The organism is Pedobacter mendelii (assembly GCF_014635725.1).
GTDB lineage: Bacteria > Bacteroidota > Bacteroidia > Sphingobacteriales > Sphingobacteriaceae > Pedobacter > Pedobacter mendelii.
The window spans coordinates 403,701-461,371 of sequence record NZ_BMDJ01000003.1; the positions used below are offsets into that span (position 1 = coordinate 403,701).

The 57,671-nt window shown below is 34.9% G+C and carries 52 protein-coding genes (2 of these 52 cut by a window edge); 26 read left to right on the plus strand and 26 right to left on the minus strand.

Annotation, left to right across the window (positions count from 1 at the left end; genetic code table 11):
* Positions 1–726, minus strand: partial view of a M20/M25/M40 family metallo-hydrolase gene (locus IEV50_RS07825; RefSeq protein ID WP_188412731.1) — the 5' portion only. Its footprint begins 429 nt before the window's first position; 726 of the gene's 1,155 nt are visible here — the first part of the coding sequence; its start codon is at positions 724–726; its stop codon lies off the left edge, out of view.
* 19 nt (positions 727–745) lie between these two features.
* Positions 746–1,351, minus strand: coding sequence for a GNAT family N-acetyltransferase (locus IEV50_RS07830; RefSeq protein ID WP_188412733.1), 606 nt, complete (start codon positions 1,349–1,351; stop codon positions 746–748).
* 342 nt (positions 1,352–1,693) lie between these two features.
* On the opposite strand from IEV50_RS07830, the gene IEV50_RS07835 reads away from it, so the two are divergent.
* Entirely contained in the window at positions 1,694–3,070 is a 1,377-nt protein-coding gene (locus IEV50_RS07835) for an aspartate kinase (RefSeq protein ID WP_188412735.1), read from the plus strand.
* 531 nt (positions 3,071–3,601) lie between these two features.
* Here IEV50_RS07835 and IEV50_RS07840 read toward each other — a convergent pair.
* From IEV50_RS07840 to holA, 3 genes are all read right to left on the minus strand, one after another.
* Entirely contained in the window at positions 3,602–6,175 is a 2,574-nt protein-coding gene (locus IEV50_RS07840) for a zinc-dependent metalloprotease (RefSeq protein WP_188412737.1), read from the minus strand.
* A 117-nt stretch (positions 6,176–6,292) separates the two neighbouring features.
* Positions 6,293–6,652 (minus strand): VOC family protein, encoded by a 360-nt coding sequence (locus tag IEV50_RS07845; RefSeq protein ID WP_188412739.1) that lies wholly within the window; start codon positions 6,650–6,652, stop codon positions 6,293–6,295.
* Positions 6,653–6,715: 63 nt separating this feature from the next.
* A complete protein-coding gene (holA, locus tag IEV50_RS07850) occupies positions 6,716–7,738 on the minus strand; it encodes a DNA polymerase III subunit delta (protein WP_188412740.1) in 1,023 nt (340 codons plus the stop codon).
* A 142-nt stretch (positions 7,739–7,880) separates the two neighbouring features.
* On the opposite strand from holA, the gene IEV50_RS07855 reads away from it, so the two are divergent.
* A complete protein-coding gene (locus IEV50_RS07855; RefSeq protein WP_188412741.1) occupies positions 7,881–8,339 on the plus strand; it encodes a type I restriction enzyme HsdR N-terminal domain-containing protein in 459 nt (152 codons plus the stop codon).
* Here IEV50_RS07855 and IEV50_RS07860 read toward each other — a convergent pair whose 3' ends face one another.
* The 3 genes from IEV50_RS07860 to IEV50_RS07870 all read right to left on the minus strand — a co-directional run bounded on the left by IEV50_RS07860 (position 8,340) and on the right by IEV50_RS07870 (position 14,200).
* On the minus strand, positions 8,340–9,707 hold the full coding sequence (locus IEV50_RS07860; protein ID WP_188412743.1) for a 3-keto-disaccharide hydrolase: 1,368 nt from the start codon (positions 9,705–9,707) through the stop codon (positions 8,340–8,342).
* 99 nt (positions 9,708–9,806) lie between these two features.
* The gene (locus IEV50_RS07865; RefSeq protein WP_188412745.1) at positions 9,807–11,162 is read right to left on the minus strand and encodes a Gfo/Idh/MocA family protein; all 1,356 of its coding nucleotides are present in this window, start codon (positions 11,160–11,162) and stop codon (positions 9,807–9,809) included.
* Between the two features lie 359 nt (positions 11,163–11,521).
* Positions 11,522–14,200: a valine--tRNA ligase gene (locus IEV50_RS07870; protein WP_188412753.1), complete on the minus strand. Its 2,679-nt coding sequence runs from the start codon at positions 14,198–14,200 to the stop codon at positions 11,522–11,524.
* A 347-nt stretch (positions 14,201–14,547) separates the two neighbouring features.
* Between IEV50_RS07870 and IEV50_RS07875 the strand changes: the two genes are divergently transcribed.
* Positions 14,548–14,757: a DUF6434 domain-containing protein gene (locus IEV50_RS07875; protein WP_188412755.1), complete on the plus strand. Its 210-nt coding sequence runs from the start codon at positions 14,548–14,550 to the stop codon at positions 14,755–14,757.
* Between the two features lie 109 nt (positions 14,758–14,866).
* Here the strand turns inward: IEV50_RS07875 and IEV50_RS07880 are convergent, their stop codons facing one another.
* Positions 14,867–15,499: a Uma2 family endonuclease gene (locus tag IEV50_RS07880; RefSeq protein WP_188412757.1), complete on the minus strand. Its 633-nt coding sequence runs from the start codon at positions 15,497–15,499 to the stop codon at positions 14,867–14,869.
* 26 nt (positions 15,500–15,525) lie between these two features.
* Positions 15,526–17,487: a heavy metal translocating P-type ATPase gene (locus IEV50_RS07885; protein WP_188412758.1), complete on the minus strand. Its 1,962-nt coding sequence runs from the start codon at positions 17,485–17,487 to the stop codon at positions 15,526–15,528.
* 557 nt (positions 17,488–18,044) lie between these two features.
* Here IEV50_RS07885 and IEV50_RS07890 point away from each other — a divergent pair.
* Together IEV50_RS07890 and IEV50_RS07895 are read left to right on the plus strand one after the other, a co-directional pair.
* The gene (locus IEV50_RS07890; RefSeq protein ID WP_188412760.1) at positions 18,045–20,081 is read left to right on the plus strand and encodes a M13 family metallopeptidase; all 2,037 of its coding nucleotides are present in this window, start codon (positions 18,045–18,047) and stop codon (positions 20,079–20,081) included.
* 217 nt (positions 20,082–20,298) lie between these two features.
* Complete coding sequence (locus tag IEV50_RS07895; RefSeq protein ID WP_188412762.1) at positions 20,299–21,075, plus strand: DUF2625 family protein; 777 nt, start codon at positions 20,299–20,301, stop codon at positions 21,073–21,075.
* A gap of 191 nt (positions 21,076–21,266) precedes the next feature.
* Here the strand turns inward: IEV50_RS07895 and IEV50_RS07900 are convergent, their stop codons facing one another.
* Positions 21,267–21,602, minus strand: a complete 336-nt coding sequence (locus tag IEV50_RS07900; RefSeq protein WP_188412764.1) for an MmcQ/YjbR family DNA-binding protein — start codon at positions 21,600–21,602, stop codon at positions 21,267–21,269.
* Between the two features lie 153 nt (positions 21,603–21,755).
* On the opposite strand from IEV50_RS07900, the gene mnmC2 reads away from it, so the two are divergent.
* The 5 genes from mnmC2 to IEV50_RS07925 all read left to right on the plus strand — a co-directional run bounded on the left by mnmC2 (position 21,756) and on the right by IEV50_RS07925 (position 26,163).
* The gene (gene mnmC2 / locus IEV50_RS07905) at positions 21,756–22,421 is read left to right on the plus strand and encodes a tRNA (5-methylaminomethyl-2-thiouridine)(34)-methyltransferase MnmC2 (RefSeq protein ID WP_188412766.1); all 666 of its coding nucleotides are present in this window, start codon (positions 21,756–21,758) and stop codon (positions 22,419–22,421) included.
* A gap of 269 nt (positions 22,422–22,690) precedes the next feature.
* Entirely contained in the window at positions 22,691–23,638 is a 948-nt protein-coding gene (locus tag IEV50_RS07910; RefSeq protein WP_188412768.1) for an aldo/keto reductase, read from the plus strand.
* 82 nt (positions 23,639–23,720) lie between these two features.
* A complete protein-coding gene (locus IEV50_RS07915; protein ID WP_188412769.1) occupies positions 23,721–24,830 on the plus strand; it encodes an AI-2E family transporter in 1,110 nt (369 codons plus the stop codon).
* 119 nt (positions 24,831–24,949) lie between these two features.
* A complete protein-coding gene (gene mazG / locus IEV50_RS07920; RefSeq protein ID WP_188412771.1) occupies positions 24,950–25,756 on the plus strand; it encodes a nucleoside triphosphate pyrophosphohydrolase in 807 nt (268 codons plus the stop codon).
* Between the two features lie 2 nt (positions 25,757–25,758).
* Positions 25,759–26,163 carry a hypothetical protein gene (locus IEV50_RS07925; protein ID WP_188412773.1) on the plus strand — a complete coding sequence of 135 codons (405 nt, stop codon included), beginning with the start codon at positions 25,759–25,761 and terminating at the stop codon, positions 26,161–26,163.
* Here IEV50_RS07925 and IEV50_RS07930 read toward each other — a convergent pair.
* Entirely contained in the window at positions 26,160–26,531 is a 372-nt protein-coding gene (locus IEV50_RS07930; RefSeq protein ID WP_188412775.1) for a YchJ family protein, read from the minus strand. The two genes, IEV50_RS07925 and IEV50_RS07930, sit on opposite strands and share 4 nt — an antisense overlap.
* A gap of 1 nt (position 26,532) precedes the next feature.
* Positions 26,533–28,275 carry a diadenylate cyclase gene (locus tag IEV50_RS07935; protein ID WP_188412777.1) on the minus strand — a complete coding sequence of 581 codons (1,743 nt, stop codon included), beginning with the start codon at positions 28,273–28,275 and terminating at the stop codon, positions 26,533–26,535.
* Between the two features lie 308 nt (positions 28,276–28,583).
* Between IEV50_RS07935 and IEV50_RS07940 the strand changes: the two genes are divergently transcribed.
* Both IEV50_RS07940 and IEV50_RS07945 read left to right on the plus strand, forming a co-directional pair.
* Positions 28,584–29,384 (plus strand): tRNA pseudouridine synthase A, encoded by an 801-nt coding sequence (locus tag IEV50_RS07940; RefSeq protein ID WP_188412779.1) that lies wholly within the window; start codon positions 28,584–28,586, stop codon positions 29,382–29,384.
* A 52-nt stretch (positions 29,385–29,436) separates the two neighbouring features.
* The gene (locus IEV50_RS07945) at positions 29,437–29,844 is read left to right on the plus strand and encodes a hypothetical protein (RefSeq protein WP_188412781.1); all 408 of its coding nucleotides are present in this window, start codon (positions 29,437–29,439) and stop codon (positions 29,842–29,844) included.
* Positions 29,845–29,847: 3 nt separating this feature from the next.
* Here the strand turns inward: IEV50_RS07945 and IEV50_RS07950 are convergent, their stop codons facing one another.
* Complete coding sequence (locus tag IEV50_RS07950) at positions 29,848–31,068, minus strand: ABC transporter permease (RefSeq protein ID WP_188412783.1); 1,221 nt, start codon at positions 31,066–31,068, stop codon at positions 29,848–29,850.
* A 155-nt stretch (positions 31,069–31,223) separates the two neighbouring features.
* Here IEV50_RS07950 and IEV50_RS07955 point away from each other — a divergent pair, with 155 nt between their 5' ends.
* Both IEV50_RS07955 and IEV50_RS07960 read left to right on the plus strand, forming a co-directional pair.
* On the plus strand, positions 31,224–32,495 hold the full coding sequence (locus tag IEV50_RS07955) for an exo-beta-N-acetylmuramidase NamZ family protein (protein ID WP_188412785.1): 1,272 nt from the start codon (positions 31,224–31,226) through the stop codon (positions 32,493–32,495).
* 91 nt (positions 32,496–32,586) lie between these two features.
* Entirely contained in the window at positions 32,587–32,793 is a 207-nt protein-coding gene (locus IEV50_RS07960) for a hypothetical protein (RefSeq protein ID WP_188412787.1), read from the plus strand.
* Positions 32,794–32,848: 55 nt separating this feature from the next.
* Here IEV50_RS07960 and IEV50_RS07965 read toward each other — a convergent pair whose 3' ends face one another.
* Positions 32,849–33,892 carry a DNA topoisomerase IB gene (locus tag IEV50_RS07965; RefSeq protein WP_188412789.1) on the minus strand — a complete coding sequence of 348 codons (1,044 nt, stop codon included), beginning with the start codon at positions 33,890–33,892 and terminating at the stop codon, positions 32,849–32,851.
* Positions 33,893–33,980: 88 nt separating this feature from the next.
* Between IEV50_RS07965 and fmt the strand changes: the two genes are divergently transcribed.
* Positions 33,981–34,895, plus strand: a complete 915-nt coding sequence (gene fmt, locus IEV50_RS07970) for a methionyl-tRNA formyltransferase (RefSeq protein WP_188412797.1) — start codon at positions 33,981–33,983, stop codon at positions 34,893–34,895.
* 160 nt (positions 34,896–35,055) lie between these two features.
* On the opposite strand, the gene IEV50_RS07975 is transcribed toward fmt, so the two are convergent.
* Positions 35,056–35,895 (minus strand): aminotransferase class IV, encoded by an 840-nt coding sequence (locus IEV50_RS07975; protein WP_188412799.1) that lies wholly within the window; start codon positions 35,893–35,895, stop codon positions 35,056–35,058.
* Positions 35,896–35,898: 3 nt separating this feature from the next.
* Entirely contained in the window at positions 35,899–36,927 is a 1,029-nt protein-coding gene (locus IEV50_RS07980; protein ID WP_188412923.1) for an RluA family pseudouridine synthase, read from the minus strand.
* Positions 36,928–37,397: 470 nt separating this feature from the next.
* On the opposite strand from IEV50_RS07980, the gene IEV50_RS07985 reads away from it, so the two are divergent.
* From IEV50_RS07985 to IEV50_RS07995, 3 genes are all read left to right on the plus strand, one after another.
* On the plus strand, positions 37,398–38,267 hold the full coding sequence (locus IEV50_RS07985) for a 1-aminocyclopropane-1-carboxylate deaminase/D-cysteine desulfhydrase (RefSeq protein WP_188412801.1): 870 nt from the start codon (positions 37,398–37,400) through the stop codon (positions 38,265–38,267).
* A 203-nt stretch (positions 38,268–38,470) separates the two neighbouring features.
* Positions 38,471–39,802, plus strand: a complete 1,332-nt coding sequence (gene lat, locus IEV50_RS07990) for an L-lysine 6-transaminase (protein ID WP_188412803.1) — start codon at positions 38,471–38,473, stop codon at positions 39,800–39,802.
* Between the two features lie 2 nt (positions 39,803–39,804).
* Positions 39,805–40,209: a hypothetical protein gene (locus IEV50_RS07995; RefSeq protein ID WP_188412805.1), complete on the plus strand. Its 405-nt coding sequence runs from the start codon at positions 39,805–39,807 to the stop codon at positions 40,207–40,209.
* Positions 40,210–40,473: 264 nt separating this feature from the next.
* On the opposite strand, the gene IEV50_RS08000 is transcribed toward IEV50_RS07995, so the two are convergent.
* The 4 genes from IEV50_RS08000 to IEV50_RS08015 form a co-directional block, all read right to left on the minus strand.
* The gene (locus tag IEV50_RS08000; protein WP_188412807.1) at positions 40,474–41,835 is read right to left on the minus strand and encodes an acyl-CoA dehydrogenase family protein; all 1,362 of its coding nucleotides are present in this window, start codon (positions 41,833–41,835) and stop codon (positions 40,474–40,476) included.
* 270 nt (positions 41,836–42,105) lie between these two features.
* The gene (gene bshB1, locus IEV50_RS08005; protein ID WP_188412809.1) at positions 42,106–42,822 is read right to left on the minus strand and encodes a bacillithiol biosynthesis deacetylase BshB1; all 717 of its coding nucleotides are present in this window, start codon (positions 42,820–42,822) and stop codon (positions 42,106–42,108) included.
* 5 nt (positions 42,823–42,827) lie between these two features.
* Positions 42,828–43,343: a glutathione peroxidase gene (locus tag IEV50_RS08010; RefSeq protein ID WP_188412811.1), complete on the minus strand. Its 516-nt coding sequence runs from the start codon at positions 43,341–43,343 to the stop codon at positions 42,828–42,830.
* 12 nt (positions 43,344–43,355) lie between these two features.
* Positions 43,356–43,970 carry a DUF4294 domain-containing protein gene (locus IEV50_RS08015; protein WP_188412813.1) on the minus strand — a complete coding sequence of 205 codons (615 nt, stop codon included), beginning with the start codon at positions 43,968–43,970 and terminating at the stop codon, positions 43,356–43,358.
* A gap of 110 nt (positions 43,971–44,080) precedes the next feature.
* On the opposite strand from IEV50_RS08015, the gene IEV50_RS08020 reads away from it, so the two are divergent.
* The 5 genes from IEV50_RS08020 to IEV50_RS08035 all read left to right on the plus strand — a co-directional run bounded on the left by IEV50_RS08020 (position 44,081) and on the right by IEV50_RS08035 (position 49,835).
* Positions 44,081–46,288: a RelA/SpoT family protein gene (locus IEV50_RS08020; RefSeq protein WP_188412815.1), complete on the plus strand. Its 2,208-nt coding sequence runs from the start codon at positions 44,081–44,083 to the stop codon at positions 46,286–46,288.
* Between the two features lies 1 nt (position 46,289).
* Positions 46,290–46,415, plus strand: coding sequence for a hypothetical protein (locus tag IEV50_RS19745; RefSeq protein WP_262890405.1), 126 nt, complete (start codon positions 46,290–46,292; stop codon positions 46,413–46,415).
* Between the two features lie 256 nt (positions 46,416–46,671).
* Positions 46,672–47,178 carry a Fur family transcriptional regulator gene (locus IEV50_RS08025; protein WP_188412817.1) on the plus strand — a complete coding sequence of 169 codons (507 nt, stop codon included), beginning with the start codon at positions 46,672–46,674 and terminating at the stop codon, positions 47,176–47,178.
* Positions 47,179–47,218: 40 nt separating this feature from the next.
* Positions 47,219–48,499: an adenylosuccinate synthase gene (locus IEV50_RS08030; protein ID WP_188412820.1), complete on the plus strand. Its 1,281-nt coding sequence runs from the start codon at positions 47,219–47,221 to the stop codon at positions 48,497–48,499.
* Between the two features lie 85 nt (positions 48,500–48,584).
* Entirely contained in the window at positions 48,585–49,835 is a 1,251-nt protein-coding gene (locus tag IEV50_RS08035; RefSeq protein ID WP_188412822.1) for an anthranilate synthase component I family protein, read from the plus strand.
* Positions 49,836–49,955: 120 nt separating this feature from the next.
* Here IEV50_RS08035 and IEV50_RS08040 read toward each other — a convergent pair whose 3' ends face one another.
* The 4 genes from IEV50_RS08040 to IEV50_RS08055 form a co-directional block, all read right to left on the minus strand.
* Entirely contained in the window at positions 49,956–50,762 is an 807-nt protein-coding gene (locus IEV50_RS08040) for a M48 family metallopeptidase (RefSeq protein ID WP_188412823.1), read from the minus strand.
* 92 nt (positions 50,763–50,854) lie between these two features.
* A complete protein-coding gene (gene plsY / locus IEV50_RS08045; RefSeq protein ID WP_188412825.1) occupies positions 50,855–51,502 on the minus strand; it encodes a glycerol-3-phosphate 1-O-acyltransferase PlsY in 648 nt (215 codons plus the stop codon).
* Between the two features lie 51 nt (positions 51,503–51,553).
* Positions 51,554–52,396: a carboxylating nicotinate-nucleotide diphosphorylase gene (gene nadC / locus IEV50_RS08050; protein WP_229746670.1), complete on the minus strand. Its 843-nt coding sequence runs from the start codon at positions 52,394–52,396 to the stop codon at positions 51,554–51,556.
* A gap of 104 nt (positions 52,397–52,500) precedes the next feature.
* The gene (locus IEV50_RS08055; protein WP_188412829.1) at positions 52,501–52,899 is read right to left on the minus strand and encodes a DUF4783 domain-containing protein; all 399 of its coding nucleotides are present in this window, start codon (positions 52,897–52,899) and stop codon (positions 52,501–52,503) included.
* Between the two features lie 250 nt (positions 52,900–53,149).
* On the opposite strand from IEV50_RS08055, the gene gpmI reads away from it, so the two are divergent.
* On the plus strand, positions 53,150–54,670 hold the full coding sequence (gene gpmI / locus IEV50_RS08060; RefSeq protein WP_188412831.1) for a 2,3-bisphosphoglycerate-independent phosphoglycerate mutase: 1,521 nt from the start codon (positions 53,150–53,152) through the stop codon (positions 54,668–54,670).
* Positions 54,670–55,200 (plus strand): hypothetical protein, encoded by a 531-nt coding sequence (locus IEV50_RS08065; protein WP_188412833.1) that lies wholly within the window; start codon positions 54,670–54,672, stop codon positions 55,198–55,200. The genes gpmI and IEV50_RS08065 overlap by 1 nt, the downstream gene beginning before the upstream one ends.
* A gap of 52 nt (positions 55,201–55,252) precedes the next feature.
* On the opposite strand, the gene IEV50_RS08070 is transcribed toward IEV50_RS08065, so the two are convergent.
* Entirely contained in the window at positions 55,253–55,876 is a 624-nt protein-coding gene (locus IEV50_RS08070; RefSeq protein ID WP_188412835.1) for a tetratricopeptide repeat protein, read from the minus strand.
* Between the two features lie 332 nt (positions 55,877–56,208).
* Here IEV50_RS08070 and lon point away from each other — a divergent pair, with 332 nt between their 5' ends.
* Positions 56,209–57,671, plus strand: the 5' portion of a protein-coding gene (gene lon, locus IEV50_RS08075) for an endopeptidase La (protein ID WP_188412837.1). The gene runs 1,009 nt beyond the window's last position; only the first 1,463 of its 2,472 coding nucleotides appear in the window; its start codon is at positions 56,209–56,211; its stop codon lies beyond the right edge, outside the window.

Consider the following 57,671-nt stretch of genomic DNA (forward strand, 5'->3'; position numbering starts at 1 on the left):
AGCCTTGATTTCCGTAACGCTCATTTTTACCGGTTGCGGCTGATCATCCATGATGGGAAACTGAAAGGTTCTGAACCATTCAATATCTTTTAAAGCATGATATATAGCGTTATCGCCTTCTTCCCTGGCGGCGTGCCCAGAACGACCTCTGGCTACACAGTCTATAACCATTGAGCCTTTCTCGGCTATTGCCATCTGCATACCAGTTGGCTCCCCTACAATTGCAAAAGAAATCTCCTTAATATCTTCAAGGATACTTCGAATTCCAAACTCTCCTGAAGTTTCTTCTTCCGCAGTTGCTGCAAAGCATAGATTATAAGGAAGATCATCGCGGTCAAAAAAGTATAGAAAAGTTGCTGCCAGAGATACCAGTGAGCCACCTGCATCATTGCTACCCAAACCAAAAATCTTTTCATCCTCAATTGCCGGATCGAAAGGATCCCTTGTGTATTGATTGTTGGGCTTTACCGTATCGTGATGCGAATTTAAAAGGATAGTTGGTTTTGCTGGGTCTATGTATTTATTATAACACCAAACGTTATTATATTTTCTAAAAGTATTGATTCCCTTCTGGCTGAGAAAAGACTCGATTGAATCGGCAGTAAGCATTTCATCACCGCTAATTGAAGGGATAGAAATGAGGTTGGAAAGCAGTTGAAGCGATTCCTGATAAATCTGGTTGAGGTCAGTTCCCCCGGCAATTTTTTTTCTAATGTTGTTGTTCATGGTTCTGATTAGGAATTGTTTAAGAATAGGAAACCTCCTGATAGATTTCTGTGTGCTGGTAAAGCAAGGGCTGTGCCTCAATAAAATATTCGGGATCGAAAAGCATTGCTGTACACAGACAATTACATTTCTTTTTTTTTTCCAGAATATCATAATTAACGCAGCCTTTACAACCTTCCCAGAAATGTTCATCATGAGTAATCTCGGCAAAGCTTACCGGAAGGAAACCCAGTTTGGCATTCATACGCATTATTGCAGAACCCGAAGTAATGCTGAAAATTTTCGAATCAGGGTAAAGCTTTCTGGATAGTTTGAATATCCTGTTTTTAATAGACCTGGCTACTCCAGAATTTCTGAATTTAGGTGATACAATTAGGCCTGAATTAGAAACAAAACGACCCTGTTCCCAGGTTTCGAGGTAAGAAAACCCTACCCATTCACCACTACTTGTAACGGCTACTACAGCCTTACCCATCAAAATTTTTTGTTCAACAGAAGCTACTGTTCTTTTTGCAATACCAGAGCCCCTTGCAATGGCAGAACTTTCGGTCTCAGCAATAATTTCTGGTACATATTTGGTATCGCGTTCATCTGCAATACGGATAAAAATAATCTGGTTATCCATTATTTTAAAATTTCATAAGTCGGCTCTTGCAAACGTGATGCCCTAAAAAGATTACCTGTGCCAAATACCGTTTTACATAACCCCCAGCGGTAAATTTTTCAACACTTGAGTTCAGTAATAATTAAATACCCTACCAAAATGGAAGGCTTAATTTCATTTTGGAGAGTAATCACTCTTACCCTCCACAATAAGTTATAGTTACTTGAAATAAAAGTGGCGCAATTAATTGAATCAATCTATACAGAGAGTCCGAATGCTTACTATTTTAATTTACCGTGGTTTAAGTATCACTAAACTCAATTTCTTTGGCATGTGAATGGCTTAAGTGCAGAAAACAATCTTATGCTAACCGTAGAAAAAATTGGCGGAACATCAATGTCCGCCCTTAAAGATGTTATTGACAACATTATATTTTACCAAAAAACAGGAGAAGATCTTTATAACAGGGTTTTTGTTGTTTCGGCCTTTGCAGGTGTGACCGATATACTGCTGGAGAACAAAAAAACAGGAGCTCCGGGTATATACCATAAAATCAGTAAAAATCAGGATTTCAAGGTTCAAATGCAGTTCCTTGTTTCTGAACTTAAAACCATTAATCTGAAATATGCAGCGCTAGGCCTTGATCTTCAGGCAGCTGATTTTTTTGTAGAAAAGCATGTAAAAAAAGCTCTCGAATATCTCGAAGACTTAGTAAACATCCTTTCGTCCGGCTATGTAAGCAAGAGTGGAATTTTGCTTGCAGCAAGAGAAATTCTGGCATCTATAGGAGAAAGTCATTCGGCATTTGTGCTTAGCGACATATTAGAGCACCGCGGGCTTAGTGTTCAGCGGATAGATTTGGGTGGATTTGATGACCACGCATCGCTAACTATTGATCAGCGTATTAAAAAAGCATTTAAAGAAGTACCGCTTGCAAGAACGATTTGTATAGTTACCGGCTACACAAAAGGTACAGAGGGAATTATGCGAGCATTTGACAGAGGTTATTCGGAGGTAACCTTCAGTAAGATTGCAGAGATTCTTCGCCCGGATGAGGTGATAATCCATAAGGAATATCATCTTTCAACCGCAGACCCTGCCATTGTTGGAAAAGAAAACTGCAGTCCTGTTGGTTTCACCAATTATGATATAGCCGATCAATTAGCCGATGTAGGAATGGAAGCTATCCATCCCTCGGCCTCTAAACCACTGGAGATGAAAGGAATTTCCCTTCGTATCAAAAATACTTTTGACCCGGCTCACGAAGGAACATTGATTACCAAATCCTATTTATGTGAGCGGAAGAGAATTGAGATGATAACAGGGACACAAGAACTCCTTTTAATTGATGTATATGATGCACTAATGGTAGGTAGCGTAGGAAGTGATTTAAAGGCCATGCAAATCTTTGCCCACCATAACATTTCATATACTTTTAAAACAACAAGCGCAAATAGTATTTCCATCTTGATTTGGGAAAAAGACTTCAAAAAAAGCCTTATTAGTGATTTGCAGCGAGAATTTGAAAAAGTGATGTATGAGAAAGTAGCTATAGTTTGCCTGCTCGGCTCTAATATTGATCAGCCAGGTTTACTTGCAAAAAGTGCTTCTGCATTAACTAAAAGTGGGATTAATATCAAAAGTGCAGGATTTGCCTTGCGAAAGGTAAACATACAGTTTATATTAGACCGAGAAGATTACCGACCTGCAATAATAGCATTGAATAAAGCCATGCAATAAAATTAATAGCATGTATTTTGGTTAAAATAAATCTTCTTATTATTATTCAGCTATTATAAAATATCTTTGTGTATTAATATATAATTTGTTGTAAACAAATCTATTTCAAATACGAAATCAGGTAATATGAAGAATGGGTTTATAAGCGTAACACTTATGATTACCCTTTTTTTTCTGGTTGTGAAGGTTTGTATAAAGAGAAAAAAATCCCAAAGGATCTTATAAATAGCTTTTAAAAAATATCAACAAATTTTGATTCATTGAGAGAAATTGCAAAAAAAGGAGAACGCAAACAGGCACGCTAGGTTACCTCGGGAGCTTGCATTTGTAGCATTAATATGCTTAAGGTTGAATCAGATATAGTTAAATAGTGTAGAAGAGGCTGTCTCATAAATACGAACGTGATCCTGAGCCTGTCGAAGGACTTGCAAAAACTGCCTTTTAAGGCGTTTCGACAAGCTCAACGTGACAAGATTCAAAGATAAATTGATTTATTAGACAGCCTCTTGTTACTACTATAATTTTATTCTATTATTTACTTTTAGCATCTAAGGCATCATCAATTCTACTTGCTAAATCTTCTAAATGGTATTTGCTTAAACCTGTGGCTGTATTTGCACTGGTTTTAATCATTGTATCCAATTCTTTCAATTCGCCTTTAACTACCGAAAGTACATCGCTCTGTGAAGCTGTTATGCCACTTGGAGTAGCACCACCTCTACCGCCACCTGCTAATATAGCATTTACTGCTGTTGGAGCCGGAGCTGGTTTAACAATAGAAATCAGTTTATCAACATACATTTTTTGAAGATTTCTTCTGTAAACATCAATTGCCAGATTTGATTTTAATTCTGTAAAAATTGATGCATTTAAATCAGTAAACAAATCGGTTATTTTATATGCACTTGCACCGTCAGCCGCTTCAGCAGAAATTAATTTCGTCAATGTACTTGTTCCCAGCAATCTGTTAATAGTTGTATTTTGTAATCTGCCAACAACTTCTAAACCATCCTGATCTATATTATCCAAAATAGGTTTATTAATCATCCACATTGGTGTTTTAAATAATTGAACATCTAAGAAATTCATTGCTTCTTTTTGTGTCGCAGCTGGCGTACGTTCATAAACTGAACCTGCTTGCTCAACTGTTTTTGGGTTTTCATATACACCACCAATGTTTTTAGCCACATGCCCCATGTAACGACCAAACTGCGTGGTTAACTGACCATACATATTTGATAAGTTATCATAACCATCAGCTGGCTCTTTTGTCCATACAGGTAAATTTGTTAAAATAACTTTTAGGTTCTTAATTCCGTATGTACTGGCTTTCATTGCATTATCCGATAAATCTTCATTTTGCGAATGCGGATCATCAGGATTAGTTTCAGTACCGAACCATAATCTACGGTTCTTAGCCGATTCGATTGTCATTTTGTTTAGAATCGGAACCTCTTGCTGCGCATTTTTTGTTTCAGGGAAATATTTATAACCCCACTCAATAGCCCATTTGTCATAATCGCCAATACGAGGATATAAACCTTTTGCAGAAATATTATCTTCTGGCTGCGCAACGTAGTTAAAGCGGGCATAATCCATAATTGATGGTGTGTGTCCGTTTGCTTCTACCCATTTTTTATCTCTCAACATTTCTGTTGGAACAGTTGAACTCGAACCATAGTTGTGACGTAAGCCCAAAGTATGACCAACTTCATGCGATGAAACGAAACGGATTAAATCACCCATTAATTCATCACTGAAAGTCATTTTACGAGCCCTTGGATCAACGGCAGCGGTTTGAATCATATACCAATCGTGTACCAGTTTTTGAACATTGTGGAACCAGTTGATGTGACTTTCCATAATCTCGCCACTGCGTGGATCTGAAATACTTGGTCCGCTAGCGTTTGCAATTTCTGATGGTTTGTACACAATCGCCGAATGACGGGCATCATCAATACTCCAGGTAGAATCTTGTTTATAACTTGGAGCTTCTTTTGCCATGATTGCATTTTTGAAACCCGCTTTTTCGAAGGCTTTAGCCCAATCATCAACACCTGCTTTTAAATAAGGAATCCATTTTTTAGGTGTAGCGGGGTCGATATAAAAAATAATAGGCTTAGTAGGTTCAACCAATTCGCCACGTTTATATTTAGCTAAATCTTGTGGTTTTGGCTCTAATCTCCATCGTTTAATTAGTTCGATTTCTTTAACGCCTTGAGGATTTAAATCGAAATCGGTGTAACCAACTGCAAAATACCCAACCCTTTGGTCGAAGTAGCGGGCTTTCATTGGCACTTTTGGAAGAATAACCAATGATGTATTTAATTCTACTGTTGATGAACCTGCTGATGCACCGCCTCCAATTCCTGCAGGGGCAGCACCACCAAAAGGTGAAGGTGCAGCAGTTAGGCTGTAAGTTTTAACCGTACTAATTTCAACGTTAGTAGGAAAACTTCTTAAGCTTTGAATATAACTTCTATCAGAAAGTTGAGCACCTAATCTGAAACGGGTTTTAGCCGCAGGCGAACTGAAATAGAAAATATCATTGTCGCTGTTTAAATATTCAGTAACATCAATTACACTACCTTTTTTATCTGTAGTGTAAGCAGCAATATTAAAAGAAGCCGCAATTGCCTGTATGTTTGAATTTTTTAAAGATTGATACATTGAGGTTGTACTATCGGGACCATAAGTTCTGTAACTTATTTTACGCATAAAAATACGGTTGTTTGGTCCTTTTTCGAAACGGATAACAGAGCTACCAATTTGGTCGCCTGCATAGCCTTGTGCTGCCCTAACTTCGGCACCTGATTTAGAAATACGACTTACCACTAAAATATCTCTTCCTAAAGTAGAATCTGCAATTTCGAAGAAAAACTTATCTTCTAATTTATGCGTGGTTATCATCCCCTTTCTGGTAGATGTTTTGCTAGTAATAACCTGATCATAAGGTTTTGGTTGAGCCCGAACTCCTGAGCCTAAGGCTGCGCCTGCTGCTCTTCTTGTTGTATCACCAGGTATAGCTCCTCCTTGCCTTACCTGTGCCTGAGCAAATGTAATGGCAGAAACAGCAAATAAAATGCTGAGTAAATTTTTTTTCATAACAAATTAGTTGATTTGAAGGTAAATATATGGCAGTAACCATCATTTGATATGATTTACCTAATAACTTTTAAGTTACAATGTCATTATTTGTTAGTTTTTACACAAAAAAAGATTTTATAGCGAAAATTCAGGATTTTCTATAAATCCGATAACATTTCCAAAGGGATCAAAAATACTTCCAACCCAAATTGGTCCACCAACATTATTAGGATGCTCATGAATTTCAACTTCCAACTCAGTAAAGCCTTCAAAAGTTTTTTTAATATCTTTAACGCCCCAATAAGTAATTGAATGATTACCGTTACTAAAACTAGAATCATCGGGATTTAAGCCTAACTCGTAACCACCAACATTATAGCCAACATAATAATCTTCATCAAAATATGGCTCAATTTCTAATATTTTTTTATACCATTCTTTCGCGGCTTCTAAATCGCCAACATAATAAACGATGGTTCTTAATCCTTTTAGCATAGTTTTTAGGTGTTAAGGTTTTAGGGCGATGTTGAAAATTGATTATTGGATATTGACAACTTGTCAATGTATTATCTTAAAAATGAGTTCTTTATATAGCTGTCCATCATCAACATTCCCACTACTATCTAATCCTTTGCTTTTTAAATCATATTCACGCAGCAAACTAATTACCTGAAAAACTTTTCCTGTATTATAATTTTTTGCTGCAACCTCGTAATCCTTAATAAAAAATGGAGGAACGCCTAAAGCAGAAGCAGCATCAGCCTTATTAGGTATATAATGGTATTTTAAAAGCTTAGTAAAATAGCCGCCCAAATTTGCAAGAACCATTACCATAGGATTTGCCTTAGGATTATTTGCGAAATAATCTATAATTTGATTACACTTTAAAACGTTACGAACAGCTAATGCTTTTTGCAATTCAAAAACGTTATATTCTTTACTAATACCAATATTTTTTTGAACTAAATCTGTATTGATGATAACTTCTTTAGGTACATTTAGCATCAATTTTTCAATTTCATTGGCAATTTTTGAAAGGTCGGTTCCTAAATATTCTGCCATTAAGGCTGATGCCTGCTGGTCGATTTTATAGCCTTTTTCTTTTATAAAATCTTCAATCCATGGAACAAGTTTATAATCGCGAACCAAATCAGATTGAAAAATTAAACCGCTTTTGCTTATCGCTTTGTATATCTTTTTTCTTTTATCAAAATTGGCGTATTTAAATGCTAAAACAAGTATTGTACTTGGTAATGGTTTTTCGAAATAGTTAATTACGAATTCAGCTTCTTTACTATTACCTTCTTCTTTTGCCCACTTTAAATCTTGCGCCTCCTTTACAATCACAACCTGATAGTCAGACATCATTGGGTATCGCTTTGCGGCACCTAAAACTGTAGCCATATCAGTATCTTTTCCATAGAGAATTGTTTGATTAAAGCCCTTTTCAGCATCGCTCAATAATTTATCTTCAATGTAATCCGTTACTTGATCGATATAATAGGCTTCCTCACCATGAAGTAAATAAACAGGCTTAAATTTACGGGCTTTTATATCTTTAATAATTTCGGCAGCAGTCATTGCCGTAAAATTACAATTTAGCTTTTAGGATTCAGGTAAATGTTTATAAACAATATTAACTTTGACTGTGCTCATAATTGATAAATTGTTTTGTTACTAAATTGTTAACGGCAACCTGCCCATTAAAAACTGCCAACTGAAAATGTTTAACCCTACTCCGCTTAATCTTCCACCTTACCCATTTAAAATTACCCAAAAGGATGATTTGGTTTTCATTTTTGATGAATTGAGGAAAAAACACTTGGTATTAACGCCCGAAGAATGGGTTCGCCAACATTTTATTCAGAATCTTATTTTAGAAAAGAGTTTTCCTAAAACTTTAATTCAGATTGAAGGTGGCTTGGTATTAAATCAATTGCAAAAACGAAGTGATATTTTAGTTTATAACACGGCTGGCGAAAAACTAATGCTTATTGAATGTAAAGCTCCAAAAATAAAAATTACACAATCTGTTTTCGATCAGGCATCACGATATAATTCAATCCATCAGGCTAAGTGGATAGTGCTAACCAATGGGTTACAGCATGTTTATGCCAAAATGGACTTAAAAAAAGGCAGCTTCGATTTTATTCAAGAGTTGCCTAATTATAGCTTTCTTTAGTTACTTCAGGTTTTTAATTTTAATGGTTCTGAAATCTACTTTATTGCCATGGTCTTGAAGCAGAATATGTCCTTTTGGTGCTTCGCCGAAGTCTTTCCAATCTTTATATTTGCTTATGGAAACCAGTTTTTTAAACTCTTCCGAACCACGAACATATTCCAATACTTTTACCCCATTTAAATAATGTTCAACTTTATTATTTGGATAAACTACCAAACGGGCATTGTTCCAGCTACCAATTGGGCGAAGATAACGAGGCTCTTTTTTAGCGGTAATTAAATCATATAGAGAACCTAAAGTTCTATTTCCATCTCTTCCTAATTTTGCGTCCGGATGTAGTTCATCATCTAAAACTTGGTATTCCAAGCCAATTGCCGAGCCTGTATTTTTTTCGCTCAAGGTAACGAAGTATTTTACACCACTATTTGCGCCCGGAGTAAGTTTAAACTCAAACGACATATCAAAAGCCGAAAACTCTTCTTTAGTTACAATATCACCACCGTTTGTAGATTCTGCTCCTCCAGATGGCTCAACACTAATTATCCCATCGGCAATTTTCCACCCTTTTGCTGGGAAAGAAGTTTTGTAAGCACCAATCCAGCCCATATTACTTTTTCCATCGAAAAGCAATTTGTAACCATTCGATTTTTCGTAGGCAGATAAATCATTTGGTGTTAAATTAACTGCATAAATTCCTTTCGGGAAAGGCTTAGATTTTAAGTTTTCAGTTTGAATATTGATGTTTTTGAAATAGACCTTTTTTCCATCATTTTCCAGAATATTACCAATTCCATGAACTTGCAATCCAATAAAACCTGATTTATCCAAGGTATCGATAACATAAGAAACAGAAGTTCCATTTACCCATGTTTTCAGTTCATTACCAATACATTCTATTCTGTAGTGGTTAAATTCATTCTTTTTATATAAAGATTTTGCAGATGGGTTTAATTCAAGCGGATAAAGCCATAATCTTCTGGCTTCATCATAAACACCACCCGTCCAGGCTCTAGGCGTAGGATCTATTTCTACTTGGCGGCCGAAAACCAAACCTTTTCCGTTATTTCCCTCTGGTTTAATGTGGCTTCGGGTTTGAATGCCAGAGTTTGTGCTTTCGCCCTCTAATTTTACATCCAATTCTAAGATAAAATCTCCATATTCTTTTTCAGTAATCAGGAATGAATTTGGCGTTCCTTTAGTCATGGTTCCGATAATCATTCCATCTTCTACCTTATATGGAGCGGCACCTGCAACAGCTTTCCAGCCGGTTAGTGTTTTACCATCGAAAAGTGGTTTGGCCTTTTGTGCAGCAGCAGATAAACTAATTAAGGAAAGAGCAAGAATACTGTATTTTTTGATGTTTAACATGATAGGATTTGTTTGCTTAACCACCTTAAACACTTAAGAACATCTTAGCTGTTTTACTAACTTGAGTTTTCTAAGGTGTCTTAGGTGGTGATAAACTAATTAATATTTAAATACTTTTCCGTTTGCTATTACTTCTTGTTTGCTTTCATCAAAAACTGCTTTTGCTCCAGTTCGAACTGCAGCATTTGTCATAATGTTAGCAATTGAATGAGAATAACCAGCTTCAACCGGACCATTTGGTGTTTTACGACTCCTAATACATTCCATCCAGTTTCGCATGTGGCCAGAAGTTAATAAGTCGCCGCCCATATTCGCACCTGTTGCAGCTTTGATCTCCGATTTACTTAAATCGAACTCTGGTAAAAGATTGGCTTTTAAACCCATTGCAGCAGCTTCTTTTTCCTTCAATCCACCCTTCGGAGAAACTTTATTTGTTATCAGATTTAATTCTCCACCATTAGAATAGTAAACTTCACCTACATCGCCAACACTATTTTGCATTCTTGAAGTAAAAGTAACCTGGAATCCATCTTCAGAATTTGGCTGACCATAATCAAAAACAGCAACCATTGAATCCCAATTTCTACGACCATCTTTCCAGGTGTAAATACCACCATTTGCTACTACACTTCTTGGATGTTTTAAGTTGGTAAACCAATGAACGGTATCAATTTGATGCGACATCCACTGACCAGGCATACCTGAAGAATATGGCCAGAATAAACGATATTCTAAATATTTCCGAGGGTCAAAAGCTTCAGACGGGCGATTTAATAAAAATCTTTTCCAATCAATATCATCTTCTTTAAGTTTTGCAACCAAATCCGGTCTGCGCCAGCGTCCCGGCTGGTTAACATTCCAAACTAAATCTACTGCTGTGATTGGCCCGAATTTTCCATCTTGGATGTATTTAGCCGCGTTTGCATAATTTTCTCCACTCCTACGCTGTGAACCAATCTGTACAATTCTATCGGTAGCTTTAACTGCTTTTAATGCAGCTTTTGCATCGTCCATGGTTTCGGCAAATGGCTTTTCAACATAAGCATCGCAATTGGCTTTTACAGCTTCGATAGTATGTAAAGCATGTTGAAAATCGGCTGTGCTGATGATTACCGCATCTAAATCTTTCATAGTATAAAGCTCATCGTTATTTCTGCAAGCCTTAATATCGTGACCGAATTTTTCTTTCAGATGAGCAATTCCTAAATCTCTACGGTAATTCCATAAATCGGAGAGCCCAACAATATCAAAATTTAATTCTTTGTTATGATTTAAGAAAGATGGCAAAAGTGTATCTTTAAAACGGTCAGAAAATCCGACAACACCAACTCGAACACGATCGTTTGCACCGATGATTCGTCCGTAACTTTTAGCGCTCATGCCCATTGTACCTGCGTAAGTAGCCGCAGCAAAAACAGCCGATTGCTTAATAAATTTTCTTCTGGAATTTTCCATCGAATAAATAGGTTTAGATTTGGTTTAGAGAAGCTCACAACATTAAACGTTTTACAACCGCTTAACAGCTTCCAAAATAGGAGTTTAAGTTGATAGATTGATGATGGCTTGGTAACAATTTAGAAACGGTTGTAATTGACTCTAGTAATGCTGAATTCATTTCAGCATCTTAATAAAAAAAACCTCATCCTATGAAAGCAAGAAGTTATTGTGGTTTTTATGCATTCCCTCTCCAGAAAAGAGGAGAATCAAGTTTTGTGGTTTGAACCGGGGTTAAAAGCATTATTCCATAAATCCCGCTCTTCAAGGAGAGGGAGAGCAATAATTTGCCAAAGCAGAAACGTTAATAGGCTGAGGCTTTATCCCAAAACCGCCAAACTTTCTTCAATTATCTTAATTTTAGCTTCAGCGTCTGCTTTTTTATTACGCTCGTTTGCAATAATTTCAGGTTTTGCATTTTGTACAAAACGCTCGTTGCTCAACTTAGTATCAACTGATTTTAAGAAACCTTGCAAGTAAACCAAGTCGGCATTTAGACGGATGCGTTCCGCATCAACATCAATGTTTTCGGTTAAAGGAATAAAAAATTCATCCTTACCAGCCATGAAAGCCGTTGCGCCAGTAATTTTATCATTTACAATTTCCGCTTCGGCAACATTAGCCAATTTGAAAATGATGTTTAACCATTTTTCATAATTGATATCAGAGTTTACCTTCACACTTAAAGGCAAGGTCTCTTTTGGTGAAATTTGTTTCTGATTTCGAACGTTTCTAATTTCAGCGATTACGGTTTTGATAACCTCTGCATCTTTTAGTAGCTTTTCATCAATTGCACCACCTTTCGGGAATTCGGCAACGATGCAGCAATCCATTTCACCACGTTCAGTAAATAAATCATCATGCCATAATTCTTCGGTTAAGAAAGGCATGTTCGGATGCAATAATTTAATAATATTTTCGAAAAATCCGATTGTGGCTTGATAACTTTCAGCATCAATTGGTTGCTGGTAAGCAGGTTTAACCATTTCTAAATACCAGGCGCAGAAATCATCCCAAACCAGTTTGTATGTAGTCATTAAAGCCTCCGATAAACGATATTGTTTAAAATTGGCTTCAATTTCTACCAATGCTTCATTAAAACGATTCTCAAACCACAGAATTGCTTGGGCATTCGGGTTTTCTAAGCTTTCGTCAACTTCCCAACCTTTTACCAAACGGAAAGCATTCCATATTTTTGAGGCAAAGTTCCGTCCTTGTTCGCAGTAACTTTCATCGAACATTAAATCGTTACCAGCTGGTGATGACATCAACATTCCTACACGAACGGCATCGGCTCCGTATTTTTCAATCAGCCCGATTGGGTCGGGAGAATTACCTAACGATTTAGACATTTTACGACCTAATTTATCGCGAACAATACCTGTTAAGTACACATTTGTAAATGGTTTTTTGCCCATAAACTCATGTCCGGCCATAATCATTCTTGCCACCCAAAAGAATAAAATCTCTGGTGCGGTAACCAAATCATTGGTTGGATAGTAATAGTTAATATCTTTATTATCTGGATTTTTAAAACCATCGAAAACCGAAATCGGCCACAGCCATGATGAAAACCATGTATCCATTACATCTTCATCTTGCCTTACAAAAGGTTCTAACTGATGTTTGAATCCAGATTTTTCACTTTCGTTAGCGCTTGTATCCAAATGTTTTTTCTTCCAAAATTCTTCTAAAGCCTCATCTTTAGTTTTAGCAACCACCCAGTTTCCTTTATCATCGTACCATGCTGGAATTTGTTGTCCCCACCAAAGTTGGCGAGAGATATTCCAATCGCGAACATTTTCCATCCAATGGCGATATGTATTTTCAAACTTATTCGGAATCAGTTTTACATCGCCATTCAAAACATCATCCAAAGCAGGTTGCGCCATTTCTTTCATCTTTACAAACCACTGCATAGAAAGTTTTGGCTCAATAGGTGCGTCGGTACGTTCTGAAAAACCAACCTGCGATTTATAATCTTCAACCTTATCTAAATGGCCGGCCTCTTCCAACATTTTGGCAATCTTTTTACGGGCCACAAATCTATCTTCGCCCACTAAAATAACCGCTAATTCATTTAAAGTACCATCGTCATTTAAAATATCTGTAACCGGTAAGTTGTGCTTAACACCCAACTCATAATCGTTCAAATCATGCGCTGGTGTAACTTTTAAACAGCCTGTACCAAATTCAATATCAACATATTCATCCTCAATAACCGGAATTTCATGATTAACCAACGGAACGAAAACTTTTTTGCCTCTCAAATGCGTAAAACGCTCATCATTTGGGTTAATACAAATTGCAGCATCAGCCATAATCGTTTCCGGACGAGTTGTTGCAACCGTTATAAATTCCGGTTCGTCGTGATTCTCGTTACTCGATACTTGATACTTAATATAGTACAATTTTTGATTTACTTCCTTACGGATAACTTCCTCATCAGAAACAGCCGTTTTACCAGCCGGATCCCAATTTACCATCCGGATGCCACGGTAAATCCAACCTTTTTTATATAAGTGAATAAACGAATCGATAACCGCCTCAGAAAGGTCTTCCTCCATCGTGAAACGTGTACGGTCCCAATCGCAACTCGCACCCAATTTCTTAAGTTGCTCTAAAATAATACCACCATATTTCTCTTTCCATTCCCAGGCATATTTCAGAAATTCTTCACGAGGAAGGTCCTTTTTATTAATACCTTGCTCTTTTAACATCGCCACAACTTTCGCCTCCGTAGCGATGGATGCATGGTCGGTTCCGGGAACCCAGCAAGCATTTTTGCCCTGCATACGGGCTTTGCGAATCAAAACATCCTGAATCGTATTGTTCAGCATGTGCCCCATGTGCAAAACTCCAGTAACATTTGGCGGCGGAATAACAATGGTATAAGGCTCGCGCTCATCAGGTTCTGAGTGAAAAAACTTTTTCGATAGCCAATAGCTATACCATTTATCTTCTGTTTCTGCCGGATTGTATTTAGTGGAAATGCTCATGAAAAATTATTCAATATCAATTTGAGTGGCAAAAATACGTTTTTAAGGGCAAAATCTAAAGTAGAAATCTCTTGAAAAGCAAGAGCAGCATTTCATTTTAATGTTAGTCGGGCTGTGCTGAAAAATCATGAGCAAAGAATAAAGACCAAATGCAAAATGGAACTAATTTTTTTTTGAAAAGCAAGAACAGCATTTCATTTTAATGGTAGTCCGGCTTTACGTTTCAATCTTTTTGTTTTTGGCAGTCTGTACTTGTCGAAGACCTGCAACAAAAAGGATTTTCACTGCAATCCGGTTTAAAGAAAGAGGCTTGTACTAAAAACCAATTAAGTTTATTAAATTGATATATGAAAACATTCGATTGGCACTCTGAGTCTTTAACAGATGAAACTATAATTACAAAAAATTATAAAAACACTCAAAACGTAAGGCGTTATTTTCAATCTTATTTTGGAGCAGATTGGAAAAATAATAGAACTTTTATGGCTTGGCTCAAAGAGAATCAAGGTAAAACTTTAAAAAATGCAGTAGATGAATTTAGTAAGAATCACCAATAATTTTTAGATATTTATTCTAGACCTTTCCTCATGCTGAATTTATTTCAGCATCTTTTTTCCTGTAAAGATCCTGAAATAAATTCAGGGTGACGAGCGTCTTATATTATGGTTAATCCAAATCTGCAAAGACATCGTCCAAAGCCAACTCAAAGCCTGGCAAAACCGTTGAAGTAATTTTTTCGCTCAGCGTGAATATTTTCGATGGCTGGAATTTACCAAAATCATTTAAAGTGTAGATTAAAATACTTTGGTCGCCTTGGCTAACCACCCAATATTCTTTAACACCAAACTCTTCGTAAACCTTATATTTATTCAGTAACTCCATTTTGGTATTTCCCGGAGAGAGTATTTCTACCACAATATCCGGAGCGCCAATACAACCACGATAATCTAGTTTGCTTTTATCGCAAACGACACAAATATCTGGCTGAAGAACTGTAAACACAGCTGCATCTTCCTTACTTTCTTTTGGAAAACGAACGTCAAACGGTGCAGAATAAACCTTGAAAAGCTTACCGTCTAAAAAATTTAAAAATGGTTTTAACAAATTCATTGCTATCTCTTGATGCACTCTAGAGGGAGCAGGACTCATCTTAAAGATTTTCCCTTTAATAAGCTCTACTCGCTCTTCAAAAAGCCAGTTTAAATAATTTGCATAGCTATAAGTTAACGACGCATCAATGTCGTTAAATTGCATAACAGGCTCGTCATGTAATTGTGCATATGGAATTGGCTCGCTCATAATCAAATATACTAAAATTTAGTATTCTAAAACCTCATTTTCTGAATTCTAACTGCATTTAAAATGGCCAACAATGCCACACCAACATCGGCAAAAACAGCCTCCCACATGGTAGCCAAACCACCTGCACCCAAAATTAAAACCAATGCTTTCACTGTAAAGGCTAATACCATATTCTGAATCACCACATTTTTTGTTGCCTTACCAATTTTAATTGCCGTTACAATTTTCGAGGGTTGGTCAGTTTGAATAACTACATCTGCAGTTTCAATGGCGGCGTCACTGCCCATTGCGCCCATCGCCATACCAATATCACTAATGGCTAAAACAGGCGTATCATTTATGCCATCACCAACAAAAGCCACAACCTTGGTTTTGTCCTTTTTAATTTCTTCGAGTTTGGCAACTTTATCCTCCGGCAGTAAATCGCCGAAATAAGAATCGATACCTAAAACGCCGGCAACTTTTTTAACAATGGAAATTTTATCACCACTCAACATTACCACTTGTTTAACACCATTGGCATGAAGTTGTTTAATCGCCTCCGCTGCATCTTCTTTAATTTCATCGGCGATTAACACGTAACCGGCATATTTTCCATCTACTGCAACAACTACAATGCTTTCTTCTATTTCCTTAATTTTTAAATCGAAATCAATTTTAAATTTCTCTAAAAGCTTTACATTTCCTGCAAGAATTTCTTTGCTATTTACAGTTCCTTTCAAACCCATTCCAGCAATTTCTTCAATATTTTCTGCAGGATGAATGTCTTTGTAGCCAACATATTCTACAATGGCTTTTGCGATTGGATGTGTCGATTTTGCCTCAATAGAAGTTAAGAAATTCAGGAAATCTTTTTCATCGATATTACTTTCCAATTTCTGAACATTGAAAACACCTTTAGTCAGCGTTCCCGTTTTGTCCATTACAACCATATTAAGTTTTGTAATTAAATCTAAAAAGTTAGAGCCTTTAAATAGAATTCCATTTGCTGATGCGGCACCAATTCCGCCAAAATAACCTAGTGGGATGGAAATAACCAAAGCACAAGGGCAGGAAATGACCAGAAAAACCAAAGACCGATACAACCAGGTTTGAAAATGATAATCGTTGCCTAAAATTAAAATAGGAATAGTAACTAAAGCCAAAGCTAAAAAAAACACAATTGGTGTGTAAATCTTCGCGAACTTTCTAATAAATAATTCAGTTTTGGCCTTACGTGTTGTAGCATTCTGCACCATTTCTAAAATACGGGCCAAAGCACTATCAGCATAAGCTTTGGTTACTTTTACTTCAATTACCTTATCAATGTTAAGCATTCCAGCTAAAACATTTTCTCCTTTGCTAATGGTTTTAGGCTTGCTTTCGCCTGTTAAAGCGGCCGTATTAAAACTGCTTTTTTCGGAAAGCATTTCTCCATCCAAGGGAATTTTCTCTCCTGCTTTTATTTGAATGGTTTCACCAATTTCTACGATTTCGGGTTTTACAGTTTCGTATTTTCCATTTCTTAAAACGTTGGCAATATCTGCCCTAACATCAAGCAAAGCAGAAATATTTCTTTTGGCCCGATTTACCGCAGCCATTTGAAAAAGCTCGCCGATGGTGTAAAATAGCATCACCGTTACGCCTTCAGGATATTCGCCGATTGCGAAAGCACCAATCGTAGCGATAGACATTAACGAAAATTCGGTAAAGAAATCTTTAGCTTTAAAAGTTTCCCAAACCTCTCTTAAAACCGGAACGCCAACCGGCAAATATGCTAAAATGTACCAATACGGCCTGATGATTTTAAAGGCCTCAACCTTGAAAAAATTATCTAAAGCAATACCAATCAGCAACATAGCAAGCGTAACTACAGCAGGCAAATAGGTTTTAAATGATGATGGGTCGCCGCCATGGTCATGCTCTTCGCCCTCCACGTGTACATGTTTATGTTCGGAATGTGGCTTGCTGCAACAGCTATCTTCGTTATTATGGGTATGACTCATTGCAATTTTTTAAAACCATTTTTTTTTGAAAAGCAAAAACAGTAGCATTTAGGTGCCTTTGTTCCCGCCATCTCTACAAATCCTCAGCCAAAAAAAAATTGGCTTGCGGGTTTTTCGCTTTGTCGGGTTTAGGTGGCGCATATAGTAGCACCAAACTAAGTTAGTTAAACCCAATTGCCGTGAAAACCAAAAGCTTCTTTTGCTTTTGTTGTAGCGTGAGCAGGACTGCAAATTCCTATGAATTACTGAACGTTCTTTTTCAAATCTTGTAAAGAGAAACATGCATTTCTTCAAAAAAGATGCTTTATCCCAAATCATTCTAAATAATGAAATTTATTACATCTACACAATAAATTATGTTAAAAAATGTTAATAGTGTATAAAGATTAAAAAATCATGAAATCTCTAAAATTCCATTTCTCTCCTACCGATTTTATTAGGCGTTTGGGTTTAGCTAAAATTTACTATTGGTTTAATAGGTAATATTTCTATTATATTGTATTCGTTTTAGTTTGTATTTGCTAAATTTCGCTTTATTATACTAACTTATTAAGCGAATGAAATACCAAAATTTGAAAAGATATTTTGCGGCACTTGGAATAGTTGCGGCTTGCTTTTCTGCAAATGCACAAACCATCAAAAAGTTTATCGACCCTGCCAACATGGATTTATCTGTTAAACCTGGCGATGATTTTTATACCTACGCAAGCGGAAACTGGATAAAAAACAATCCAGTACCTGCTAAAGAAACACGCTGGGGTTCTTTTAACGAACTTCGCGATTTCAACATTAATGCTGTTAAAACATTAGTAGAAGATGCTGCCGCTGATAAATCTGCACCTGTAGGTTCGGTCAAACGTAGGGTTGGCGATTTCTTTGCTGCCGCGATGGACACTGTTACTATCGAAAAATTAGGCTACACACCAATTAAAGCCGATTTAGAAAAAATTAAACAAATAAAAGATATTCAAGGCGTTTTAGACCAAGTTGCATACATGCGTGTGAATGGCTTAGGTGGCGCTATGTTTAGTGTTGGTGTTGGGCAAGACCGTAAAAACGTTAATAAATACATGGTTAACATTGGTCAGGGTGGCACAACTTTGCCAGACCGTGATTACTATTTAAAAGATGATACGAGAAGTGTTAAAATCCGCGAGGCTTATAACACTTACCTGACAACGCTTTTCAGCCTAGTAGGAAATACCCCTGAAATTGCAAAACAAAAAGCAGAAACCGTTTTTAAAATAGAAAAGCAATTTGCCGAGGCCCAAATGAGCCGTTTAGAAATGCGTGACCCTTATGCAACTTACAACAAACTTACCGTTGCAGATCTGAACAAAAAAACACCAGACATTAACTGGTCTACTTTTTTACCAAAATTTCAGATTAAAGGACAGGATACTGTTTTAGTTGCATCTCCAAAATTTTTGGCTAGTGTAGATGGCATGCTAAAATCGGTTTCTGTAGCAGATTGGAAAACTTATTTGGAATGGAATGTTTTAAAAGGTTCGGCTGGAAGTTTAAGCTCTCCATTCGTAAAAGCAAGTTTTGCATTTACCCAAGCGCAAACCGGGCAAAAAGTGCAAACACCTCGTTGGCAACGCATGTCATCTTTAACAGATGGCACAATTGGCGAGTTATTAGGTCAGCTTTATGTTGCTAAATATTTTAAGCCTGAGGCTAAAGCCCGCATGGATGCCATGATTGTAAACTTACGCAAAGCTTTCGAAATCAGAATTAAAGGTTTAGAGTGGATGAGCGAGGCAACTAAGCAAAAAGCTTTAGAAAAACTAGCTGCTTTTAAACCAAAAGTTGGTTATACTACCAAATGGGAAACTTACACAGGCTTAGATATTAACAGAAATACTTATTTTCAAAACTTGCGTAATGCAAGTAAATGGGGTTACAATGAAAACGTTAATAGATTAGGAAAACCAGTTGACCGTAACCGTTTTGGTATGACTCCGCCAACGGTTAATGCGTCTTATAGCCCAACCATGAATGAGATTACTTTCCCTGCCGGAATTTTACAATTTCCTTTCTTCGACCCAAATGCTGATGATGCTTTGAATTATGGTGGTATTGGTGCCGTTATTGGTCACGAAATGAGCCATGGCTTCGATGATAGCGGAAGTCAATATGATGCAGTGGGTAATTTAAAAAACTGGTGGACTGCTGAAGACAAAGCTAAGTTTGATGCTAAAACAAAAGCTTTGGGCGAGCAATTTGATGCTTATACTGTTTTAGATACCGTACATGTAATTGGAAAATTAACTATGGGCGAAAACATTGGCGATTTGGGTGGTCTAAACGCTGCTTATACCGCCTTCAAAATGACTAAACAAGGTCAAAGCAATGAAAAAATTGATGGCTTTACGCCAGACCAACGTTTCTTCTTAGCTTGGGCACAAGTTTGGAGAGGCAATATTTTACCGGAAAGTGCTGCGCAGTTAATTAAAACCGACCCACATTCTCCTGGTCCGTACCGCACAATTGGTGCCCCGGTAAATATGGATGTATGGTATACCGCTTTCGATGTAAAGCCTGGCGATAAATTATATAAAAAACCAGAAGATAGAATTAGAATGTGGTAGTTTTAACCTAAAAGACTTAATTTGGTACTTAAGATTTTTTTATTGAAACCATAAAGATTTTCATCCCAGAGAGGAATATCAAACCTATAATGCAAGCGCTCCTGAGAAATCAGAAGCGTTTTGTTTTTGGCCAAATCCTCCGTTTAAAATTAATCTAACTCCTTTAAACTATTCTTATTTATCATTCTATCTTTGAAAAAACATTAGCGTCTATATTATGAAAAGTATATATAAAATACTCATTATTCTCTGCCTAACCTCATTTTCTTCGGTAATTTTTGCACAAGATAACTTAATCAGTCTTGAAGCATTGATTAATAAAACCGACCCGGCATGGCCGCTTGTTAAAAAATGGATTGACTCTGCAAAAAATAAAGTTGAGGTTTTACCAGTTGATTCTGCAAGGGCCAAAGAGACTTTACATAATGCTCAGGTTTCCACATACGCTACATTGGGTTCGGTAATTTACAATACTGGTGGCATTATGGTTGATAACGGGTGGATTAGAATTTTAGGTTCTGGTAGTGAACGATTGAACAGAAACGTTGCTGAATGGAACAAAGGCAAAACCATTAAAGAATATGGCGATAAAATCCCTTATTTATTAATTGCCGATGATGCCATTGGTGGATTTTTTGCCATAAACTATGGAGGCCTTGGTAAAGATATTAAAAACGTATACTATCTTGAGCCAAACAGTTTAACCTGGCAACCTCTTGGTGCAGGTTACGGTGAATTTCTTGTTTTCTGCTTTGATAGCGACCTTTCTAAATTTTATAAAGGCTTACGTTGGGACAGCTGGAATCAGTTTATTGGAAATTTAGATGGTACAAAAACTTACAGCTTTCGCCCTTATTTGTGGGAAGAGGGAACCAATATTGATAAGTGTACCAGAAAACTTGTTGGCATTGAAGAGATGTACCGTTTCAACATCATGAAATCGAAAGAGTTAAATGGTGATAAGGGTATTAAAAAAGATGAGGTAAAGCAATAAAAAAATAGTTGCAGACTATAAGAGCCTGTTTAAAATTTATCTAATAATTTGTTTATGCTTCTTTTCGGCTGCAACATCGTTAAATATTTCGAGATGGGCTGGCTATCTCTGTAACATTTGCCTTGTTTCGCTCAAAAAATAAGCGATAAACATTTTCACAACATAAATTCAAACAGGCTCTAAATTATTTTCTACATACTTTCCTGTATTTTCTTAGGTAATTTTGCTATAACCATAGCTCTGGAAATAGCAATCCGGCTTTTCAATTCCTCATCATTTAATACATCTAAGTTTTCAACCTGAATCCATTGGCGTTTTGCAAAATGATAAGCTTGTGCAATTCCATCTCTTGCGGTCAATGCATCAAAATCATCACGATTACATTTTATGGAAAACCTGCTTCCCTCATCAATGGCTATGATAACATAAATTTTTTCTTCAACCATAAAACAAAGGTGTTCCCACTTCATGCCTTCTGTTGTACCGGGCAGGCTTAAACAATACTCTCTAAATGATTCGATATCCATAATAAGCTAAAAGACTAAAGATAAAAGCTTAAAGCGAAAGGACCAAGACGAAAAATACTAAGGCAATATGCAGGTCTTGATACCTGATACTCGCTACTTGATACTATATTTGCAGTCTTATCTTGGAAATCTTATAATCCTTTAATCCTAGTCATGAATATAATTACTCCAACTGCAGATGGTTCTAACACGCTTTATAACGAAACCATTGGTGAGCATTATCACAGCAAACATGGTGCTTTACAAGAAAGTAAACATGTGTTTATAGAGGCTGGGTTGAAATTCTCATCTGAAGGAAAATCAGAAATTTCTATTTTGGAAGTCGGTTTTGGAACTGGCTTGAATTTTATTTTAAGCTTCGACTACTGTTCTCAAAACGACATCCACCTGGATTACACCAGCATCGAGGCTTTTCCACTTACTAAGAATGTAATTAATCAAACGGGTTATGCTGAATACGTATCTCCTCAAATTTGGGCTGATTTTATTTCGAGTTACGATGAAAGTTTAAAATCTCAGCAAACTTTATCTACATTTTGTGAATTGGAAATACGGCATACAACTTTATCGGAATTCTATACTAAAAAAAGATTTGACCTAATTTATTACGATGCTTTCTCCGTGCAACACCAACCAGAAATGTGGAGTGATGAGATTATTGCTCATACATGTAGTTTTTTAAAACCAGGCGGAACTTTTGTTACTTACGCCATTACAGGAAAACTTAAACGTGCAATTAAAGCAAATGATTTAAGAATTGAAAAATTACCCGGTGCTCCTGGAAAAAGAGAAATGTTGAGAGCTGTTAAGGGTATATAAAATGTGTAACAGACATTTGCGTAGGAAAACTTAAATAGTAGCAACAACGGAATTTTATAGACCTGGGTGGAGTGGCACCTTTTAATGTTATTTAGAGCTTGTCGAAAGATAGATAAAAGTACAGCGTAACACGGGAATAAATTAAAATGGAATGCCAGATTGCTTTTCAAATTTTTATATAGAAAGGATTTCATTTCTGACACAATTCCGACCCCATTTAAAAACTACAGCTTTACTTCTTTGTTACCATAATGTTAACATTGCATATCATGGAAAAAAGAATTTTAGGAAAAACAGATTTAAATATTGCGCCGATTGTTTTTGGAGGAAACGTTTTCGGCTGGACTATAGATGAACAGAAATCTCTTCAGATATTAGATAATTTTGTGGACAGCGGCTTTAATTTTATTGATACCGCCGATGTTTATTCACGTTGGAAATCAGGAAATAAGGGTGGCGAATCGGAAACCATTATTGGTAATTGGCTAAAAAAACATGGTAAACGCCATGATGTAATTATCTCAACCAAGGTAGGTGCTGATATGGGGCAGGGAAAGTCATTAAAAAAAGATTACATCATCAACCAAGTTGAACATTCACTATCTCGATTACAAACCGATTATATCGATTTATATTTTTCACATTTTGATGACGTGACGACAACCGTTGAAGAAACTTTATCAGCATACGAAACCTTAATCAGAGCAGGCAAAATTCGTTGGATTGGTGCGTCAAACTTTTCGGCAGATAGATTAAAACAATCGTTACTTGCCTCTGCCACAAATGATTTGCCAAAATATCAGGTTTATCAACCTGGCTACAATTTATTCGATAGAGCAGAATTTGAAAGAGACCATGAAAAAATTTGCCTGGAGCAAGATTTAGGCGTAATTACCTATTATTCTTTAGCCAGCGGTTTTTTAACAGGAAAGTACCGCAGTGAAGATGATTTAAAGAAAAGCCAGCGTGGTGGTGGTGTAAAAAAATTCTTAAATGACAGGGGCTATCAGATTCTTGATGCTTTAGACAAAGTTGCAGATAAACACCATGTTGAGCCAGCATCAGTGGCTTTGGCATGGCTTATCTACCATCCTTCCATTACTGCACCTATTGCAAGTGTTACCGATTTAAATCAGTTAAAATCTTTCACCGAAGCCGCTGATTTGAAACTGATGCCAGAAGATATTTCAATTTTAGATAAAGCCAGTATCTATTAAGAAATAATCACTTATATTTAAATGCTCGATTAACGAAACAATTAATCGGGCATTTTGTATTTAACAGGATTTAAAAATATCTATGAAAGACAAACTATCTTTTCTGCCAAAACTGGCGCTTGTTTTATTTTGCTTAATAAGTTTAACCTATATCGCCATTTTAGGCCAAACGCTTTTGGCACCACTACTCTTTTCTTTCTTAATGGCCATTCTATTATTACCAGTGGGTAATTTTTTAGAGCAAAGATTTAAGTTCAAAAGAAGTTTATCAACTATTGTTTCTGTAATATTAATGATTGCCTTAATCAGCGGGATTATATATTTTTTTGGTAATCAACTAAGTGACTTATGGGCTGATTGGCCTTTGTTAAAAGAAAAAGCTAATGTTTCCTTTCATGATTTGCAACACTGGATTTCGACAACATTTCACGTAAATACAGAAAAACAACTTGCTTATTTAAACGATAGTACCGAAAAAGCATTGGCAACCAGTGCAACAATTGTTGCTACAACTTTGGCTACTCTTTCTTCTACATTATTATTTTTAGCTTTTACCTTGTTATTTACTTTCTTTATATTAAATTATCGCAGGGTTTTATTTACTTTTTTAACCGCTGTTTTTAAAGAAGAGCATAAAGAAAAGGTTACCGAGATTGTATCTCAAATTCAATACATTATTAAGAAATATATTATTGGCTTATTTCTACAGATGCTCATTGTAACCATTTTAATGATTGCAATTTTAAGTTTATTAGGTGTTAAATATGCAGTGTTATTAGGCCTGGTTGCTGGTATTTTTAATGTTGTTCCTTATTTGGGCATATTTTTCGCCCTGGTTGTAAGTTGTTTAATCACTTTTGCGACTGCTGGCGCTGGAAAAGTTTTACTGGTTTTAATTGCATTTATTGGCGTACATGCACTTGACGGTAATATTTTAATGCCGTTGGTTGTAGGTTCAAAAGTAAAAATTAATGCATTATTTGCTTTCATAGGTATTGTGGTTGGTGAAATGATTTGGGGTATTTCGGGCATGTTTTTATGTATTCCCTATTTAGCTATGCTAAAAATTATATTCGATAGAGTTGACAACTTAAAACCTTGGGGAATTTTAATGGGCGAAGAACATAAACCTGATAAAAAGAAACGTGTTTACCGCATCACAAAGAAGATTAAATTAGAAGAAAAAGATTAAGCATATCTGAAAACAAATCGACTCATATTTTAACTATATCTGTCAACCTACTATTTATCTTTTCGATTTTTCTTAATCGATGATGTTTGGTAATTTAGCGGTTCGATAAATTATAAATCATGCCGAATAATCCGATTCCTGTCATTGCAACTAATCCTGCTGATGCCTTTAACAGACTTTTAACCGTTCTTGATACACTTCGTACACAATGTCCGTGGGATAAAAAGCAAACCATGGAAACTTTGCGCCATTTAACCATTGAGGAAACTTACGAATTAAGTGATGCAATTTTGGAAGGCGATTTGGACGAAATTAAAAAAGAATTGGGCGATGTTATGATGCACCTGGTTTTTTATTCAAGAATTGCATCAGAAACGAACGCTTTTGATATTACTGATGTTTTGAATGGCGTTTGCGATAAACTGGTTAACCGCCATCCACATATTTACAGTGATATTGAAGTAGAAAATGAAGAAGATGTGAAACGCAATTGGGAACAGATTAAATTAAAAGAAGGAAATAAATCTGTTTTGGCTGGTGTTCCAACTTCTTTACCAGCTTTGGTTAAAGCCTCAAGAATTCAGGAAAAAGCTCGTGGCGTAGGATTCGATTGGGAAGATAAAAACCAGGTTTGGGAAAAAGTTGAGGAAGAACTTCAGGAATTTAAAGCTGAATTTAATGTAGCAGATAATACAGCGATAGACATAGAAAAAGCTGAGTCTGAATTTGGCGATGTACTTTTCTCGTTAATCAATTACGCTAGATTCATCAACATTAATCCAGAAAATGCTTTGGAGAAGACTAATAGGAAATTCATAAAACGTTTTCAATATTTGGAGAACAAGGCAAAAGAAAATGGAAAAGCTTTGGCAGATATGACACTTGCTGAAATGGATATTTATTGGAACGAGGCGAAGAAATTGTAAAAATGTATTTAGAAAATAGCGATAATCAAATCCCTAAAAACTTAATCAACATTATTACTTTTAATGTTAGGGCAACAAGAACTATTGGTGATGAGGGTATTATTCCCTGGGTGAATATTGGACGTGGAAACGAAGAAATTTTGAATTTAATTGATGCTGATAAAATTATTATTACGGAAAGTGAAATTACCATTTCAATAGAATATCCGTTAGAAGAGCCAGTTTCTTTTGTTTTAAATTCGGATGCTGGTTTTACCAGAAAACAACTTTTAATTGAGATTAGAGAAAAATATTTAGCGCTTTCTAAAGCGAAACATTTCGACGTAAATACTTTAGATTTAATATCTTTAGATGTTTATAAAACGGATACTGGCCAAATAGAACTTATTTTAGAGTTGGATATTTAATAAAAAATCCCATCAACATAATACCATTTTCCATCTTCCAACCTGAAATTAGATTTTTCGTGCAGTACTTCGGTTTGAAACTTTTTATTGAGGTAATAAGCTTTAAACTCTACAATATCATAATCCGAAGAAACAATTTCCAGTTTAACCCATTTTGTATTTTTGGCACTTTTTAAATAAGCATCTTTAGAATTGCCTTTTCTTTTGCTTGAATGTGTTGTTTCAAATAAATAATCACCATCAGCTATTACAAAAGCAGAATACCTCGAACGCATTAAGGCTTCCGATGTTGGTGCATTTCTTAGTCTCTGATGATAAGGCTGACAGCAATTTCCATATGACAAGCCACTTCCGCAAGTACAATTCATATTATTGATTAACTTCTTTTAAGTAATAAGAACTATTCATTTTCTTATTGGGTTCAAAATTATCATAAATCATTTTAACACCATCAATAAATCTGTACTTATGCTCTAAAGTTGCTTTTAATCCATTAATTAAAGTACATTCTTTTTCGCTGAAATAGAAGTTATTCTGACTAAAAAACTCCATAATGATGTTAAATCTTCGTCTGTCGCTGTCATCTGTATCAACCAATAATTGCAGTTCGGCTATCTTTTTGAGGATGTTTGAATGCAATACCTGAGGTTTTAATTCCGGAATAAGATTGATCATCCCATCTTCAGAAATAACCACCAGAACAATTCCCGTCTTTTTTTCCATAAACTCATAATATCTAACGGCTGAGTTAAATCTTGCCCCTCTGGATGAATCACCATAAGAACTGGCTATTCCATCTAAAATTACACCAATCCCATAACATAAACAATTGGTATCCAGCAATACAGCACCATCAATCGAAGTTACCTGCTGCATTAAACCTCTGTTTAACACAACAGGTTTAACTTTGAAAGATTGCTCGCTTAGTCTTTCCGCCTCTTCTTTCGCGGCATTAGAAATAACCAGAATTGTTCCATGTTTTTGCTTTGTTGCTTCAATGGTAATTTCCCATAACTTATTCAGTTGCTCGCGTACTATATCTTTAAAAACCCTGTTTAAGGTAGAGTAAAATTTCTCTTTATTAATTTGTTCACTATATAAGCTCGGCATCCTAAAAGCAACAGAAAGCATAATTTTATCATGATGCAGAACTTCCCAATGGAAATGTTTGGTAAAGTGAATTACAAATAACGATTCTTCAGTATGGTTGTATTTTCCCACAATTTTACCCAAGCCATATATAAATACCGAGTCAGAAATCAACAGGTTTTTATGATCTGCTAATTCTAAAAACTTCCTCACTTTTCTAAAATCCTTAATGTGAATGGGTTCTTCAAGGGCAAGCGTTAAAGTTATATTTTTATGGTTTTTACTCGCGATAATCATTTTCCCTAATCCTTCTTCTCCTTCATACTTTAATGATGAGATGGTATTGCAGGCATCATATAATACGTGCAGATTTTGTCCATTTTGTCCCGCAGCCGAAACCGTTACCATAAAATCATGCGCAGCAGAACTTACCAGTTCATCTCTGCTTTTGGATAAAATCTTAAATTCAGATAACGACTTTGCTTTCAACGCATTTGTACTGGCATTTAGATAGGTTTTAATAATACTTTCTATAAATGAGCGACTTATTTTTTGCGCTTTGGTAGCCGTTGAATAATCTTTCGTTAAAGTATAGTAAGTATTCATCACACTTCTATTCAGTTCTGTAACTACAAAAACCAAATAACCATTAATGTAAGCTGGGTTGGAAATAAAACTTTCTACAATTTTACTTTTAGGGTGTTTTCTTAAAATCCGCTGTATTTCTACCAAATAATTATTGGTCAGGTATGAAGAAATTTCTTTTTCAGAATCTTTCTTTACAGGATGAATAATTTTTAAGATAGATTGCAGGCTTAGGAAATTAGCCACACAATAATCGCAATCTTTGCACTCTAAATTAATAAAATGCTTATTCGTGTCATTATCTACACGAACACCAATCATAAAAACTTTAGGATATAATCGATCGTCTAAAGAATCAAATAGTTCTTCCGCGGCAAGCTGTAGCGATATCTGACAGTGTAACTGTTCATCCCAAATTAAATTATTGCAACCCATCATAGTTGTTTCCGAATTTAAATTAGGTACAGATTTCTACATGCTTGATACTTTTTAAGATTTTATTAATAGTGTTTAAATTTAGCTTTAACACCTCATATTTTATGCTGAGCATTTTCAAAGCATCTTTTACGGAATTATTTATCAATAAACTCAGACTGATAAATAAGCGATTAAAACAGTTTTTATAGTCTCAAAGATATTTGAATTTACCATTCGCATTTGTTAAAGAAAGTTAAGTATCGGTAACATTATTACGAAGTTTAAATAATGCTGTTAAGCAATTTTTTACGTAAAATTGCACCGAAATAATGAGGTACTTTTTTCACATTGCATATCAAGGTCAGTATTTTAGTGGTTGGCAACGGCAACCTAATGTAAAAAGCGTGCAGGAAGTTATTGAACAAACACTTTCTAAAATTTTAAAAACTCCAATTACAATATTCGGATGTGGGAGAACCGACGCACACGTTCATGCAAGTCAATTCTTTTTTCATGCTGATATTCTGACAGAAATTGATTTTGACTTGCTGTATATTCTAAATAAAGCACTACCACCAACAATTGCAATTTTTGATATTATTAAAATGGACGGATTACCTCACGCCCGATTTGATGCCGTACAAAGGAAATACGATTATTTTATACACACCTATAAAGACCCCTTTTTAAATAGCCAAAGTTCATACTACCACGAGCAAAATCTGGATGTACATAAAATGAAAGAAGTGGTAAATCTGCTACCAAAGTACAAAGATTACAAAGCGTTTTGCACACATCCAGATAAATACGAGCACACCATCTGCAACGTTATGGAAGCCGACTTGCTTATCGATAAAAATGGCGATAGGATTCGGTTTTATATTGCAAGCAATCGCTTTTTAGGTAAAATGATACGAATTTTAATGGGTAAAATTTTATTGGTTGGTAAGGGAGAATTGAGTAAAGATGAATTTGAGAGCTATCTGATTAATTTACAAACGCCCAAACTATTGCTTCCAGCACACCCAACCGGATTATATTTGTCAAAAGTAACTTACCCATATCTAGATCTTAAACCCCGAACAGAATTTTTAAGTGCTAAACAAGGAGCAGATTGGTTCTCTGTTTAATGTAGCGTTTCTATCCCAAAACTCGTTATCACATCAAATCCTATAATTTGTTATGAAGTATTATCCCATGGTTATCATTTGCCTTATTGCAATGACATTTGCATGCAAAAAGAGGCACGAAACCATAAAAGAAGTAAAAGAGTTTAAAATTAACACCCCAAACAAAGTTGCAAATGCAACTTTTACGGTAATGAGTATTATTGATAACAGATGTCCGGAAGATGCCAACTGTGTCTCACCTGGCAGTGTAAGTGTTTACTTAAAAATTCAGGAAGATTTTGAGATACACAATTTAAAATTCTGCGTTGGAGATTGTAAGGAAATTGGTGCAATCGATGATATTATTATCAATTTATCAAACGTAAAATACGAGATTAAACTTATTAATGTTAGTCCGCTGCCAAATGCAACGACACCAATCACACCAGAACTTATTCAATTCGAAATCAGTAGAGATTAATTATTATTTAAATCGAATTGCCTTTAGCGGTGAAACTTTACTTATTAAAAACGAAGGCACAATCAAAACGGTTAAGCAAACTACAATTGTAATAAGGTTTAATCCTAAAACATCAATAAAGTGAAATTCAATTGGTGCATAAGCTAAAAAATATGAAGCTTGATTCAATTTAAAAATATGAGTTGATTGTTGAAAAAACCCTAATCCTAGCCCAAGGATGTTCCCTAGTAAAAGTCCTATTCCAATTAAATAAGCTGCATTGTAAAGGAATATTTTCATAATGCTCCAATTACTTGCTCCAAATGATTTTAGCATACCAATCATATTTGTCCGCTCTAAAATCATAATCAGCAGTGCTGTTACCATATTTATAACACCAACAATTAGCATCAAAATTAGCAAAACTCTTGTATTCACATCAAGCAAGCCTAACCAGGTAAAAATATTAGGTATGGTTTCTTTAATAGAATACGACCTTAAGTTTTGAGGCAAATTTTCGAAAATATTATCGGCCACAGGTTTTAGTTTGCTAAAATCTTTAATCTTGATTTCAACACCTCCAATTTGATTAGCATTCCAATTATTTAATCGCTTAACTATGCCCAAATTCCCCAACACAAATCCTTTATCTATATCCTCTACACCAATATCATAAATACCAACAATTTTAAATTTTCGTGGCCGGAGCTGATTTTGGACAAAATACATGATAAAATCATCACCAGTTTTAAGTTTTAGCCTTTTAGCCGTATAGTTAGAGATTAGCAACTCTTGCATGGCGGCCGTACTATCAGAAAAATCGATAATAGTACCACTAATAATATGTTGTTTAATGTAACTCCAGTTGTAGGTTTTATCTATTCCTTTAAAATTTATGCCTTCTATTTCGTTATTTGCCGATAGGATAGCAGGCTTTGTAGCAAAGGGATAAAAATAATTAATATCAGGATTAGTCTTTAATTGCTGCTCCGTTTTTGCATCTAAAACAAATGGCGAATGTTCAAATGAGTTATTTAGATCGTATCTGGTAATTTGTACATCACCTTGAAAGCCACGCACCTTATCCTGAATTTCTGTTTTAAAGCCCTTAATAATGGCGATAGAAAGTATCATTACTGCCAGACTTAACATTACGCCAGCAATTGCTATACGTACAATGAGCTTTGAAAAAGTCCGTTCTGATTTTATGGCTATTCGCCCCGCTATGAAATATTCGAAATTCAATCTTATAAATTTGTGGACGCAAAAATGCTTAAATCCTTTTTAAAAATGCCACTTTTGGTAATAATTAAGTATTCGTAAAATAATCAATACTCAACTAACAACAATCAAAAAAGTGCTAAATTGTTTTATTTCACATCAATATTAAATTTACCAAAATGAAAATATGCATCAGCTTTGCTTTAATGAGCTTTATTATCCTTTCTGCATGCGGACAAGAGCAAAAACCTTTAGATAAACAAATTGGTGATAAAGCACCAGCAAATCGTAAAGCATTAATAAAAGATAATTTAAGATTACCAACTTCTATTAAAACAGGTGCTGAGCAAACCGAAAAATATTTGCCTTTACTAAAAGGTAAGCGGGTTGGTATGGTGGTAAATAACACATCAATAATTGGAAAACAGACATCTGTGGATAGTTTGGTAAAGCGTGGGGTGAAAATAGAAAGGATATTTGGCCCGGAGCATGGTTTTAGAGGTGCTGCAAGTGCAGGAATTAGTGTAAATGATGAAGTTGATGAAAAAACAGGCATTAAAATTATTTCTTTATACGGCAAACATAGCACACCTACAGCTGAAGATTTATCAGGAATCGATATCATGATTTTTGATATTCAGGATGTTGGTGTTCGTTTTTATACCTATATAAATACTTTACAACATGTTATGGAGGCTTGTGCTGCAAACAATAAAGAACTCATAATTTTCGACCGGCCAAATCCTAACGGTTACTTAATTGATGGACCAATTTTAGACCCAAAATTTAAATCGGGCATAGGTATACAACCGATTCCTATTGCACATGGCTTAACAGTTGGCGAGTATGCTCAAATGCTAAATGGCGAAGGTTGGCTAAAGGATAAAGTTAAATGCAAAATTACCGTTATCAAAAATGAAAATTACAATCACGATATGGAATATACCTTACCAGTTAAACCATCTCCAAATTTAAACACACAACAAGCAATTCTACTTTACCCTAGCACTTGCCTTTTCGAGGGAATTTACCTTAATCATGGTCGCGGCACACAATTTCCCTTTACCATAATAGGCGCACCATACTTAAAAGGCATTTACGAATTTTCTTACACGCCTACCGGAATTAAAGGTATGGCAGAAACCCCAATTTTTAAAGATCAGGTTTGCTATGGTATTGATTTAAGAAATTATGACACCAGTATTTTAAGAAAAAATAAAAGAATAAACTTAAATTGGGTTATAGATTTATACAAAGCCTCGCCAAAAAAAGAAGATTTTTTTAACTCTACTTTAAGTAATCAAACCATGCCAGTTGAAAGATTAATAGGTGTAGCCGATTTCAGAAAGCAGGTTATTGCTGGTAAAACAGAGGATGAAATAAGAGCAAGTTGGGAACCCGGCTTATCTGCTTATAAAACTATGCGAAAAAAATATCTGTTGTATAAATAACAAATCGGCGAAGAATCACTATATCCAAACAATACTTTAAATATTCGTGTTGTTAGTTGATATTAATAATAATATCATTAACAATTTACTTATGAGCGGACCAAAAAAAACCAACGATAATCCAGGTAGCAATTACCGGGAGGAAGTACCTAAAGGAAGAGAACCTGTTGATAATAAAACAGTTAGAAAACCCAATGATAGCTCACCAAAAGAACCTGTTAAAACTGAAAATCCGGCTGAGCAAAGAGAAAACGAAGAACAACCAGTTCATTCTATAAAAAAAGCACCTAAAGAATAATATTTTAATATTTACTTAGCGCCAAACAATTTGGTTCTAAGTAAATATATCACTTTTACTTACTACCAGTGGCTTTTAAAAACGATAACATTACTTTTTCATCGTGTTCGTAACCTAATTTTTCTACTGCCTTCTTATTATTCATTTTCTTCATGAACTTTTCAAGTTCATTATTTTCGTAAGCCGTTATTAGCAAAGGATAAACATAAGAACTCTTACAAACTGCTCTAGTATTTCCTAATTTCTTAGCCACACAATCAAGTACATTTACTACAGTTTTCTTTGTATTTAAGTTTACGCCATCTGCCGCACATTTAGAGAATTGACGTAAAGCCTCCAATGTTCCACCCCAAGTTCTGAAATCCTTAGCAGTAAAATCGTTACCTGTTAATTCTTTTATATAATTATTTATTTTGCCAGAATCGATGCTTTTATGCTCTTTGCCATTTGAATAAAATTGAAACAACTCTTGCCCTGGTATATCGCGGCATTTTTTAACCAATTTGGCCAAAGTTCTGTCGTTTAATTCAACATTTTGCTTAACTCCCTTTTTACCAATGAAATCGATATTAATTTTACTACCACTTATTTTGACATGCTTATCTCGTAATGTAGTTAAACCGAAAGAACCATAGAGTTGCTTATAATTTTCATTACCAATACGGATTAAAGTTTTTTGCAGCACATCTACAGAAATGGCGAGTACTTTTCGCTCATCAAATTCCTTACGCTTTAAATCTTTAGCAATAATTTTCCTAGCTTCTGGCAAAGCTTTACCAAACTCATAAAGTCTAAAATATTTATCTTCCGAGCGTCGACTAGTCCATTTAGCATGATATCGATATTGCTTCCTACCTGCGGCGTCAATTCCGGTCACTTGCAAATATGCATTTGGTTTACTGGCAATCCACACATTTTGCCATGCAGGTGGAATCACCAATGCTTTTATTCTATCAAGATGTTTTTGTTCTGTTATTTTGTTGCCATTTTTATCCTCATAATAAAATTTATTTGGATTACCTTTCCGGTAAAATCCTGGCATAGCATCGGTCACATAAACCAATCCGCTTGCTTTAACAACTTCTTCGCCTTGTACCATTTTAACCTTTAAGGATGATTTAATTTTAGTTATTTTGCAAAACTTAACGCAACAACCTACGTTTATTTTAGAAACACAACACAAGGAAATGAAAATAGTTTTTATGGGTACGCCCGATTTTGCAGTAGCTTCATTAGCTGCTTTACAGCAAGCTGGTTTTAATATTGTTGCGGTTGTTACTGCGCCAGATAAACCTGCTGGTCGCGGGCAAAAACTAAGCGAGAGTGCCGTAAAATTGTATGCCATAGAAAATCAGATTCCTGTTTTACAACCCGAAAAACTAAAAAACTCCGAATTTCTTGAACAACTAAAATCTTACCAGGCAGATTTGCAAGTTGTTATCGCTTTTAGAATGTTGCCCGAAGTTGTTTGGAATATGCCACCAAAGGGAACAATTAATTTACATGGTTCGCTATTGCCACAATATCGTGGTGCAGCGCCCATTAATCATGCAATAATTAACGGAGAGAAAGAAAGTGGTGTAACAACGTTTTTTTTAACACATGAAATTGATACCGGAGATATTATTTTGAGTGATAGTATTGCCATTGGTGATGACGAAACTGCAGGAGAATTGCACGATAAACTGATGGATTTAGGTGCTAAACTTTTAGTTAAAACGGTAACGGCAATAGCAGAAAATAATGTTTCAGATCAACCACAACCGCAAACCGAAGAACTTAAACATGCACCTAAAATATTTAAAGAGGATTGCAAAGTAAACTGGAACAATAATGCACTAGAAATTCACAATTTAATTAGAGGCTTAAGCCCCTACCCAACAGCTTTTACTATATTAAACGATAAAACACTTAAAATTTTTAAAGCCGAGATAGAACTAAAAGAACCTGGAATAGCGCCTGGTGGTTTTTTAACAGATGGTAAAACCTTTTTAAAATTTGCAACTAAAGATGGCTTTATTAAACTTTTAGATATACAATACGAAGGTAAAAAGAGAATGCCAATTGCAGATTTTTTAAGAGGAATGAGGCTGATAAGTTAATTGTTTAAATGGTTAATGGTTTAATTGATAACTGGTTATTGCAAAAATGGCTAACTTATAATTGCTTAATTGATAACTGGTCATTGTTAATTTGTAGTTGGTACCTGATAATTGATAACTTCCAATTGCAAGCTGTGAACTATAAATTGAAAACTGTTAACTAAAAATTATTTAGCTTCTCAATTAAAAACTTGGAGACTTCATTAAAATAACGCTTTCTACCATAGCCCATTACCCATTGAATACCTTGCGTAGCATTTGTAATAAAAACTTCTTCTGCTTCCTTTAAAATTTCAGGATTAATTTGAGCTTCGATTAATTCCATATCATTCATTTTGGCTAATTGCATTATAGCTGTACGCATAATGCCTCCTATACAGCCTTCGGTTAATGCAGGCGTGTAAATTTTGTTATCGTAAACCACAAAAACATTCGCACTTATACTTTCGCAAAGAAAACCATACTGATTTAAAATCATGGCCTCATCCAAACGGTTTTGGCTTTTAAAAATTCCTGCCATAACATAAAGCAAGGCATTGGAGGTTTTAAAGTTTGACATTTTATTTACTGACTTGGTCATTTCGTCATAAACATCAATTATTAAACCTTTGGTATTTAGTTCATATTGACTGCTGCTTAAAGGAATACCTTCTAAAACATAACCTGCTTTATTAATTTCTGGCGTGTAAACACCAGCACCATCACGATAAACTGAAAGCCGGAAACGAGCATTTCCACTCCATCGGTTTTTTTTAGCAAGATCTGTAGTTTTTTGACGAAGAAAATAGTCGTCCATTAAAGCATATCCATCCATTTTAAGTGCCTTCATTCCCGCAATTAATCGATCAGCATGTAAGTCAGCAAACTGAAGTTTGTGGTTAATCATCCTCATGCTTTCAAATAGGCCATCGCCAAATTTGAAACTTCTATTAGATGTTGTTAGAACAAGCGCATCAACCAAATGAAATTCATCATTAAATAAAAGGTATTTTTGAGACATATTTTATGATGCGGCAATGTAATTTTCCCATTTGTTTAATGCAGCTTTAAAATCGGCTGGCAATGGGGCTTCGAAATAAATATATTCTTTAGTTGTAGGATGAATAAAGCCTAAACTCTGAGCGTGTAAAGCCTGTCTTGGTAATAATTCAAAGCAATTTTCTACAAACTGTTTATACTTGTTAAACGTAGTTCCTTTTAAAATCTTATCCCCACCATACATTGCATCATTAAATAGTGGGCGGCCTATGTGTTGCATGTGTGCCCTTATTTGGTGCGTTCGTCCGGTTTCGAGTTCGCAACTAATTAGTGTTACGTAGCCTAAACGTTTTAAAACTTTATAATGCGTTACAGACCATTTTCCTTTTTCTTCATCATCATAAATATCCATAACTCTGCGGTCTTTTAAACTGCGCCCAATGTAGCCAGTTACGGTTCCATCGTTTTCAATATCACCCCAAACCAAAGCAATATATTTCCTGGTTATACTATGATCAAAAAACTGGCGAGCCAAAAGTGTTATAGATTTTTCATTCTTACTTACTAGCAATAAACCCGAAGTATCTTTATCAATTCTGTGCACCAATCCAGGGCGACCGTCATTTCCAGGCAACTGTGGCAATTGCTCAAAATGGAAAGCTAAAGCATTTACTAAAGTCCCTGTGTAGTTATTAAACCCAGGGTGAACAACCATTCCCGCAGCTTTATTAACGATTAACAAATCACTGTCCTCATAAATAATATCTATTGGCAAATCTTCAGGATAAACCTCAGTATCTCGTGGTGGATGCGGTAAAACAATAGAAATTTCATCAAAGGGTTTAACCTTATAACTTGCTTTTATTTGCTTTTGATTAACTAAAACATTTCCAGCATCAATTGCATTTTGAATGCGATTACGGGAAGCATTTTCTATACGAATCATTAAAAATTTATCAATTCTTAACAACGATTGCCCTTTATCTACAACAATTTTTAAATGTTCATATAATTCCTGCTCTTCTGATTCTTGCAGTTCGACCACATTTTCCATTCTGCAAAAATAAACTTTTAAGACGTAGATTTTTTTAATCATTTTATATTTTCAAAAAGCAACATAATAGGTGGGTGATATAAAAAACACATTGCCGTTTTAAATAAAAAGCCAAAAGAAGATATCATTAAATAGTTTATGCTTTAAAGTTTGGCGCTCTTTAGAGATTTAAACATCATATAACACTACACGTCAATGAAAATTCATTTCATCTTTGAAGCAAAATCAATTATTTAGATATTAATTTTGTGTTAACAGTTTATAAAATTTCCATCTATTAATAATGTTGGCTTATTTTTTGTACAACAGGTATTACCTAATGAATAATTCTATGAAAAATTTTACTCAAAATGTCAAAATTGTTCTTAATTTCTTTCCCTATTTGGTAAGAAAGATATATTTTAAGTAACGCTTTACTCAAAAAGAACAGAAAAACACTTGCAAATAGCAGGTGTTTTTTATTTTTACACGTGTTTGAAAAACTATACAGTCCGGTAGAAAAGCTAAAATTAGCTGCTTTTAACAATTTATTTGTTAAACGTGAAGATTTAATAGACCCATATATTTCTGGAAATAAATGGCGTAAGCTAAAATATATCTTAGCTAAAGCAGAAGCCGAACATAAAAATCATTTGATAACATTTGGCGGCGCATATTCAAATCACCTTGTTGCTACGGCCGCAGCTGCATCTCGTTCGGGATTAAAATCTACTGCATTTGTTAGGGGAGAAAAGGTAACGAATGAAATGCTTTTACTTTGCAAACTATTCGGCATGGACCTTATTTTTACCGAAAGAGAATCGTATAAGGATAAATTTGCACTATTCGAAAAACATTTTAAATTTGATGTAAACGCCTATTTCATTGATGAAGGTGGTGCCAGTACAGAAGCTGTAACAGGCTGCTCAGAAATTGTTGATGAACTTACCGATGTTTACGATCATATTTTTTGTGCCGCCGGAACAGGAACAACAGCTGCTGGCTTACTTGATGGCATTGTAAAAAATAACCTAAAAACAAAACTTCACGTTATTCCGGTTTTAAAGAATGGTAATTTTATAAAAGCTGAAATAGTAAAATACGTACCTAACACCGAAAACCTAATTCTACACACCGACTATCATTTTGGTGGTTACGCGAAAACCACACCTGAGCTTTTTAAATTTATTAAGGACTTTACCGCAAATACTGGTTTATTGATAGATCCTGTTTATACGGCAAAAATGTTTTATGCAGTATTTGATTTACAGCGAAACAAAACCATTAAATCTGATGATAAAATCTTGGCGATTCATACCGGTGGATTGCTTGGAATTTTCGGAATGAAAGATAAATTTTAAATCATAAAATTTTAAAATTGCTTACTATTTACTTTTTATTACCTCAAAAAGTTTTCAACATCGGTGCAGTCTAATTATGCTTTTTGTCTATAATCATACTTTAAACTGTTTAAACCTATTTTTTGCTAATCAGTTCAAAAAGCCTCTAAAATTGGTATTCAGCCACATTTTTGTAAATTTGGATTATATCAACACACAAATTTATGTATCAATTAACAGTACCAGCAAATCAAGTTAACGAATCATTAAATAAACATATTTTAGCAGATGGCTTCGATCTTACTTATGATATGGAGAGAAGTAACGGTGCTTACATATACGATTCTAAATACAATAGAACTTTACTCGATTTTTTTACTTGTTTTGCCTCTGTCCCTCTAGGTTACAACCATCCGAAAATGGTTAATGATGAGGCTTTTAAAAAGAATTTACTACTAGCGGCAATGGCAAATCCATCAAATTCTGATGTTTACACACAACAATATGCCCAATTTGTAGAAACATTTGCCCAAATTGGAATTCCCGAATATTTACCTCATGCCTTTTTCATCGCAGGTGGTGCCTTAGCTGTAGAGAATGCAATTAAAGTAGCGATGGATTGGAAGGTTCAAAAGAACTTTGCAAAGGGTTATAACGAAGAAAAAGGTTTTAAAGTTTTACACTTCGAAAAGGCATTTCATGGAAGAACAGGCTATACTTTAAGCCTAACAAATACATTGCCCGATAAAACGAAATGGTATGCAAAGTTCGACTGGCCTAGAGTGAGTACCCCAGAAGTCAAATTTCCTTTGCAAGCTGAAAATTTAAATCAGGCGATTAAATCTGAGGAGTTGTCCATCGCTCAGGTAAAGCAAGCTTTTGCTGATTTTAAGGATGATATTTGCGCAATAATCATCGAACCGATCCAATCTGAAGGTGGCGATAATCATTTAAGAGAAGAGTTTCTAATTCAACTTAGAGAAATAGCTGATGAGAATGATGCCTTTTTAATTTATGATGAAGTGCAAACAGGCGTTGGCTTAACGGGTAAATTTTGGTGTCATCAGCATTTTAATGAAAAGGCCAGACCAGATATTGTTGCATTTGGTAAGAAGATGCAAGTATGTGGAATTTTAGTGGGAAACAAAGTTGATGAGATTGAAACGAATGTTTTTAAAATACCAAGCAGGATTAATTCTACATGGGGAGGGAATTTAGTAGACATGGTTCGTTCCACCCAAATTTTACAAATTTTAGATGAAGATATGCTTTGCGAAAATGCCACAAAGATTGGTGGGTACTTAAAAGAAAATTTAGGAAAATTTGCTCAAAGATTTGATAAAATGAGTAATGTTCGAGGGCGTGGTTTGCTATGTTCTTTCGATTTTCCTAACAAGGATATGCGAAATGCATTTATTGCTAAAGGACTTGACCACAATGTGATGTTTTTAGGCTGTGGAAACAACACAATACGCTTCCGCCCGGCACTTTGTATAGAGCAAAAACATATTGACGAAGGCTTGACGGTAATGGAAAAAATATTGCCTCAATTGTAAGCATGAATAGAAAATTTCTAATATATTTTATTACTGCAGGTGTATTAATCTTAGTTTATTTCATGGTTAGTGATACACTAAATCAGCCCGGTGTTGATGATATGAAAGCAGGCTTTAAAGAAATTGTAAAGTATAGAAATGCCAACAACACTGGTCCGGTTCAAAGAATTTATGTTGTAACTGTAAAAGATACAGTTTGGAAGGAATTAGAAGACTACGGCAATTTAATGCCGCACACCAAATATGGAAACACCAAAGTTTATTACTTTTTAGAAGGCAACAATGTTCCGCAAGTTTTACACCCGGGGAATGTGAATTTTGAGGAATCATTTAACAAATCTTGTATTGCGTTGTATGAAAAAAGTGCAATGAGCCAGGTAGCATTTAATAAAGAGCCATTTAAATAAATATTAATTTACCCAAAGTCGAAGATTTTATCAATTTTACAATTGGCGTAGTTGCTACGCATCTTCTTCTTATATCAAGTTTAAATTTATTGAACTTTGCTCGGAGCAGGCTTTCCAAATCTAAACCGGATTGCAGCGGCAGCCCCCGATGTTTCATCGGGGCTACAGCGAAAAGCAAGGCCAATTAACCGAAAGGCACAGAAACCTGATTTTCAAGAAACAAAAAATACTAAACGAATTTTTTATTCAACTTAATTGATTTTACTATACAAAGGCCGAAAACCCTGTTATAGCTCTTCCTACGATTAATGTGTTTATTTCTTTTGTTCCTTCGTAAGAATAAATTGCTTCTGCATCGGCAACAAAACGGGCTACATTATATTCGAGTAAAATTCCATTTCCACCCATCACTTCTCTCGCTTTACTAACCACATCTCGGGTTCTTAACGAACAAAAAACTTTAGCTAATGAAGCATGCTCATCTTTCAGCAAACCTTGATCTTGCAACTGCGACAACCTAAAACACAAAGTTTGCATAGCTGTTAAATTCGATAACATTTCTACCAAATGATTTTGAATCAATTGGAACGATGCGATTGGTTTACCGAACTGTTTTCTGGTCCTGGTATATTCCAAAGCATTTTCATAAGCACCACGAGCACAGCCAACGGCCTGCCAAGCCACCCCTGCCCTTGTCATTCTTAAAACTTTTGCAGTATCTTTAAAACTGTTGGCATTTTGCAATCTATCAACTTCAAAAACTTCGCAATTGGTTAATGTGATAATACCATTCTGCACAATACGAAGCGCCATTTTATCTTTCATTTTTTCTACGGCAAAACCAGGATTATCTTTCTTTACAATAAAGCCTTTAACTTCATTATCATCTATATCTCTAGCCCATATAATTAAAATGTCGGCAAAGGTGGCATTGCCAATCCATTTTTTCTGTCCGTTTAGAACCCACTTATCACCAAATTTTTTACATGTAGTGGTTAATCCGCCAGCCGCAGCAGAACCTACTTCAGGCTCGGTTAATCCAAATGCGCCAATAATTTTAAACTGCTGCATTAATGGTAACCATTGTTGCTTTTGCTCCTCAGAACCACAGAGATAAATTGAGCCCATGGCTAAACCACTTTGAACACCAAAAAATGTAGAAATTGAGGTATCTATCCTAGCCATTTCCATAGCTAAAATACCTTCCATTAAATTGGATTTACCCGGACAACCGTAGCCTTTGTATGTTAAGCCACAAATATTCAATTCGGCTAATTTTGGGATTATTTCAAATGGGAATTCTGCTTTGTTCCAATAATCATTAACAATAGGTTTTACTTCCTTCTCTAAAAAAGCTCGAACTTTTAATTGTAATGCCCGTTCTTCGTCTTTCAAGGCTTCATCACCAAGATGATAAAAATCACCTTCAATTGGAGGCAATTCTCTTTCTTTTCTATTGCCACCTGCCATTTTCATCATACCCGACAATTGTTTTTCATCCAGGTTTGATATGGTTTCTACCATTTTGGGAATATCAACTTTTTTTGATAATGCTTCAAGCTTATCAAAATCTAAATGCTTAAATAAGCTATAAGCACCCTTTAAAGATGTGAATATGTTCGCCATTATTATTCGTTTTTAGAATAACAAACTAGTGATGATTTTGTTGAGGATGTTCAATACCAAGGGAAATATGATGTGAAATTTACTAGTTGAGGTTACTTAGATGGTAAATTATAATACTTTTTTTCACCACCTAAGACACCTAAGAATAAAAAGTAAAACTTGAGTGGCTAAGGTGTTTTAGGTAGTGAAACATATTACTTTTGTTCACAACCTAAGATTCGTAAAAAAATAAAAATTTTACGGCTATAAAACTACTTCAAGTGGTAAGAATTATCTTAAGTTGAATAAATTATCAACACCTAGAAGCTTCCTTGAAGTAAAACCTTCACCGAAAGTTGCACCAATGCTTTTGCCAAATTCTCTGGAGCGACCAATCATGCTTTCAAAAAATTCGGGAGAGGAAATATAAGTGTCTAATCCTTCTACTTCAGGATTATAAAATTGAGTTTTAAATGCTTGGATAGATTTAATTTTAACATCCATGTGTTCCGTAATATCTACAATAACATCTGGTTTTATGTACCTGTCTTGAATGTATTGCAGTAACAACCTTGGGCGATGTGCACTTTGTTTTTGTCCATCAACCTCAGTTTCAATTTTTTGTAAACCTGATAAAAAAACAGAATCGTAAACCAAATCTCCTGCCCTTCCATGATCTGGATGCCTATCTTCCAAAGCGTTACTCAATATAATTTCGGGTTGATATTTGCGAATTACTTTAATTACTTCTAGCCTGTGTTGTTCGTCATTTTGAAAAAAACCATCTCTAAATCGCAAATTTTCACGAGCATGTAATCCTAAAATTTTTGCTGAATCTAAAGCTTCCTCATCTCGTGTTTCCGCTGTTCCTCTTGTACCTAATTCTCCTCTGGTTAAATCTACTATACCAACTTTTTTACCGATTGCAATATGTTTTAAAATAGTTCCTGAGCAGCAAAGTTCTGCATCATCCGGATGAACGGCTATCACTAAAATATCTAATTTCATTAATTTTATTTGGTAGTATTATGCGCTAAAAGGCGAAGAACTTTTTTCTTTAGCTTAGAACTTAATGGTTTTGTAAAAGGGAAAAAATAATCTTCTACTTCGCCTTTTTTGTTGATAAGGTATTTATGAAAATTCCATCGCGGAATAGAACTTAATTTTGTATTAAGCTTTTTATCGCTAAGAAATTGATATAATGGGTGTGCATGAACACCTCTAACCATTATCTTATCAAAAACAGGAAATTTTACGCCGTGATTTATCTCGCAAAATGAGCTTATATCATCTCCGTTAAGTGGTTCCTGTTTACCAAAATCATTTGTAGGAAAACCTAAAATTTCAAAATCTGGATTATTAATTTCATCTTTTAATTGTTGTAATTCTCCAAGCTGGGGAGTAAAACCACATTCAGATGCCGTATTTACAATTAGAACTACTTTATTTCGGTATGCGGATAAGAGCTGATCTTCACCCGTAATCTTTTTCACTTTAAATGAATAGATATTCGGAATATTTTCCTTCATTATTTTTGGTGGTTATTGGTAGAAACCTGAAGTGCGGATAATGGATTCTATATCCCTGTCTTCATCTTTGTTATATGTACTTTTTAAATTATGGCCAACAACTCGGGCAACAATTTGGTACGAAAATGCGGCAAAACCGCCTTTTGTTTGCTTTACAATATCATATGTCGTCCGGCCAACTTCCCTATCAACTAGTTTAGTCAATATCTGACCTTGAGTTATGGTTAAATCTTTAATCTCACGATTAAACATATCTTTAATTTCATTATCGCACTGCTTAACAAGTGCTTTTTGTTCTTTTTTTTCAGGTGCTGTTAATAAATCGCGTTCTAATTGCTCATACCTGCGTTTTGCAAATAATGCATAAGGCATAACCTTTAAAACATTGTATCGTAAACGATTGTAAGCAGCCTGTTCTGCGGGAGATTTCCAAATTCTTGCAGCAAATATAGATACCTCATTAAGTTGCATCCATGGAATCATTACCCCATTGTCATTTGTAGAGCCAACCCTAATGGTATCAGCTTTGCCTAACTTAGGAAAAACAGGGGAAGTATATTCCTGAGCTTTTAGCGCAACGCTAAAAATCATTACAATACACAGAAAAAAGAGCCCTTTAAAATTCATAAATTTATACTTTTACAAAGTTAGGTGTTATTTCATATATTAGAAGATTTACACAACTAATATAAGTTTTATTCGATAATAAGACGAAATTTTTTACGCAAAAAATACAAATGAAAACAGAGTTAGTGATTGATTTAGAGGCAGAGAAGCAGGAAATATTAAAAAGATATAGGACATTGCTGAGGGCAAGTAAATCAACTTTACAAAAAGGCGATAAAAAAGAAATCAGGAAAGCTTTCGATATGGCATTAGAGAGCCATAAAGATATGCGCCGTAAATCTGGAGAACCATATATTTATCATCCAATAGCCGTAGCACAAATTGCCGCTGAAGAAATTGGTTTGGGTACAACATCTATAGTTTGTGCATTGTTGCATGATGTTGTTGAGGATACAGACATTACACTTGAAGATATTGAACGCGAATTTGGTAAAAAGACCGCCAAAATTATTGATGGTTTAACCAAAATTTCGGGCGTATTTGATACCAATAGTTCTTTACAAGCCGAAAATTTTAGAAAAATGCTGCTCACCCTTGCCGATGATGTAAGGGTAATTTTAATTAAGCTGGCAGATAGATTGCATAACATGCGTACCATGGATTTTATGCCTCGGCACAAACAGCTTAAAATTGCATCAGAAACCATTTACTTATATGCTCCCCTTGCCCATCGCTTGGGTTTATACGCAATAAAATCAGAACTCGAAGATCTTTCTATGAAGTATCTGGAGCCTGAAACTTATAAATTTATTGCAAAAAAACTAAACGAGAAGAAGGCTGAAAGAAACATGTTTATTAAAAAGTTCGTAGAACCAATTGATGAGATTGTTCATGAGCAAGGTTTGGATGCTGATGTTTATGGTAGGCCAAAATCAATTCATTCCATCTGGAATAAAATGAAGAAGAAAAATATTCCCTTCGAAGAAGTTTATGATCTTTTTGCCATCAGAATTATTTTGGATAGTGCCTACGAAAATGAAAAAGCCGATTGCTGGAAGGCTTATTCGATAGTTACCGACTTGTACCGTCCAAATCCTGATAGACTACGAGATTGGGTTTCTTCTCCAAAAGGAAATGGTTATGAATCTTTACATACGACTGTAATGGGGCCGCGAGGACAGTGGGTGGAGGTGCAAATCCGTACACAACGCATGAATGAAATCGCCGAAAAAGGTTTTGCTGCACATTGGAAATATAAAGAATCGAGTAATGATAACGGTTTAGATCAGTGGATTCAGAAAGTTCGTGAAATGTTAAATAACCCAGAAGCTAATGCTTTAGACTTTTTGGATGATTTTAAAATGAACCTTTTCTCTGATGAGATTTTTATTTTCACGCCAAAAGGTGCCTTAATTCAGTTACCCTTAGGTGCAACTGCGCTCGATTTTGCATTTGAAATTCATACAGGCGTTGGCGCTACGTGTATTGGCGCTAAAGTAAATCATAAGCTGGTTCCAATTTCATATAAACTGCAAAATGGCGATCAGGTAGAAATTATAACATCAAATAAACAAACACCAAAAGAAGACTGGCTTAATGTTGTGGTTACAGCGAAAGCTAAATCAAAAATTAAATCATCATTAAAAGAAGAAAAAAGAAAAATAGCGGAAACCGGAAAAGAGATATTAGAACGCAAATTAAAATCGTTAAAAATTACCTACAACACCGATAATTTACAAAAAATAAGCTATTTCTTTAAGCTACCATCTACACAAGAATTATTTGTAAATGTTGCTTTAGGTAAAATCGAGCTTAAAGATATTAAGGAATATTTATCAAGTGAGAAAGAAGTAGAAACACGCGGACCCGAACGCCCTGAAAACTTAACCGTTGATATGGTTAAAACAAAAATGAAGGGTACGGAAAACGACATTTTACTAATTGGTGAAGATTTACAAAAAATAGATTACACCTTGGCAGCTTGTTGTAACCCAATTCCTGGAGATGATGTTTTTGGCTTTGTAACTGTTAGCGAAGGTATTAAAATTCATCGTACCAATTGCCCCAATGCTACACAATTGATGTCTAATTATGGATATCGCGTTGTTAAAGCTAAATGGAATAAACAGCAAGAACTTACCTTTTTAACTGGTTTGCGTATTGTTGGTATAGATGATGTTGGTTTAATTAATAATATTACTAGGGTAATTTCTACTGATTTTAAAGTGAACATGCGCTCTATTACTGTCGATACAAATGAAGGAATATTTGATGGTTCGATTATGATTTTTGTTAACGATACCGAGCATTTAGAAAATTTGATTAAGAATTTGTTAGAGGTTAGAGGTGTTACCGGAGTAACGAGGTTTGACGCATAGGATGATGGAAAATGGACAAGGGATGATGGATGATGAACGATGGACGATGGACGATGGAAGATGGAAGATGGAAGATGGAAGATGGAAGATGGATTTAGAAGTTATTCTGTTGAAAGGTTTAATTTGATAAATCTTTAAGCTAAATATTTTTATCCAATTATAACGGCAACCAATAAAGGGCTAAAAAAACTCATAATTGGTAACTAGCATCCCATAACTGATAACTGGCAACAGAAAACTGGCAACTGGAAACTGACAACTGGAAACTGACAACTGGAAACCGATAACTGATAACCGTCAACCCCTTGACTTATTACAACAATTCAACAATCTTACAGTTGAAAATCAAACAATTTATATACCTTTGAAGGGAGTTTAAAACTATGTCTGAACAAAAAACAAATGAGCTGGTTCGCAAGATTTTTGAAGCTTATTTAGAGAACAAAAATCTGCGTAAAACACCCGAGCGTTTCGCAATATTGGAAGAAATTTATTCCCGAAACGACCATTTTGATGTAGAAACCCTCTACATCCACATGAAAAATCAAAAGTATCGTGTAAGTCGTGCTACGGTTTATAATACCTTAGAGCTTTTGGTTTCCTGCGATTTGGTTACTAAACATCAGTTTGGTAAAAACATGGCTCAATTCGAAAAATCTTACGGCTATCGCCAGCACGACCATGTTATTTGCATTGAGTGCAGTAAAGTGGTCGAATTTTGCGATCCACGTATTCATCAAATCCAAACCATGGTTGGCGATTTGTTAAAATTCGATGTTAAACACCATTCATTAAATCTTTATGGCTTCTGCTCTGATTGCAGTATGGCCAGAAAAGTAAACGAAAGTGCAACAGCTGCTGCTGCCAAAGCTAAATTAGAAGCAAATTAAATCAATCCACAAAAAATAAAACCAGCTTAATTTTTAAATAATGACGCAAGTAGATGTACTTCTCGGCCTGCAATGGGGCGATGAAGGAAAGGGAAAAATCGTTGATGTTCTTAGTCCAAAATATGATCTTATTGCCCGTTTTCAAGGTGGCCCTAACGCAGGACATACTTTAGAATTCGATGGCAAAAAATTCGTTCTGAACACCATTCCTTCAGGAATCTTTAATGAAAAAACCATGAACCTTATTGGTAATGGTGTTGTTATAGACCCGATTATTTTAAAAAGAGAGTTAGATAACTTAAAAAAAGCAGGTCACGATCCTGTTGCCGAAGGCAAACTAGTTATTGCCCGTAAAGCACATTTAATTTTGCCAACCCATCAATTATTGGATGCAGCAAACGAGGCTCGTATGGGTAAAAACAAAATTGGCTCAACCCTTAAGGGAATTGGTCCAACTTATATGGATAAAACCGGGCGTAATGGTTTACGCGTTGGTGATACCACACTTCCTGATTTTAAAGAACGTTATCAAAAGCTGGTTGAAAAACACATTGAAATTCTTTCTCATTATGAAGGTTTTGAATACGAATTGTCAGAAAAAGAAGCTTCTTTCTTTGAGGCAATTGAGTTCTTAAAAACCATTCCTCATGTAGATAGCGAACATTTTGTTAACGGTTATTTAAAAGAAGGTAAAGCAGTTTTAGCTGAAGGTGCACAAGGAACTTTATTAGATGTTGATTTTGGATCATATCCATTTGTAACATCGAGCAATACAACTACAGCGGGTGCCTGCACAGGATTAGGTATCGCGCCAAACAAAGTTGGTGCTGTTTACGGTATATTTAAAGCATATTGTACTCGTGTTGGTGGAGGCCCTTTCCCAACTGAATTAGATAATGAAATTGGTGAAAACCTTCGTCAGATTGGCCATGAATTTGGTGCAACAACCGGTCGTGCCCGTCGTTGCGGATGGATAGATTTACCAGCATTAAAATATGCCATCATGCTAAACGGCGTAACCGAGTTAATTATGATGAAAGCGGATGTTCTGGATAGTTTCGATACCATTTACGCTTGTACACACTATGAATATAATGGCGAAACAATCGATTACATGCCTTATGATATTATTTCTATCGAACCAAAACCAGTATTGAAAGCTATTGATGGTTGGAAAACAGATGTTACAAAAATCACTTCTGTTAATGAAATTCCTGCTAAATTAGCTGATTATATTGCCTTTTTAGAAAAAGAATTAGAAGTGCCAATTAAATTTCTTTCGGTAGGACCAGATAGAGCACAAACTTTAGTTTTAGATTAAATAGCATTGAAATCTTATTTTAAAAGCAACCATAAGAGGTTGCTTTTTTTGTTTCAGTTCAGAATAAATTTACCTTTGTCTCCTCTTGAAAAATCAATTAATTTCAAACAATTTCAAACAAAAAGTATTGCACTGGGCAAACCAATTTGATGTGTGCTGTTTTTTAGATTCCAATGATTACGTGGATGCTTATTCTGAATATGATTTTCTTTTAGCAGTAGGATGCAAAGCTGAATTAAAATCGGAGATAGGAAATGCATTCGAAAAATTGAAAACCTTTTTCGAAGAAAACCAGCAATGGCTTTTTGGCTTTTTCGGCTATGATTTAAAAAACGAAATTGAAGATTTAAAATCAGAAAATCCTGACCATCTAAATTTCCCTGATTTATATTTTTTTGTTCCTGAATACTTATTGGTTTGCAAAGATGGAGTGGCTGAAATTTTGATTGGAGATAAATCAGTTTTAAATGAAATCAATGCATTTATCGTTATTGAAGAAGCAGCTCACAGAATAAATATCAAATCAAAAATTAGTAAAACTGAATACCTTAATAAAATAAATGCACTTAAAGAACACATAATCCGAGGTGATATTTACGAAATAAATTTTTGTCAGGAGTTTTTTGCAGAACATGCAGAAATTGCGCCGGTGCAAACTTATGAAGCGCTTAATAACCTCTCACCTACTCCGTTTTCAGGATATTTTAAACTTTACAATCAATATATTTTATCGGCAACACCAGAGCGCTTTCTATGTAAGCGTGGTAATCATTTAATTTCTCAACCGATTAAAGGAACCGCAAAGCGAAGTTCTGACAAGGCTAAAGATGAAATTATAAAAGCTACCTTAAAAAACAGCATTAAAGAACAAGCCGAAAATGTTATGATTGTTGATTTGGTACGTCACGATTTAACAAAATCGGCAGTAAAGGGCTCAGTTAAAGTTGATGAACTTTTCGGTATTTACACATTTCCACAAGTTCACCAAATGATATCAACCGTTAGTTGCGAGTTAAATCCTGAAGTTCATTTTATTGATGCGATAAAAAATACTTTTCCTATGGGTTCGATGACTGGTGCACCAAAAGTTAAGGCCATGAAACTGATTGAGGAATACGAAGATACTAAAAGAGGAATTTACTCAGGGTCATTTGGCTGCATAAATCCGAGTGGTGATTTTGATTTCAACGTAATCATCCGCAGCATTTTATATAACTCAGAAAACAAATACTTATCATTTCAGGTTGGTGGTGCAATTACTTATCAAAGCGAAGCTGAAGCCGAATACGAAGAATGTTTATTAAAAGCTAGCGCCATTTTACAGGTACTTGGATAGCTTCGGCTACCTTTTATTATCTAATACAACAAAAGATATATCTAAGCAGAATATCCTTTTAAAAAAAACGGAAGATTCGCATTATGCAAACCTTCCGCCTTTAAACTTTTAAGCTTCTGCCTATTTTTTGTAATACTGCTGTGCTTCAGGTAAATATTTTTGTATTTGAGCTATTCGGGTAGCATCACTTGGGTGCGTACTTAAAAACTCTGGTGGTTTTTGTCCGCTTTGTGAAGCCGAGGCCATTCTATTCCAAAAACTTGTTGCATTTTGAGGATTGTATCCTGCCATCGCCATAAAAATAAGACCCAACCTATCTGCTTCTAATTCCTGGTTACGAGAATATTTTAACATTGCAATCGGCGCTCCAACGCCATAAAGCGTATTAAAAGTGGATTGTGCCCTTGGATTTTTAGAGAGGGCTACGCCACCTGCAGTTGCAATTCCTTGAGAAACCATCTCTTGCGACATGCGCTCTGCAGAGTGACCTGCAATAGCATGTGCAATTTCATGCCCCATAACGGTTGCTAAGCCTGCATCATCTTGTGTTACAGGTAAAATGCCGGTATAAACAACAATTTTACCACCAGGCATACACCATGCATTTTTCTCATTATTTTGCACAACGTTAACTTCCCATTTGTAATCTTTTATCAGATTACCGTAGTTATTGTTGTTCATATAAGTTTGAACCGCCGTAATTAGCCTACTACCAATTGTTTTTACTTTTAATGCTTGTGCATTTGAAGCAGGTAAAACTGTTGTTTTGTTTTCAGTTAAGAATTCTCCATAAGCTTGAAATGCCATTGGCAAAACCTGGTCATTACTTACCAAATCCAATCGGCTTCTGCCTGTTAATGGAACCGTTGAGCAAGAATTAAATAAAAGGGTAGCAGCAACCGTAGCTGTTAAAAATATTTTTTTCATAAGTTAATGATAAGAGATTATGAACAAAATCATAAACTACAACCTATAACAGGCAAGCTTAAAATAAGTTTCATAATTGTGTTTTGTTTGTTTTAATTAGCTTTTTTCTTAAACAAATACACTTTAGATTCTTTGCCTTTCAGCAATCTTTCGAGATTTTTTTGGTGAGTTACTAAAATCAAAATACATACAACCATGCCATAAAGCACTTCAGATTTTATAGATACCTGAAAAAGAAATACAATACTGAGCGGAAAAGTAAATCCTGCACAAATTGAACTCAGGGAAACATATTTTGTTAAGAGTAATACCACAACAAAAACAAGAACGCAAAGCATAGATGCTTCGAAATGTACTGCTAAAATCATTCCAAAAAGTGTTGCCACCCCTTTTCCACCTCTAAAACCTGCAAAAATCGGGAACAAATGGCCTAAAACGGCTGTAACCCCAAGAGCCAATTGATAGTTAACAAACTGTGCTGAGTTTTGCGGGCCTGTTACAGACATTCCAATTAAATAGGCAAGATTAGTTGCTGTGTAACCTTTAGCAATATCAATAACCATTACAGCTATACCTGCTTTTTTACCTAAAACACGAAATGTGTTGGTAGCACCTGCATTACCACTTCCGTATTCTCTAACATCGACACCATAAAAAGCCTGACCTAGCCATACCGCTGTTGGGATAGAACCAAAAAGATAAGCAACTAATAAGGCTGTGAGAGAATAAACCGTAACCATAGCCTACAATGATACAAAAAATAAGCCTTTCTTTATATACGAAATCACAGATTAATATGCTTTTAAACTCATATCAAGGCTCTTCACAGAATGTGTAAGCGCACCCATAGAAATATAATCTACACCGCATGCTGCATATTCCACAACATTATCTTCCGTAATACCACCAGAAGCTTCAGTGATAAATCTACCATCAATTAATTTAACAGCAGTTTTTAAATCGGTATAATTAAAATTATCAAGCATAATTCGATCTGACCCACCAGCCTCAATTACCTGATTTAATTCCTCAATATTCCTAACTTCAACCTCAATTTGCAATGATTTATCATTATCAATTAAATATTTTCTTGCTGCATTTAATGCATTACTAATTCCTCCTGCATAATCAACGTGATTATCCTTAATTAAAATCATATCGTACAAACCAATTCTATGATTTACACCCCCACCAATTTTAACCGCCCATTTTTCGAGATAGCGCAAACCAGGTGTTGTTTTACGAGTATCTAAAAGTTTGGTTTTGGTATTCTTTAATAAAGAAACGATCCTGTTTGTTTTAGTTGCAATTCCACTCATCCTTTGCATACAGTTTAAAACCAAACGCTCAGCAATAAGGATAGAATGTGTACTCCCTGAAACAACTAAAGCAATATCTCCGATTTTTACCTCAGCACCATCACCAACTAAAACATCCACTTTTAACAAAGAATCAACCTCAGCAAATATTTCTACAGCCAATTCAACACCAGCTAAAATTCCGTTTTCTTTAATAATTAATTTGGCTTTCCCCTTTGTTCCAGAAGGAATTGTAGATAGTGATGTATGATCACCGTCGCCAACATCTTCGGAAAGGGCATTTTTTATGAATTGAGATATATGTTGCTTGTCCAAAATTTGGTAATTAAGCATCAAAAGTAATAATTATTTATTAGAAGGAGATTTGTTGTTATTGAAATAGAAGGAAGAAAAAAAGAAATATTCGATAACAAATACTGTTAATCTTTAGCTGGCTCAATCCTTAACTCGGTAATTAAAAAAGCTGTATTAAACTTTTTCATAGTTATGGATACTCTATAAGTTTCTTTAGATGTGTTAACTAGAATTACGCCAAATCTGTAATTCTGACTATTATTAATTCGATGGAAAATACTTGTTTTAACAGGCTGATGTTTACTGAAAAAATCTTTTAATATCTGCTCGCCCTGTGCTTTAGAGTATACATCTTCTTCATCAATAATGATCAATTCTATCGTAGGCGCAAAATTTTTAGCAATTTCTTTTGAATTTCCAGCTTTAAAATAAGAAGATAGATCATCAATAATATCAGCCTGAAAGGCTAATGAGCGATATATGGGCGTTATAGCTAATAAGAATAAAAACAGGCTTCGGATCATTTCAGCATTTTATAAATAGCCTATAGCTAAAATTATGCCATTAGCTTATCAAAAAAAGGAATTCTTAATTTGTATAAGCTTCAATAAACCTATATTTGTTCTATGAAGAATTATTAAAACATAGCATTTTAGAAAATGTTTTAAAATTGATTCATAATTTTAGAAAACTAATGAAAAACTGGAGCACTTTAATTACTAAAAAAAAGACTGCTTTATATTTATAGTTTGAGCATTATATTAAATAAAAATAATGAAAAATAAAAAACTCGCACTTATTATTCTTGATGGTTGGGGCTACGGAAAACACGATAATTCTGATGCAGCTTATGCAGCCAATACTCCTTTTTTTGATTCGCTTATAGAAAAATATCCAAACTCAACATTAGAAGCTTCAGGAGAAGCTGTTGGTTTACCTGCCGGACAAATGGGCAATTCGGAAGTTGGGCACATGAACTTAGGTGCCGGACGTGTAGTTTATCAAGAACTTGGAAGAATTAATAAGTCAATTACTGACAGAGAACTTCACTATAACCCTATCTTGTTAAAGGCCTTTGATTATGCTAAGAAAAACAATAAGGCGGTACATTTTATTGGTTTAGTTTCGAATGGAGGTGTACATGCTCATATAGAACATTTAAAAGCTTTATGCGATGCGGCGAATGAAGCAAAAGTAGAAAGAACTTATGTACATGCTTTTTTAGATGGTCGCGATACCGATCCAAATTCTGGATTAGGTTTTATCACTGATTTACAGAATCATATTCAGGGTTCTGTAGTAAAATTAGCAACAATGATTGGGCGTTATTACGCCATGGATAGAGATAACCGTTGGGAAAGAGTTAAACAAGCTTATGATGTAATGGTTAATGGCATCGGCGGGAAAACTCACAATGCTTTAGCTTCAATTAAAAAATCTTATGATGAAGGTGTAACTGATGAATTCATCAAACCAATCGTTTTAACTCAGGATAATGGCGAACCAGTTGCAACAATTCAAAATGATGATGTTGTAATTTGTTTTAATTTCCGTACAGATAGAGGCCGAGAAATTACCACAGCATTAACCCAAAAAGATTTCCCTGAACAACAAATGTACAAACTGCCTTTATATTATGTTACAATGACAACCTATGATGAAAGCTTTGAGAGGGTAAATGTTATTTTTACTAAAGATGATCTAACGCAAACCCTAGGAGAAGTTTTAGCAGAAAGTGGTAAAAATCAAATTCGTATTGCGGAGACCGAAAAATATCCACATGTTACTTTCTTCTTTTCAGGTGGAAGGGAAACAGAATTTAAGAATGAAAAACGCATTTTAATTCCATCGCCAAAAGTTGCTACCTACGATTTACAACCTGAAATGAGTGCCGCTGGTATTACTGATGCTATTACACAAGAAATGGAAACAGGTTGGGCAGATTTTATTTGCTTAAACTTCGCCAATCCTGATATGGTAGGCCATACTGGAGTATTTCAGGCAGTTATTAAAGCAGTAGAAACAGCTGATAAATATGCAGAAATTGTAGTAAACAAAGGATTGGAAAATGGATATTCTTTTATTTTGCTTGCTGATCATGGCAATTCTGAGTTTATGGTTAATAAAGATGGTTCTCCCAATACAGCACACACCACAAATTTAGTTCCCTGCATTTTAATTGATGATGAATATAAAAGCATAGCTGATGGAAAACTTGGCGACATCGCCCCTACTGTTTTAAAAATTCTTGGGGTAGCAATTCCTGAAGAAATGACAGGCAATGTTCTTATATAATGAATAAAAAATTAATATTTTTAGTATTTGCTTTAGGTTTTATTGCCTGCAATCAGCGTGAGGAATCGAAAGCAAATACCGATTTGTTATATTTTGATATTAATGGCTATTTTAAAAAGGAAGCCGTTCGATTAAAAAAATTAAATCCACAGATTGTTAAAGAAGTTTCAGTTAATGATGTAAGTGAAACACAAACTTTAAAGCTTACCGATTGGGAGAAAGAACTTGCTATTTTTATTAATGCTGATATAAATAAAGCATCTTGGAAGGGAAGTTTTAATATGGATAAAAAATTTGAATTAGAGCACTACACATCTTCGAGCAAAAAAATTCCGATTAAAGATGTTGTAATTAATACGTTAAATAATAAAGTTAAAAAGGTGCAAATTATTATCTCAAATAAAAATATTTTATACACGAGCAGTGATACTTTAATCTATTATCCTGATAGCTTATATCAAATTAAAAAATATCAAAAAATAAAACTATTAATGGCCAAGAGCTATCATATTTTGGGTAAATTTAAATAAAAAAAGGGCTTGAATATTAAATTCAAACCCTTTTTTTAACAACTGGTTTAGTTCATTTTAAACTCGCAATTTGAGCTTTATCATAAGTAATCCAGTCAATAATATCTTTTCTGAGTGGTTGCAAAGTTAGTACTTTCTGAAAATCGGAAATTGAATTATTAAATAGAGCTATACATGCAGCTTTTTCTGTAGCTTTCTTAGATTTAAATGATTTAAAAATAGCATAATCCTTGTAAGCTAAACCTCTGTTTTGCAGCATTTGAGTATCTTCCTCGCCACTTAGCTCGCTTGCTTTTGTAAAATCTTTAATTGCAGCAGTATAAAAATTATCACGCATACTATTTAATGATTGTTTAGGATCATTGGCAACATTTAATCTTGCTTTTCCACGATAGTAGTATGCAGAAATCTCAGTTGGTTTTAAAACAATTAAACGACTATAGGTAGTTATCGAATTCTCATAATCTCCATTTTGATAATAAGAATAACCAAGCATTTTCAAAACATTTGCATTATTTCCATCTTTAGCATCGGCTTTTTCTAATTGTGTAACAGCAGCTTTGTAGTCGCCCTTTACCATGGCATCCATAATTTTTTTATCGCTGCCATTTTGCGCAAAACTACTACTTGAAGAGAAAATGATTAAACCTAAAACGGTTTGTTTAAAATAGTTCATGTAATGGTAATAAGTTAACAAATCTAAAATTTCATCGCAAATAAATGAATAAAATATTCACGCAATATAATTCAATTCTTAGAAAATAATATGGTTTAATTTTTTTACATTAACTAAATCAATTAAACAATAGCTTAAACGCTAAAAACTCAGATATATGATATTTGGCGAAAATATATATTCCCTGCCTTTTTATCATAACATTATACCAATTTTAAAATAACATTAACTTAAAGTAAGTTTGGCACAAGAGTTGAATTTAATACCTATACAATAAAAACACACAAATTACCTTCGATAGAACTGCCAGTTTGTCGTTATAAATAATAATAATGAGTAAACAAGATATATTTGATTTTAATACAGCGATGCCAATTATTAACGAGGATACTGAATTTTTTCCATTAATGTCTCAACAAGATGAGGAAGAAATGAATAATGAAGAGACTCCTGAAGTGTTAGCAATATTGCCTTTACGTAATACAGTTTTATTTCCAGGTGTGGTAATTCCAATTACTGTAGGAAGAGATAAATCTATTAAACTAATTAAAGAAGCCTACAAAGGAAATAAAATTATTGGTGTTGTTTCACAAAAAGATGTATCAATTGAAGATCCTACTTTTGACCAGCTTAACTCGGTTGGTACTGTTGCTAACATTATAAAATTGCTTCAAATGCCCGACGGTAATACAACAGTTATCATTCAAGGTAAGCAACGTTTCAGCTTATTGGAAGAAGTACAAAACGAACCTTATATCAAAGCATCCGTTAAAAAATTTGAAGAACAGAAAACAAAAACCGATAAAGAATTTAAAGGGCTTATTGCATCAATTAGAGAGATGTCTTCTCAAATTATACAGCTTTCCCCAAATATCCCAACTGAAGCTAGCATTGCATTAAAAAATATTGAAAGCAATTCATTTCTGATAAATTTCATATCGTCAAATATGAATGCCGAAATGTCTGATAAACAAAAAATCCTTGAAATGGATAATTTGCTGGAGCGGGCTCAAAAGGTTATGGAACTTTTGATGGTTGAATTGCAAATGCTAGAGTTGAGAAATCAAATTCAATCAAAAGTCCGTACTGATTTAGATAAGCAACAACGCGATTATTTTTTAAATCAACAACTAAAAACTATACAAGAAGAACTTGGAGGCAATTCAGCTGATGTAGAATTTGATGCTTTACAGGAAAGAGCTAAAAAGAAAAAATGGACCAAAGAAGTTTATGCTCATTTTGATAAAGAGCTTGATAAATTAGGTCGTATGAATCCGGCAGCACCGGATTATTCTATACAACTTAACTACCTTGAATTGCTTTTAGATTTGCCTTGGAGCGAATTTACAAAAGATAACTTTGATTTAAAAAGAGCACAGCGTGTTTTAGATAAGGATCATTTCGGCCTAGAAAAAGTTAAACAACGCATAATTGAATATTTAGCGGTGTTAAAACTTAAAAGAAATATGAAAGCGCCAATTTTATGTTTGGTTGGCCCTCCGGGAGTTGGTAAAACTTCGTTGGGGAAATCAATTGCCAAAGCTTTGGGTCGTAAATATGTTCGTATGGCATTAGGTGGTATTCGCGATGAAGCTGAAATTCGTGGTCACCGTAAAACTTACATCGGAGCAATGCCAGGTCGTATTATTTCATCAATTAAAAAGGCAAGTGCAGACAATCCTGTATTTGTGTTAGATGAAATTGATAAAGTAGGAACTGACCATCGTGGCGATCCTTCATCAGCCCTGCTTGAAGTTTTAGATCCTGAACAGAATAATGCATTCTATGACCATTA

Bases quoted from the DNA above. Each gene is read 5' to 3' on its own strand.
- IEV50_RS19745 (WP_262890405.1), top strand. From the start codon at position 46,290: ATGATGGAAAATGGACAAGGGATGATGGATGATGAACGATGGACGATG.
- IEV50_RS07980 (WP_188412923.1), bottom strand. From the start codon at position 36,927: ATGGAAAATGTGGTCGAACTGCAAGAATCAGAAGAGCAGGAATTATAT.
- IEV50_RS07945 (WP_188412781.1), top strand. From the start codon at position 29,437: ATGAAGTATTATCCCATGGTTATCATTTGCCTTATTGCAATGACATTT.
- IEV50_RS07885 (WP_188412758.1), bottom strand. From the start codon at position 17,487: ATGAGTCATACCCATAATAACGAAGATAGCTGTTGCAGCAAGCCACAT.
- IEV50_RS07960 (WP_188412787.1), top strand. From the start codon at position 32,587: ATGAGCGGACCAAAAAAAACCAACGATAATCCAGGTAGCAATTACCGG.
- IEV50_RS08070 (WP_188412835.1), bottom strand. From the start codon at position 55,876: ATGAACTATTTTAAACAAACCGTTTTAGGTTTAATCATTTTCTCTTCA.
- IEV50_RS07840 (WP_188412737.1), bottom strand. From the start codon at position 6,175: ATGAAAAAAAATTTACTCAGCATTTTATTTGCTGTTTCTGCCATTACA.
- IEV50_RS08055 (WP_188412829.1), bottom strand. From the start codon at position 52,899: ATGATCCGAAGCCTGTTTTTATTCTTATTAGCTATAACGCCCATATAT.
- IEV50_RS07930 (WP_188412775.1), bottom strand. From the start codon at position 26,531: ATGAATTGTACTTGCGGAAGTGGCTTGTCATATGGAAATTGCTGTCAG.
- IEV50_RS07865 (WP_188412745.1), bottom strand. From the start codon at position 11,162: ATGGAAAATTCCAGAAGAAAATTTATTAAGCAATCGGCTGTTTTTGCT.
- IEV50_RS07910 (WP_188412768.1), top strand. From the start codon at position 22,691: ATGGAAAAAAGAATTTTAGGAAAAACAGATTTAAATATTGCGCCGATT.
- IEV50_RS07965 (WP_188412789.1), bottom strand. From the start codon at position 33,892: ATGGTACAAGGCGAAGAAGTTGTTAAAGCAAGCGGATTGGTTTATGTG.
- IEV50_RS07995 (WP_188412805.1), top strand. From the start codon at position 39,805: ATGAATAGAAAATTTCTAATATATTTTATTACTGCAGGTGTATTAATC.
- IEV50_RS08030 (WP_188412820.1), top strand. From the start codon at position 47,219: ATGACGCAAGTAGATGTACTTCTCGGCCTGCAATGGGGCGATGAAGGA.
- IEV50_RS08065 (WP_188412833.1), top strand. From the start codon at position 54,670: ATGAATAAAAAATTAATATTTTTAGTATTTGCTTTAGGTTTTATTGCC.
- IEV50_RS08040 (WP_188412823.1), bottom strand. From the start codon at position 50,762: ATGAAAAAAATATTTTTAACAGCTACGGTTGCTGCTACCCTTTTATTT.
- IEV50_RS08010 (WP_188412811.1), bottom strand. From the start codon at position 43,343: ATGAAGGAAAATATTCCGAATATCTATTCATTTAAAGTGAAAAAGATT.
- IEV50_RS07940 (WP_188412779.1), top strand. From the start codon at position 28,584: ATGAGGTACTTTTTTCACATTGCATATCAAGGTCAGTATTTTAGTGGT.
- fmt (WP_188412797.1), top strand. From the start codon at position 33,981: ATGAAAATAGTTTTTATGGGTACGCCCGATTTTGCAGTAGCTTCATTA.
- IEV50_RS07870 (WP_188412753.1), bottom strand. From the start codon at position 14,200: ATGAGCATTTCCACTAAATACAATCCGGCAGAAACAGAAGATAAATGG.
- IEV50_RS07875 (WP_188412755.1), top strand. From the start codon at position 14,548: ATGAAAACATTCGATTGGCACTCTGAGTCTTTAACAGATGAAACTATA.
- IEV50_RS07855 (WP_188412741.1), top strand. From the start codon at position 7,881: ATGTTTAACCCTACTCCGCTTAATCTTCCACCTTACCCATTTAAAATT.
- IEV50_RS07845 (WP_188412739.1), bottom strand. From the start codon at position 6,652: ATGCTAAAAGGATTAAGAACCATCGTTTATTATGTTGGCGATTTAGAA.
- IEV50_RS08025 (WP_188412817.1), top strand. From the start codon at position 46,672: ATGTCTGAACAAAAAACAAATGAGCTGGTTCGCAAGATTTTTGAAGCT.
- gpmI (WP_188412831.1), top strand. From the start codon at position 53,150: ATGAAAAATAAAAAACTCGCACTTATTATTCTTGATGGTTGGGGCTAC.
- IEV50_RS08000 (WP_188412807.1), bottom strand. From the start codon at position 41,835: ATGGCGAACATATTCACATCTTTAAAGGGTGCTTATAGCTTATTTAAG.
- IEV50_RS07900 (WP_188412764.1), bottom strand. From the start codon at position 21,602: ATGGATATCGAATCATTTAGAGAGTATTGTTTAAGCCTGCCCGGTACA.
- IEV50_RS07895 (WP_188412762.1), top strand. From the start codon at position 20,299: ATGAAAAGTATATATAAAATACTCATTATTCTCTGCCTAACCTCATTT.
- bshB1 (WP_188412809.1), bottom strand. From the start codon at position 42,822: ATGAAATTAGATATTTTAGTGATAGCCGTTCATCCGGATGATGCAGAA.
- holA (WP_188412740.1), bottom strand. From the start codon at position 7,738: ATGACTGCTGCCGAAATTATTAAAGATATAAAAGCCCGTAAATTTAAG.
- mnmC2 (WP_188412766.1), top strand. From the start codon at position 21,756: ATGAATATAATTACTCCAACTGCAGATGGTTCTAACACGCTTTATAAC.
- IEV50_RS07915 (WP_188412769.1), top strand. From the start codon at position 23,721: ATGAAAGACAAACTATCTTTTCTGCCAAAACTGGCGCTTGTTTTATTT.
- IEV50_RS07935 (WP_188412777.1), bottom strand. From the start codon at position 28,275: ATGATGGGTTGCAATAATTTAATTTGGGATGAACAGTTACACTGTCAG.
- IEV50_RS07925 (WP_188412773.1), top strand. From the start codon at position 25,759: ATGTATTTAGAAAATAGCGATAATCAAATCCCTAAAAACTTAATCAAC.
- plsY (WP_188412825.1), bottom strand. From the start codon at position 51,502: ATGGTTACGGTTTATTCTCTCACAGCCTTATTAGTTGCTTATCTTTTT.
- IEV50_RS07835 (WP_188412735.1), top strand. From the start codon at position 1,694: ATGCTAACCGTAGAAAAAATTGGCGGAACATCAATGTCCGCCCTTAAA.
- IEV50_RS07975 (WP_188412799.1), bottom strand. From the start codon at position 35,895: ATGTCTCAAAAATACCTTTTATTTAATGATGAATTTCATTTGGTTGAT.
- IEV50_RS07880 (WP_188412757.1), bottom strand. From the start codon at position 15,499: ATGAGCGAGCCAATTCCATATGCACAATTACATGACGAGCCTGTTATG.
- mazG (WP_188412771.1), top strand. From the start codon at position 24,950: ATGCCGAATAATCCGATTCCTGTCATTGCAACTAATCCTGCTGATGCC.
- IEV50_RS08015 (WP_188412813.1), bottom strand. From the start codon at position 43,970: ATGAATTTTAAAGGGCTCTTTTTTCTGTGTATTGTAATGATTTTTAGC.
- lat (WP_188412803.1), top strand. From the start codon at position 38,471: ATGTATCAATTAACAGTACCAGCAAATCAAGTTAACGAATCATTAAAT.
- IEV50_RS07860 (WP_188412743.1), bottom strand. From the start codon at position 9,707: ATGTTAAACATCAAAAAATACAGTATTCTTGCTCTTTCCTTAATTAGT.
- IEV50_RS07955 (WP_188412785.1), top strand. From the start codon at position 31,224: ATGAAAATATGCATCAGCTTTGCTTTAATGAGCTTTATTATCCTTTCT.
- IEV50_RS07830 (WP_188412733.1), bottom strand. From the start codon at position 1,351: ATGGATAACCAGATTATTTTTATCCGTATTGCAGATGAACGCGATACC.
- IEV50_RS07890 (WP_188412760.1), top strand. From the start codon at position 18,045: ATGAAATACCAAAATTTGAAAAGATATTTTGCGGCACTTGGAATAGTT.
- IEV50_RS08020 (WP_188412815.1), top strand. From the start codon at position 44,081: ATGAAAACAGAGTTAGTGATTGATTTAGAGGCAGAGAAGCAGGAAATA.